Raw genomic sequence first — 56,920 nt, forward strand, 5'->3', positions numbered from 1 at the left:
AGCGTTTAGATTTGAGTGGAGGTTTGCCGTTGCTTCTATATTAGCACTTGTTCATGACGTCACTATTGCGCTTGGAGCTATAGCCCTTGTCGGATTAGAGGTAAATCTAGACGTATTAGCCGCACTTCTTACGATTTTAGGCTACTCTTTAAATGACACGATAATCATATTTGACAGAATTCGTGAAAGTGTTGTAAAAAGAGGGGATAGTAAACTTAGCGATATAATTGATGAGTCTATCACAAGAACTCTGGCTAGAACAACACTTACTTCTCTTACGACATTTTTTGTTGTATTTACACTTTTTATGTTCGGCGGAGAGATAATTCATGCTTTTGCATTTACTCTTTTGGTAGGAATCGTTGTAGGAACATACTCATCAATTTTTGTTGCTTCTCCGACTCTTCTTCTTTTTGGATTTGATGTTAAAAATTATCATGTAAAACTTGCACAAAAAGCAAAAAGAGAAGCAGAAAAAGAGAGGATGAGAGCTCAGTATGAATCTGGGGTTATGTAAAAATATTAAACACTCCTTGCCTAAAATCCGGCTTCTTGCCGGATAATCTTCTTTAAAAAGCATCTAATTTTTTATGTTAACAAAATAGAAGATACAATACTCAAAAAGGAGTTCGTCATGAGTGATGTTACACTGTTGGTATTTTTTCTATTTGTTGTTTTTTGGGTCTACTCAATAATCTCTGTATATAGAGCTAAGTTTAAAGAGAAAAATCAGAAAGTTTTTTGGCGGATAGCAATTGTCTTTGTTCCGCCTTTAGCATTTTTTTATCTTTTTATGAAAAAAAACTTAATTCTAAAATAGGCTGCATTAAGACTTCAGTCGCTACTTAAGGTATTTTTTGTATAATCTTGTCAATTAATTTAAGCAGAGGTGTTTGTATGGATTGGGGCAAGGTTATATATGTGTTTTTTTCATTGATGAGTTTAACATCAATTGCGGGTTTTTTATATGAACATAGCGCTGTAGCACTTTTTGTTGCAGGTAGTTTAAATCTAGTTTCTACATTTTTGAAAATCGGTGTTAGAAATCTCCTCTCTGCGGAACTATTAGCTTCATCCTTAGTAGCTGACCTTCATCTTATTCCCGCATTTATATATTTAGAAGTTATTGGAAATTTAGAGTGGGCAATCGCTTTGGCAATCGGTGCTTTAATTGCAAACCTATTCTCTGTAGGTCTTATTTATATAGAGAGCTCTAAAAATCGTGACGAGTATTAGGAGAAATTTTTGCAATATAGTTCAAAAGAGTTAGAGAAGAACTGGCAAGAGTATTGGGCAGAAAATAGAAGTTTTGAACCTAGTGAAGATTTTGCAAAAGAGAAGAAATATATACTAAGCATGTTCCCTTTTCCAAGTGGAAGACTTCATATGGGACATGTTAGAAACTACACGCTTAGTGATGCTTTTGCTAGATACTACCGCCAACAAGGCTTTAATGTTCTTCATCCGATAGGCTTTGACAGCTTTGGTATGCCGGCAGAAAATGCAGCTATTAAAAACGGTTCACACCCTAAAAAGTGGACTTATGAAAATATTGATTACATGAAGGGGGAGTTTAAGTCTCTTGGATTCTCATTCTCAAAAGAGCGCGAATTTGCCACAAGCGATGAGTTATATACAAAGTTTGAGCAAGGCTTTATTATCGACATGTACGAAAAAGGGCTTCTCTACCGTAAAAAAGGCTTTTTGAACTGGTGTGAGAGTTGTCATACTGTTTTGGCAAATGAGCAAGTTATTGACGGTTGCTGCTGGAGATGCGATAATCAGGTAGTCAAAAAAGATATGAATCAGTACTACTTTAAGATTACAGACTATGCAGATGAACTGCTTTTGGATTTAAATAAGCTAGAAGATGGCTGGCCTAAGCAGGTTTTGACGATGCAGGAGAACTGGATAGGCAAATCAAACGGCTTAGAGTTTAAGTTCTGTTTTGATGAAGAATCATTAAAGAAGCTAGGTGGCAACTTTGATGGTTTTGAAGTTTTTACAACGCGTCCTGATACAATTTATGGAGTAAGCTACACGGCAATTGCACCCGAACATGAGATTGTAACTTACATGATAGAGAACTCACTACTTGATGAGAATACAATTGCGAAAATTAAAGAGATGAAAAATGCTTCGTCCATCGATAGACAAAAAACTAAGAGCGGCTTTGCATTAGGATTGGATGTAGTTCATCCACTAACTAAGAAAAACGTTCCTCTATGGGTTGCAAATTTTGTTCTTATGGATTATGGAAGCGGTGCCGTTATGGCAGTTCCTGCACATGATGAGAGAGATTTTGACTTTGCAAAAAAATACAATCTGCCTATAAATGCCGTAATAAAGCCTTTTGGAGAAGAGTTAAAAAAAGATGAGGCATATACCGAAGTCGGAGAGCTTTTTAACTCTGAACTCTTTGACGGATTAAACTCCAAAGATGCACAATCAAAAATAATAGAGTATTTCCAAGCTCAAGGTATCGGTAAAAAAACAACCAATTACAAACTAAAAGATTGGGGAGTAAGCAGACAGAGATACTGGGGTGCGCCTATCCCTTTTGTTCATTGTGACTCATGCGGCATTGTTATGGAGAAAAAAGAGAATCTTCCCGTAGCACTTCCTGAAGATATTGAGATTACTGGAGAGGGAAATCCTCTTGAGAAACATCCTACATGGAAGCATTGTAAATGTCCAAAGTGCGGCAGAGATGCCGTGCGTGAGACAGATACGATGGATACGTTTGTAGAGTCTTCTTGGTACTTTTTACGCTTTTGCGCATCGCCTAAAAACTGGCAAGAGGAAGCTTTCTCAAAGGAGCAGATTAAGTACTGGATGCATCAAGGGCAAGAGGGAGTTGACCACTATATCGGCGGAATAGAGCACGCAATCCTTCATCTGCTTTATGCACGATTTTTTACAAAAGTTCTAAGAGATTTGGGGTATCTGGATTTTGATGAGCCTTTTGGTAGGCTTCTTACTCAAGGCATGGTACTAAAAGATGGTGCTAAGATGAGTAAATCCAAGGGCAATACCGTTGACCCTGATGCAATAATAGAGAAGTACGGTGCTGACACAGCAAGACTTTTTATCCTTTTTGCAGCACCTCCAACACAGGAGCTGGAGTGGAACGACAGCGCTGTTGAGGGAGCTTATAAGTTTATAAAAAGATTCTATGAGAGAAGCGTAAATGTAGATAAATTAGAAACTACTCCTTATATAGAGCAAGCATCTCTCACAAAAGAGGAGAAGTTTGCTAGAAAAAAAGTGTATGAAGCACTTGTAAGAGCCAACGATGTTTATAGTGAGCGCTATACTTTTAACACCATGATTGCAGGTGTCATGGAGGCTATGAATGCACTTAATCTTCAAACAAACAGAGATGTCTGGAGCGAGGGCTATTGGATACTATCTTCCATAATGGAGCCGGTGATTCCTCATGTATGCTGGGATATAAGCAGCAAATATTTCGCACTTAAAAACCTAACACAGCAAAAAGTGATAGAAGAGGTGTTTGCACAGGACTCTATAACGCTTGGTGTCTCTGTTAACGGTAAAAGAAGATGCGAGATAGAGGTTGCAATAGATGCACCAAAGGATGAGATAGTGGCTATAGCAAAAGAAAAAGCACAGAAGTGGCTTGAGGGTAAGACCCTGATAAAAGAGATAGTAGTTCCAAAAAAATTAGTAAACTTAGTAGTTAAGGATTAATATTGAAACTTTTGCCCAATATCAAAGCATTTTTGTTGCTATCTTTGACTCTTCTTATTTTGAGTGGTTGCGGATATAAGTCAAGTGCTAAATTTTCTCGTGATGTAATGGGAGAGAAGATAAGTACGAGTGTTGTTATCTCATCCATAGATCCCCAAAACACAGTTATAATTAAAGATGCTGTTGATAGAGCTATTATAGAAGTGTTTCAGGCATCTTTGGTTAGTAGAGCAGAGTCTCAAACACATCTTGTGCTAAAGATGGGCACTCCATCTTATTCACCTATAGTTTATGATGAGAACGGTTATGTAATTAGTTATAGAATGAGTATCTCTTTAAATATAATAAAGCAGACAAACGGCACATCAAAAAGCTATAATACTAAAGGATTTCATGATTTCTCAGTAGCACCAAATGCTATTGTCACGGATCAAGATAGGTTTGAAGCTATAGGATTTGCCGCACAAAGAGCAATTAACTCATTTGTTGCACAGGTTTCGGCTGAGGGAGCAAGAGCAAAGAAGTAAGGAGTAGCTATGAATATTCAAGCAATTATTAAAAAAGCTATAAAAAGATTAGAGTTAGAGGGTAAACTTTTAACACCTGATTTTTATGCTGAGGCGTTTTGTAAAGAAGCCACAAAAGCAGGCTTTGCTATAGAAGATTGCTCAAAACTTGAGAAATTTAGTGCTACTTTAAACAAAGAGTTTCAAGATGAGTTAAAAAAATATCATATTACAAACATCTCTGAGCTTGCCCGTTTTTTAATCTCTAAACTAAACAGAACAAATCCTTCACACTGTTCAAATGTACTTGAATCACAAATAATGTTTACAAGAAGAGTTCTTCAAGTTATAGAGGTTCTACATAATAACGAGGCAACAGAGTTAGCAAAAAAAAGTCTCGAGTTGTTAAGTAGAGAGCCTTCTCTTGCAGAGATGGAACAATTTAGACAATTGTGGATAAATTTTTTAACAACCTATGATGATACATTTTTGCAAAAGCTAAAGGCTTTAGGCGATGTGGATAGCGGTAATCTTAAAAAAACTGTACAAAATTTAAATCTGACTAACTTATGCGATAATCCACTAAACTCTCTTGAACTCTCTAAAATTGCCTCACTGCTAGTATCATCCTTGACCCCTTCGATTGCATCAAGTGTAAATGAGAAGATAGCCAATATAAGCCAAAAAATAAAAAGTAATCCTGAGCTGTTGCATGGCACCTCTATTGAAGCCGAAATAAGATCTGCTATTGCCCTTAGAATAGCACTTGATAAGCAGAGCGTCAAGGAGATGATAGAATCTATCGATGGGGTTTTAGACAAGCTTTCTCTAAGACTTATAGAGATGATAGAGAGTTCGGATAATTCAACTGTTGAGATACAGAGGATTAAAAAAGAGCTTGAGAGCTATAACGAAAAAACAATTACAAACTTTAGTGTTGCACATAAGAAGATATATGCCATAGCTATAGCTTTGGAGAAAAATACTCAGGCACTTGCTAGTGACTTGAAAAAACATAGCAGTGAGGTCAATGCACTTAGTAAAAAGATAGAGCATTTAGAGCAGGAACTACAGCGTGCAAGAGATGAATCAAAAGAGGATTTTTTAACAAAAATTTACAATAAACGCGCGCTAGATGAGCTAATGAATATCAAAGAAGCAGAGTTTGAGAGATATGGGCACAACTATACTCTTGTATTTTTGGATTTGGATCACTTTAAAGATGTTAATGACGACTATGGGCATGATGCCGGCGATGCCGTGCTTTTTGCTTTTGCAAAAATACTTAAAAAAGAGGCTAGAGCAGTTGACATAGTGGGGAGATTTGGAGGAGAGGAGTTTATCGCTATCCTTGGTGAAACAGACACTAAAGGCGGAGTTATTTTTGCCGAAAAAGTTAGAAAAAAAATTAAAAATACACGTTTAAAATATAAAGAGAATCAGATAAAACTAACCGTTAGCTGCGGGGTAAGTGACAGAAAATCTAACTTCTCACTTCAAGGCTTGTTAAAGAGTGCCGATGAGAATCTATACAAGGCAAAAAAAGAGGGTAGAGATAGGGTCGTATATAAGTGAGAGTAGAGGAGTATTTAAACCTTAAGCCGCTCTATTACGAGGAGATAGATTATAGCCGTATGCCACGAGTTTACGAAAAGATAAAATCCCTCTTTAGTACTCCAAAAACAGTTCATATCATCGGGACAAACGGCAAGGGAACTACGGGGCGCTTTTTAGCTGAGGCAATTTTTTCTATGGGCTATAGTGTGGGGCACTATACCTCGCCCCATATCTTGGAGTTTAATGAGCGCATATGGATAAATGGCTTAAATGTTGCTGATAAAGAGCTTGAAGCCGCACACATAAAACTCCAAGGAATTTTAACAAAAGATGATGCCTCCTCGCTTAGTTATTTTGAGTATACGACTTTTTTGGCAATGCTGCTGTTTTGTGATTGTGAATATGTCGTTATGGAAGCAGGGCTTGGCGGTGAACATGATGCGACTGCCGTATTTCCTAAAATATTGACTCTTGTAACACCCATAGCGCATGATCATGAAGCTTTTTTAGGCTCAGAGATAGCCCAGATAGCTGCTACAAAATTAAATGCGATTCAAAATAGTGCAATTTTAGCTACGCAACAATATGATGAGGTTTATGAAGTTGCAGATAGGTTGTGTTCCAAAAAGTCTTTAAATATAGAAAAAGTAGATACATTTATTGATGATATTGATAGAGAGAAAATAGATGAGATTTCAAAAAAACTCTCACTAGTCTCATATCTCAAGCAGAACTTATCTCTTAGCATAGCTGCTTTAAAGTTTTTAGGATTGAAGTATGATAGTGGTAATTTTCAAAAACCACAACTTTTTGCAAGGCTTACAAAGATAGCAAAGAACATTACAATTGATGTAGGGCACAATGTCTTAGCAGCTAAAAGCATTGTTGAGGCACTTTTGGGGAATAAATATGTAGTTATATATAACAGCTACAAAGACAAGAACTATAAAGAGATTTTAGAGATACTAGCACCTATAACTTTACATGTTGAGATAATTGCCATAGATGATAAAAGAGTTGCAGATATTAAAAATATTAAAACAGTTTTAACTAACTTAAAGATAGAATATAGACAATTTAAAGAGATAAAGCCTGAGTACAACTACCTTGTATTTGGCTCTTTTAGTGTAGTTGAAAGATTTTTAAGAGAGTATTATGAATAATCACTTTACTATAACTATACATGACGACAATGGCGTAAAGCAGTTTAATCTTCATAAAATTATAAAAAAAGCTATTCTTTATGCCGCTATGTTTTTAGGAACAGTTGCTCTTTTTGCAGTAGCTACTATTTTGTATCTTGACTACAAAGTAGATGAGATAAACAGAGAACATCAGAGTGTACAAAAGGCTTATTTAGCTCAAAAAGAGAAAAACAGACTGCTTGATGAGAGTATAAAAGATACCCAAGTAGCGTTAATTGATAAAAAGAGAGAGCTTTTAGAAATCTCAGAGACGCTCTCTGAGATTGAGACGTTAATAGGACTCTCTCCTGTAACAGAGATGTCTCTTCAAGATAGAGTAAATGTAACAAAACTAAGTTCTGAACATATGGCTACTCTTATGCAGTTTATTCCTAGCGGCTCTCCAATCAGATATAATGGAATTACAAGCAATTACGGCTATAGAATACACCCTACGTTAAACTCTAAGGAGCTTCATCGCGGACTTGATATGAAAGCGGCTATGAATACTCCGGTTTATGCAACTGCTGATGGACTTGTAGAGTGGGCAGGATTTCATGAAAAAAGCGGTTTTGGTAATCTTGTAATAGTAGAGCACAATTACGGTTTCAAATCATACTTTGCACATTTAAACAAAGTTGTGATAAAATCCGGAAGCTTTGTAAAAAAAGGTGATTTAATTGCCTATACCGGTAACTCAGGCATGAGTAGCGGTCCACATCTCCATTATGAAATAAGATTTATCCAAAGACCGGTTAATCCTATAGCATTTGTAAAGTGGAGTGTTAAAAATTATAGAGATATATTTGAAAAGGAGAAACAGATACCATGGCAATCTTTAATAGCGGCGACAGCGCACATAAAAGTACCAAACCCGACACAAACACTACCATCATCACAGCTGGCTCTACAATAAAAGGAGAGATGAATCTTGCATGCAATCTCTATGTTGATGGAGAGTTTGAGGGAGTAATAAACTCAAGCAAAGAGGTAAATGTTGGTAAAAACGGACATATAAAAGGGGATATCTCTACCACAAGACTTGTTGTACAAGGGTATGTAGAAGGCAGTGTAAATGCTGCAAGAGTCGAGATAAAAGCTCAAGGCAGAGTAAACGGCTCAATAGAGTCTGGTGAGTTAGTAATTGAAGCAAAAGGTATTTTTGAAGGAAATAGCATTGTGAAAAATGCACCGCAGACACCTATGAAAACATCAGATAGTGATAACATTCCCGCAGATACGCTTATAAGCGCTATTAGTGAAAATAAGGCAAAAGTATCATAGTCTTAAGTCTAATTTAATGTCACAAAACAGACTGTTTCAATATTATAAAACCTCTAAAGAGCAAGATTTAGATATTTTGATTTGCCAAGATGCAAAAGAGGCACATGAGCTTGAGAGCGTAGCTAAATTTTTTAAAAAAGATGTTCTTCTCTTTCCTGACTTTAGAGCTGCTTATGGAGATGACTTAAGAGTATATAAAGAGGAGCTTCATGAGCTCTTGACTGCTTTGCGAAAGTACTACTCTCTAAAAAAGAAACCGCTTGTTATCTTGCCGCTAAAAACAGTCCTATTTAACCTTCCAAAAGAGTCTCTTCTAGGCTCTACTACTTTAGAGTTTGGCTCCAATATAGAACTAAAGAGCTTTAAAGAGCAGATGCTTTTTTGGGGATACAACTTTGTAGATATGGTTCAGGTAGAAGGGGAGATATCTTTTCGCGGGGATATTATAGATATCTTTCCTCCATCATCACAGATGCCTCTTAGAGTTTCACTTTTTGATGATGAGATAGAGCAGATAAAATATTTTGAGCTTGAATCGCAAAGGACTCAAAAAGAGGAGCTTGAGAGCATTGAGATAACGCCTGCTTTTTACTCTTTGGATGAGGAAGCATTTAATACTCTAAATGAGAAAGTAACTAGAAGTGAGTTTGACTCCTTGGTTAAAGATATTGCCTCCTTGGGGTTTTGGCATCTAGATGATAGTGCGGCAGATTTTCTAGAGGGTAAAAGTGTAAAATTAGTAAGAAATCTCAAGGCCCTTTTAGCAGATGCTTACGCACTCAATAAGCCGACACTCTCGCGAGAGAGATTTAACTTAGAGATACTGCCTGATAGTGATGATTTTAAAGAGATAATGCCAAGTGATGTGGGCGCTCTTTTAAAAGTGCATAAAGATAAGAAAATAACGATTATAGCTTCAAATGAGGCGGTATTAAAACAGGCTGGACTCTTTGACTTAAAAGGGATAGAGACTCTTTATGCTCCATATATTTTAAATATTTTAAGCAAAGATGAGCTTGTAATCTCGCTAAATAAGCCAGATAGAGTAAGACGAAGAAGAAAAAGCTCAATTTTACTAGATGATTTAAAGACAGGCGACTATGTCGTGCATGAAGATTACGGTGTCGGTATATTTGAGAGTATTGAGAAGACTGAGATTTTAGGAGGAGTAAAAGATTTTATAGTCATAAAGTATGTTGGTGATGATAAAATTTTACTCCCTGTGGAAAATCTTGATGCCATAGACCGCTATATCGCTTCAGGCGGCTCTGTTCCGGTTTTAGATAAGCTTGGCAAAGGTAGCTTCGGCAAACTAAAAGAGAGCGTAAAAAAACGGCTTATGGAGATAGCGGGGCAGATAGTAAATACTGCAGCAGCAAGAGAGCTTATAAAAGCACCAAAGATAAGCGTTGATGAGGATGAGTTAAGGGCATTTCAAAAGCTCTCCGGTTTTGATTATACCGATGATCAGACACAATCAGTGGATGAGATAATAGCGCAGATGAGTTCGGGGCATATTATGGATAGGCTTCTAAGCGGCGATGTAGGGTTTGGAAAAACAGAAGTGGCGATGAACACTATCTTTGCAGCGTACAAATCAGGTTATCAGTCTGCACTTATAGTTCCCACAACGCTACTTAGTGCACAGCACTACCGCTCGCTTCGTGAGAGATTTGATGATTTAGGTATAAAGTGCTCAAAGCTTGATAGATTTGTTAGTGCTAAAGATAAGAAAAATATCATAAAGGCTCTTGCAAGCGGAGATTTGGATGTTGTTGTAGGAACTCATGCCCTTTTTGATACAGAGTTTAAAAACCTAGGCGTTGTCATCATAGATGAAGAGCATAAGTTTGGTGTAAAACAAAAAGAGAAGATAAAAGAGTTATATCATAATGTTCATCTTCTCTCTATGAGTGCGACTCCAATTCCACGCTCACTAAATCAAGCTCTTAGTTCAATAAAAACAATGTCGCAGCTTCTTACCCCGCCAAGCGACAGAGAGCCTGTTAGAACTTTTGTGAAAGAGTATGAAGAGAAGCTTATAAAAGAGGTGATTTTGCGCGAAATTCGCCGTGGCGGACAGATATTTTATATACACAACTCAATAGACCATATGCCGATTAAACTCGGCGAACTAAAAGCGATACTTCCCCAGCTTAGAGTCGTCATGCTCCACTCTAAAATCTCTGCAATAGAGACGGAAAAAGAGCTTTTGAAGTTTGAGGCGGGGGAGTATGATTTGATGCTTGCAACCTCAATTATAGAGTCAGGCATACATATGCCTAGAGTAAATACCATTATAGTTGACGGTGCAGACAGATTTGGCATGGCGGATTTGCATCAACTCCGTGGACGTGTCGGGCGCAGCAGTGTTGAAGGGTTTGCTTACTTTATAGTAAATGATAAAGAGGGATTAACGGATGATGCTAAAAAGAGGCTTTTAGCGTTAGAGTCAAACTCGTTTTTGGGAAGCGGCTCTGTTTTAGCGCATCATGATTTAGAGATACGAGGCGGCGGAAACTTAGTCGGCGATGCTCAGAGTGGACATATAAAAAATATCGGTTACTCTTTGTATCTTAGAATGTTGGAAGATGCCATAAAACTTTTAAGCAATCAGGCAGAGAGTGAAAAGGTAAAAGTAGATATAAAGCTAACTATTTCGGCATTTATATCAGATGAGGTAGTAAAAGAGGATAGACTCCGTCTAGATATATACAGGCGACTCTCAGCATGCGAAGATAGTGTAGAGATATATGAAATCCAAGAGGAAGTCATAGACCGCTTCGGCGAGCTAGACACCCCTACAAAGCAGTTCTTTGAACTGATGGTCATTAAGCTTTTGAGTCTGCATAAGAGGGTAAAGAGTGTCTCTAACTATGGACAAAACATTACATTTGCCTACATGGATGAGAAAAAAGAGAGCATTAAATCAGACTCAAAAGACGATGACGACATTATAAAAGCAGTGCTGAAGTATTTAAGGGCGTAAGGGTTGATAACAGGAGTTTAAGATTCAAAATATTTCAAATTGACATATTTTTCAATGAAAATAAATTAGTTTGGTATGATTTATCAAATAATATTTGGATTTGAACGATGAATAAAGAAAATAGCTCAGATATAGTAATTTATAATGATGGTGAACTTGAGCTTAATGTCTCTGTTGAAAGTGAAACAGTATGGCTTAATAGAAATCAAATTTCAGAGCTTTTGGATAGAGATGTAAAAACTATAGGAAAGCATATAGGCAATATATTTAGCGATGGTGAGCTTGAGAAAATCTCAGTTGTCGCAAATTTTGCGACAACTGCTCATGATGGCAAAACATACAATGTTGAGTACTATAATTTAGATGTAATTATTTCAGTCGGCTACCGGGTTAAATCACAAAAAGGTGTAAGATTTAGACAATGGGCAACCTCAATAATAAAAAGCTATATTACTAATGGGTATGTAATAAACTCTGAAAAAATAACAAATCAAAGATTTAAAGAGCTTGAAAGTGAGGTGGTGATTTTAAAATCAAAAGTTGAAAACATATCAAATGGACTTCAAAACACAACCCTCAAACCCAAACAAGGGATACTTTTCGATGGTCAAATTTATGATGCCTATGTTTTTGTGAACGATTTGCTAAAGAGTGCAAAAAGTGAAGTGGTGCTTATAGATAACTATATAGATGACACCATTTTTACACTCTTTAGTAAATACCAAAATTTAAAAATAAAAATCTATACTCAAAATATCTCAAAACAGTTGCGTTTTGATTTTCAAAAATACAACTCACAATATAAAAATATAGAATTACAAGAGTTTAAAAAAGCTCACGATAGATTTTTGATAATTGACGGTACAGAGATTTACCACATAGGAGCAAGCCTTAAAGACCTCGGTAAAAAGTGGTTTGCATTTTCAAGGTTTGAGATGGAAGCTTTAGAAGTTTTGGAGAGGTTGAAAAATGGGTAAAATAAAGACAGAAAATTAACGGCAAAAGAACAATATAGGGTTAAGTGATAAAAAGTCATATGAAATTTTAATTTAGATAAAATGTAAACTTTAATGCTGCAGATGAAGATGACAATGAGTGACTTTTGGTGTGAAGGTTAGTGCTGGGGATGAGTGAATTAAAAAAGGAAAAAAATGAGTCAAAACTATGACTTTAAAAATTTATCTCCAATAGATTTTGAAGAACTTTGCAGAGATTTATTACAGAAAGAATTGTGTATAACATTAGAAAGTTTTACTGAGGGGAAAGATGGAGGTATAGACTTTCGGTATGCTCAAGGTGTTGATAAATTAATTTTTCAATGTAAACGATTTACAAAAGATAGTTTTTCTTCTTTGGAAACTGAGTTAAAAAAAGAATTATCAAAAGTCAAAAAACTTAATCCTACAAGATATATTGTAATGACATCTTTTGGGTTGACTCCAGCAAATAAACAAATTATTTTAAATCTTTTTTCTCCCTATATTGTCTCAATATCTGATATATACGGAAAAAATGATATTAATAACTTACTTGGGAAATTTGAAGATGTTGAAAAAAAACACTACAAATTATGGTTTAATAGTACATCAATTCTCACTTATTTACTTCATAGTGGCTCCTATAATAGAAGTACTGATAAATTACAAAAAATCCAAAATAAATTAAAAATATATGTTCTTAATGAAAGCTATAATAATGCAGTTGATATTTTAAATAAGAATAACTACTGTGTAATATCAGGAGTTCCTGGTATAGGTAAAACAACCTTAGCCGATATCTTAAGTTTTCAATACATTCAACAAGAATTTGAGTTTTTATTTATTTCAAATAATATTTCAGAAGCTTGGGGACTTCTCAAAAAAGACACAAAGCAACTATTTTATTTTGATGATTTTCTTGGTAGAAATTTTTTAGAAGATAGATTGGAAAAAAATGAAGATGATAGTTTAATTAGTTTTATAGAGTATGTAAAAAAAGATAAAAGTAAAAAGTTTATTTTAACAACAAGAGAATACATCTTAAATCAGGCAAAACATACTTACAAAAAGTTAGATAATGGTGGTTTAGAACTTGCGAAGTGCACACTTGATTTAGGAAATTATACAAAACTAATTAAGGCTAAAATTTTTTATAATCATTTATTCTATTCTGATTTAGAGCTTGAATATATTAATGCACTTTTAAAAGATAAGACATACCAAACTATAATTGAACATCAGAATTACAATCCTCGTTTAATCGAATATATTACTAAAAAAGATATTGAACAATTAGTAAGTGATGACGAATATCCAACTTATGTAATAAGTAAATTTGATAATCCTGAAAGTATATGGGAAGAAGCCTTTGAAAAATTATCAAACAGTGCAAAATGTGTATTGTATGAACTCGCTATTTCAAGTAATGAAATCTTGCTTGATGAGCTTAAATCAGCATTCCATAAATTTTATAAAACTATGGCTAAGGAATACAATTTTTCAACGACACCTTCGGATTTTGATAGTGCTATAAAAGAATTAGATAATAATTTTACAAAAATTACTATGGACGATGGCAAGCAATCTATTGTCTCATTTCACAATCCTTCAATTAGGGATTTTATAATATCTCTTATAAATAATAGCACTTCAATAAAAGAGATGCTCATTGATAATTTGCTTTATTTCAATCAAGCTTTTTATGCTTTTAGAAATCCAAATGAAACAACAGAGCATATTTTTGACAAGCATAAGATAAACATTGATAATGATTTAGAAAAAAAGTTAGCTTTAAAATCTATTGAACTGACTAACGATATCAAAACAACTTCTATAAAAATCATATATGCTTCTGACAATAAAAAAGTTATGAAACCAAATACACCAAACATTTCAGCTCAACTATGGATGTTGCATAATAGGTTTGTATCAAGCAGTGAAATACAAAGTTTTATTATAGAGACACTTAAAAATGTGAATTTAAAAGAAATCTTTATTACTTCAGGTCAAGATAAACCAAGTTTAATCGCATTGATAGATAAATATAATATTAAATCAAAAGAAAAAGTAATATTTGAGCTTTTAGATTATTTAAAAGAAAATAATATTGATTATGATGAAGATATAGAGTGTTTACTTTATTGCAAAGATACAATACTTGGATTTGATGAGTATTTTAAAGATAATGAAGATTATTTTATTGATTGTATTGAAAGCTATGCTGATAGTGTCGCACAGGCAATAGACAAACATTATGATGGTGCAGAGATTATTAATATATTGAATGAGTTTAATGAATCATTTGGTTGCAATATTGACTACGAGCACTTACATGAAAGAGCTGATGAGATGGGGCATAATCGAGATGACTATGATTTGTGGAGAGAAACATCAAGGGAGCAAAAATTTGATAGAGAATTAGAAGATAGATATATTGACTCTATCTTTGGTACATTAATAAGTGATAAATAATATAAAATATTAGAGGCAAAAAGAAAATGAAAAACAGACAATATATACAAAAAAATCAAAAAATCATGAATTATCTTAGATGATAAAAAATATTTTAAAAAAGGATAGTATTTGAGAATAGCATTTATAGGCGATATAGTAGGAAGTCCCGGTAGAGATATGTTAAAGAGTTATCTGCCAAAGCTAAAAAAAGAGCATGGGATTGATTTTGTTATTGCAAATTATGAGAATGTTTCTCACGGTTTTGGTTTGACAGCCAAGAATGCAAACGAGGTTGTAAGTTACGGTGTGGACTGCATGAGCGGCGGAAATCACTCGTGGGATAAAAAAGAGGTAGAGGCGCTTTTTGCAACGCATGAGATTTTAAGACCCCATAACTATCCAGAGGAAGTTAGCGGAACGGGCTGCAAGATTTATGATGTTGCAGGGGAGAGGCTTGGTGTTTTAAACCTTATGGGGCACTTTGCCATGCCATATACAGACAATGCTTTTAGATGCGCAAAAGAGAGTGTAGAGGCTCTACATGCAGATGGTGTAAAAAATATTTTTATAGATTTTCATGCAGAGGCTACAAGTGAAAAAAGAGCTATGATGATGCTTCTTATGGGAAGAGTTAGTGCAATAATCGGAACACATACCCATGTTGGAACTGATGATTTTCAGATAGTAAATAGCACCGCATATCTCACAGACATCGGGCTTACTGGTTGTCGTGATAATGTAATCGGTATGGATGAAAAAGTGCCGCTAAAGCAGTTTCTTACCGGCATGAGAGGACATTTTGATATTCCAAAAAAGTGTAAAAAAATAATGCAAATAGCCATCTTGGATATTAGCAAAGGCAGATGTGAGAGTGCATTTAAGCTTAAGATATTTGATGATGATACTATTATAAAAACAGATGCTTGGATTGAGAGTTAAATATTTTTAGTGTAATGAAAAAGAGACCCTTTTTGGTTACAATAGTATAAAATTTAATTAGGAATTCTTAAAACATGAGTGCAAAAATTGTAGTAGTAGAGGATGAAGAGGATATACTAGAGCTTCTTGAGTACAATCTGCAAAAAGAGGGGTATGAAGTCATAGGCTTTTTAAACACTAAAAGTGTTGAACAGATTCTTGTTGAAGAGGATATAGATCTTCTTATAATGGATAGAAATCTCCCCGGAGTTGAAGGTAGCGAGTTTGTTCAAACTCTTAGAGCAGATGGATTTTCCACACCTGTGATATACCTTAGTGCAAAAAATCATGATAGTGAGATAGAGGAGGGTTTTTTAAGAGGCGGTGACGACTATATAACAAAACCTTTCAATATGAAAGAGCTGATGCTGCGCATAAAAGCAATTTTGCGAAGAACTTCAAGAAAGATAGAAGATGGAGTGTTCTCTCACAGAGATTTGCTCTTGGATAGAAGCTCTAGGACATTAAGTGTAGAGGGTAGAGAAGTAGATGTTACAAAACTTGAGTTTAACCTCTTATGTGAGTTTATTTTAAATAAAAACAGGGTACTTGATCGTGACTATCTCCTTGAGAGTGTATGGGGGGAGAGCGATGAGTATCAATACAGAACCGTAAATGTTGCCATAAATAGACTAAAAGAGAAAATCGACCCGGATAAAACAAAAGAGTATATACAAACAGTCCGCGGAGTAGGATACAAGTTGTGCTAAAAATACATCAGATATTTATACTAAAATTTTTACTTCTTTTTATAACAGCACTTCTTATATCATCAGTAATCAGCTACATAACTCTAAAAGATATAATAATAGAGCATAATAAAAATCATTTAAAGCATGCTATTGAACTTATGGAGATAAGCCTAAATAGTGTTGAGAATTTGGATGATGTTGTGGCTCAAATCAACGAAAAAACAGCCCTAAGAGTAACTGTTATATCAAAAGAGGGTACTGTTTTAGCAGAAACGGATGCGGATAAAGAGGAGATGGCAAATCATACTTCAAGATTTGAAGTAATGCTCTCAAATAGCCAAGAGTACGGCGATACAGTAAGATACTCAAATACACTAAAGGCAGATTTTTTATATATTGCAAAAAAAACTATTTATAAAGATGAGCAGATATATATAAGACTCTCTATGAGTTTGGCGCAAATTATGTATGATTTTTACTCTTTGTGGACAAAGCTCTTTTTTGTATTTATGGTAATTATAGTTATTGGAGCTTTTGTCTCTAAAGCTATGAGCCAAAAGGTAGTTTATGATATTGAGCAGATTACAAACTATCTCGATGAGGTCTCAAACAAAAATTACAAAGCCATAATTAAAACAAAATATTTTTATGAGTTTTTGCAAATCTCTTTACTTTTGAAAAATCTGGTAAAAAAATTGAGCAAAAATGAGAAGAAAAAAGCAAAACATATGGCAAAACTAAGGCTTATGAATAAGCAGAGAAACGATATACTCTCAGCGCTCTCACATGAGTTTAAGAATCCTGTTGCGGCAATTATTGGATATGCGCAGACAATTAAAGAAGATGCACAAATGCCGCAAAATATTCGAGATAAATTTTTAAGCAAAATCAGCAGTAACGGTGATAAAATATCAAAAATGCTAGATAGGCTGGCTTTGTCTGTTAAGCTTGAGAATGAGGATTTGACAATAAACAAAAGTGAGTTTGAGCTAAATTCACTCTGTTTAGAGATTGCGTCAAACTTTGAATCAAAATATAGGGATAGAGAGATAGTGGTCAAAGTTGAGAAGTTGACTCTTTTTAGCGATAAGACTATGCTTGAACTTGTTATAGACAACTTAATAGATAATGCCATGAAATACTCAAGCGGCGATGTTTTTCTTACTCTAAAAAACAATAAACTCTCAGTTAAAGATAGCGGAACAGGGATAAAAGAGCAACATCTTAAAAAAATTACAAATAAATTTTATAGAGTAGATAAAAATAGTTGGGATAACTCCATGGGATTAGGACTGGCTATGGTTACATATGTTTTAAAACTGTTAGGTTCATCGTTAGAGATAACTTCAGAGTTTAAAAAAGGCTCTACCTTTAGCTTTAGTATTGAGAGTATGCTAAAGAGTTAGATTTTTGACTGAATAGTCATCCTTTTAGCTTCAAAAAGTTCCACGGCTTTTTGAACTATTGGCTCATCTTTTATCTCCGATGCATCAACAACTCTCGGTGCATCGTTGTTTTGACAATCTGTTACACAACTAGCACTCCCTCCCATCTCCGCATCCTCAATCATTGATGTTGATTGAGAGTATGGCATTGATAGTTTTTCTACCTCTTCATCATCCTCTTTTTCTTCTTCAACTTCTTTTGTGCACGCTTCATGCTTTATCTTTGTGTCAAATCCAAAAACTTCTCTTACAAACTGCTTTACAACAGAGTATCCATGTGTTAAAATCTTTTTACACTCCTCATTTGCACAGCTCTCCCACTTGAGTACGCCTTGTTCAAAAGAGATAAAGTATATACTTCTCTCAAAGCACTCGCCAAGCTCAGGGTTTCTATCTTTTAGTTTAGCGATAAGCTGCGCAAACATTTTTGTGTAAGAATCTGCAGCTTTCTCTCTATCTTGCGAAGGTTTTAAAGGCTCCTCTTGGCTTTGAGCTTCTATCTCCTCTTTTTGTAAAGTGGGACTACATGAGATGGATGGCGTATGAATCTCTTTTTGAAGCGACTCTATCATCTGATCGACCTCTTTTATACTAAGTGCCTCTACCATTTTGAAAAATATAAGTGAGAGCACAAAAGAGCCATCTGCATTTATGCTAAAGAGATATTTAGAATCACTTAATATTCTAAAAAATCTATCTAACACAAGGGTAGAGAAGAGGGCATCATTGGCATACATTCTCTCTTTTAGGTATGCTATAAGCTCATCTACCACCATCTCTGCTTCATAATCTTCTAAAACCTTTGTCAACTCAACAAGAGCGGCGTAATCTTTTGCAAAAACAGCGTCAAAGAGTTTTCTTATAAAATCAGGATCAACAAGACCTAGCATATCCGTAACAGTGCGAACATCTACATGATTTTTGGAGTATATGATAGCTTGATCCATGAGTGTAAGAGTGTCTCTAAGGCTTCCATTCCCGCTCCTTGCAAGAATCTCTAAAGCCTCAGGCTCATATTTTATCTCTTCAAGGTTCAAAATATGAGCCAAATGGTCTGCAATTTTATTTGTTGCAATAGATTTAAATCTAAAGTGCTGAGTACGGCTTAAGATTGTTGCAGGCAGCTTTAGCGGGTCTGTAGTAGCAAGTATGAACTTTACGTAAGAGGGAGGCTCCTCAAGTGTTTTTAAAAGGGCATTAAATGCAGGAGCAGTCAACATATGCACTTCATCAATTATAAATATTTTAAATCGAGCAGAAGATGGTCTATACTTAGTCTGCTCAACCAACTCTCGAATATCATCTATACCGCGATTTGATGCCGCATCCATCTCTACTATATCCATATGACGATTCTCAAGAGAGAGTGTACAGTTTTGACAAACTCCACAAGGTTGGTGAGTTATCCCTTTTTCGCAAATTAGTGCCTTGGCAAATATACGCGCTGTAGAAGTTTTTCCACTCCCCCTTAGTCCCGAGAAGAGGTATGCATGGGAGAGCCTGTTGGCGTCAAGCGCAAGAGAGAGAGTTTGAGAAATCGTCTCTTGACCTATAAGCTCATCAAAACTTTTTGGTCTGTACTTTCTTGCTAATACTTCTGAACTCTCTCTCAATTGCACTCTCCATTTTTAAGTAAAGTGATTTTAACATTTGTAGGATTAAACTTTAATATATCCAATTTTAATTTACTCGATGGTAGAATAGGTAAATTTATTTTAGAGGGACTGTATGCTTAAGTTTAGTTATAGGGGGATTATAGAAGACTCTAGAACCTCTGCTCTTGTAGATTCAATTGCAAATCAGCTGGATATGGCAAAAAAAAGAGTTGAAATTGTTGTTATCTCCCTAGAAGGTGCAATATATGAGAGTCAAGATAAAAGAAGTTTAACTACTTTTATAAAAAAGCTTGATGCTCTTAGTAGTAAATTCAAGCTTAAAGTTGCGTTGATCGACTACACTATTCCCCTTTATAAACATTTAAAGATGTTCTCAAAAGATACTAGGGTAAAACTGTTTAAAAATATTGCAGCAGCAAAGCTTTTTTTAGAGCCAAAGTCATATAAAAAAGATTTACGCGTTTTACTATATGATGAAGATGAACAAAATGCAAAGCAGCTCTCAAAAGAGTTATCCAAGTATGGATATACAATTGTTGTCGTGAGTGATGAGAAAAAGTTTGAAGAACTTTCAAAAGAGAAAACAAGCGATATTATAATTACTCACAGCTCAATTAACGATGGTTATCAAAAAAATGAGAACTCTCAAAATCAAACACTCTCTTTATCAAAAAATCTTATAATAAACCTTCCAGTTTTTATGGATACGGCAGTTGAGACACTAGTCTCCTTTACAGGGTTAGAGGCTCAAAAGCTTTCACATACAATAAAGAACTTTGATGTGGACTCAAAAGAAGAGATAGTCATTGCAGTTATGCACTTTAGCGGTGATTTAGATGGCTATTTTGCGCTTCTGTTTCCAAAAGAGATAGCACTTACTGCCATAGAGTCATTTCTTGGTGAGAAGATTGAGGAGAGTGACAGTGCAAGCATCATGGACGGAGTAGGGGAGTTTTGTAATGTTATAACGGGAAGTGCTAAAACAATTTTTTTAAATAAAGAAATTAAAGTGATATTTGAACTCCCTAAAACATACACCTCAATAGAAGAGGTTCGTTCTAAAATAGGCAGTAATAACGGCGTATGGATAGATATGCAATTAGCAGGAAAACCTTTTTATATGTTTATTACAAAGTAAAATATTAAATATCAAGCCACTTTTTAGCTATGTTTTTTAAGGAGTCCGGACTTTCTGAGGCAAAAAATTCTAGCTTTGGATTTTTATATCTATTTTTTAACTCAAACTCTTTTTCCAAATACTCCACTATTGCATCGCCAGAGTGGATAAGCAGGCTTGTTTTGCTAAAATAGTTCTGCAGAGCCTCTGAGATAAGAGGAAAATGAGTACATCCCAGGATGATTGCATCAGGAGCGGTAATTGTTTTAAAATAGTGCTTAAACGTTGCTTCTAAAACCTCGCCCTCATATATCTCCTCTTCGACAATAGGGACAAAAAGACCCGTTGCTTTTGCTTGCAGATTGTAAAAGCCCTCTGTTTTTAGCCCAATTTCATAAGCTTTTGAGTTTATTGTTGCTTTTGTTCCAAGGATTAGTACATTTGAGTTTTTATTTTTTAGTGCATTTGCCGTTGCTAATACTCCAGCCTCAACAACACCTATAACAGGGCATGAGGAGGCTTCTTTCATCTCTTCAAGTGCATGTGCACTTACCGTATTACATGCAACGATTATAAGGTCAAGTTCAAAGTTTTTAAAAAACTCTACGGCCTCTATAGCATAACGGACAATAGTAGTTTTGTCTTTGATACCGTATGGTACGCGCGCCGTATCTCCAAAGTAGATAATCTCTGCGAAAAGCTGATGTTCAAGCAGAGATTTTACAACTGTTAAGCCGCCTATCCCGCTGTCAAATACGCCGACTCTCATTACTAGTTGGTATTCATACTTTCTAAGAACTCTTCGTTTGTAGCTTTTTTGCCCATTGTGCTATAGACAAACTTAAGCGCTTCAATCTCGTTTTCTTGTTTGTGAATCATTTGACGGAGGATAAATACTTTTTGAAGTACTTCAGGACCGATAAGCAGTTCATCTTTTCTAGTTCCTGATTTTAAAATATCTATAGCAGGGAAGATCCTTCTGTCTGCAATTTTGCGGTCAAGAATAACCTCAGAGTTACCGGTACCTTTGAACTCTTCAAAGATAACTTCATCCATTCTGCTTCCAGTATCTACAAGCGCAGTTGCAATAATAGTCAAGCTTCCGCCATTTTCTATGTTTCTAGCAGCTCCAAAGAATCTCTTTGGTTTATGAAGTGCATTTGCATCAACACCACCCGATAAAACTTTACCGCTTGAAGGTGTAACCGTATTGTAGGCACGAGCAAGACGTGTGATTGAGTCAAGAAGAATAACAACATTACGTCCAAGCTCAACTCGTCTTTTTGCTTTTTCTATTACCATCTCCGCAACTTTTACATGATTTTTTGCAGGCATATCAAAAGTAGAGCTATAAACTTCACCCTTAACGCTTCTCTCCATGTCGGTTACCTCTTCAGGTCTCTCATCAACTAGCAGAACCATTAAGTCTATCTCAGGATGGTTATGTGTTATACCGTGAGCAATCTCTTTTAAAAGCTCTGTTTTACCGCTTCTTGGAGGTGCAACGATAAGCCCACGCTGCCCCTTTCCAATAGGAGCAAAAAGATCCATCATACGACCCGTCAAGCCTTTTTCTCTATATTCAAGTTTGATTTGGTCAGTTGCATAAAGTGGAGTGAGGTTTTCAAAGAGAGGTCTTTTTTTGCTCTCTTCAGGAGGGAGTCCGTTAACGGCTTCTATCTTAATAAGCGCGTAGTATCTCTCTTGCTCTTTTGGAGGTCTAACTTGCCCCGTGACAATATCTCCGTTACGAAGAGCAAAACGTTTGATTTGAGTATTTGATACATAGGCATCATTGATACTCTCATCAAAGCTTTTGTCTATTGAGCGTATAAATCCGTATCCGTCTTGCATAATCTCTAAAATACCGCTAAAGAGGATAAATCCTCCTTGCTCTGTTTGAGCTTTTAGTATCTCAAAGATAAGGTCTTGACGTTTTAGTTCGTTTGGATTGTCTATGTTTAGCTTAAGAGCCATTGATGTAAGTTCATCTATGCCTTTTACGCGTAAATCTTCTACACTTACGCCTTTTACCGGAGTGTGCGTTCTTGTTTTTGTGTTGTTTTTGTTGTTTGTTTTGCGAGGTTGTTGTGGAGTGTTTTCACTCATATGGTAGCTACCTTAATGTTTTTAGATTTTGCCCGTGGGTATCTTTTGTCAGAAGTGTTTGGGAAACAGTGTAAGAATTATTCACACATTTTGATGTTGTAATTTTACACTAATAGAAGTTCTAATGTCAAGGCTTTGCATTAGTCCATAACATTTAGTGCTGATATCGCATCGCCAATAGAGGATATTTCTGCTCTTGCGTCACTTAGCGCGCTTTGCGTTTTATCTGCTAATTTTCGCACTTCATCGGCAACAACCGCAAATCCTCTTCCATGCTCACCTGCGCGGGCTGCTTCTATGGCAGCATTGAGTGCGAGTAGATTTGTCTGATTTGCTATCTCTGAGATAGTGTCTAAAACACCGAATATCTCCTGACTCTTCTGCTTAAGTGACTCTAAATCATCTCTGTATGAAGCTTGTTGGCTTTTTACTCCAAGGCTCTTTTTTAGTTCTGCTTCTAGAGATAACTTCTCCTTCTCTAAACTCTTTATCTTTTCATGTAGCGCTACTAATGAGTGCTCACATGAGCTTTTTACTTCGTTTATCTCACCTTTTAATTCTCTGTTTTTCTCTAGTAAAGTAGTATTCTCGCTCTCTCTTTTTTCTAGAAGGCTTGAGATTTGTTGCACATCGGCAGTAAGAGAGCTGTTTTGGTTTTTTAGAGATTGCATCATATTCTCTAACATCAGGTTCTCTTTTTGCACGCTATGTAGAGAGTTTTGACTATTATGTATCTCTATTTTTGTTTTTTTTGCTCTTAAATTAAAAATATAGTAGGCAACAATAGAACTTATCGCTAGAGCAAGCGACAATGAGAGGGCGATATAAAAGTATGAGGAGTTATTTACGGGTTGCTCTTTGTATATTATTTTATCTCTGTAGAGTACTCTATCTTTATATATAACCTCAGGAGAGATATATTTAGGTTTCTCTTCAATAAGAAGCAGCCCGTCTTGACTCATTTTCTCATATAGAGCTATAAGCTCTTGCGTCTCTTTTTGGCTTATGTTTTTATTCTCTTTTGGAAGTGCTGATAGTTTTTTAAGAGTCTCTTTTTTAAGATTCTCAATTGAAGCAGCTTTTGTCTTATCAAGCGATAGCGCGGTTGCTATCTTCTCATGAGTTGAGAGCACTAGATAGTAGATAGCAACCTTCTCTTCAGCAGAGAGTTTTTTAGAGATATGATCTATTTTTTTGTTTAACTGCTCGTAGTTTTTTTCAATACTTGAAACTGATGAAGCAAAAATAGATATGGAAAAAATAATTGTAAGAAGTACTATTTTCATATATGACAAATAGCATTTTTTATGCCACTATATTGTTTGTTTTAAAATTAAGCTCATCTGCAACTACTAATAGTAAAATACCATTATGAAAAAAATATATAGAATTTTAGTAACTAATGATGATGGCTATGAGGCAAAAGGATTGCTAAACTTAGTAGAAGCACTAAAGGAGATAGAGGACGTAAGAGTTACGGTAGTAGCTCCTGCAAGTGAGAAGTCTGCATGCGGACACTCCCTTACAATAATTCGCCCGCTTCGCTTTGTTGGCATTTGTGATGATTTTTTTAAACTAGATGATGGAACTCCAAGTGATTGTGTCTATCTTGCGCTTAGTACGATGTTTGTAGATCAAAAGCCTGACCTGCTTATTAGCGGGATAAACCGAGGCTCAAATATGGGCGAAGATATTACATATTCAGGAACTGCCGCGGGTGCTATGGAGGGTGTTTTACATGGAATTCCTTCTATTGCAATAAGCCAAGTCATGGACTTTACAGATCCAGAAGGTGATTTTACTTTAGCAAGAAAGAGCATTAAAAAACTTGTTTTAAAGATAAAAGATGGCTCATTTCCACTACCAGAGAGAGAATTTTTAAATGTAAATATCCCACCTGATCTTGACTCTACCGATAACAAATATGCAAAAATGAAGATAACATACGCCGGATACAGACTCTACGCAAACGACTCCCATCTCCATAGAAACCCAAGAGGCGAGGAGTACTACTGGCTTGGAACTCATCCGCTTAACTTCTCTGCTCGCAATGGAGTAGAAGGCATAAGTGATTATGAGGCGATAAGAGAGGGAAATATTTCAATAACTCCAATAAAGCTCGATATGAGTGCATACAAAAGCATGCAGAAATTAAAAGAGTGGATAGAGGATTAAGTTGAGATATGCGCGCGTAAAATCTCTTCTTGGAGATGATTTTTTAAAACTTCAAAGTGCAAAAATTTTGCTTCTTGGAGTGGGTGGGGTCGGCGGACACTGCTTGGATTGTCTCTTTAGAAGCGGAGTGGGCGATATAACAATCGTTGATTATGATAGCTATGAAGAGAGTAACCAAAACCGTCAAATGCACTCAGAGTCTCATTTAGGCGAACTTAAAGTTGAAGCTCTAAAGAGCCACTACCCTTCAGTAAAAAGTATATGCGCTAAGATAGATGAGGAGTGGGTAAGAAATTTTGACTTTGAGGAGTATGATTTAGTGCTTGATGCGATAGATGATACTAAGGCAAAGGTCGCACTTGCGCAAAAATGCCACAAGAAGCTTATCTCCGCTTTTGGTTCTGCAAAAAGAGTTGATCCTACAAAGATATGCGTAGATGATATCTGGAAGAGTTACGGAGATAAGTTTGGCTCAAAAATTCGCTATGAGTTGAAAAAACGAGGCTTTAAGAAAAAGTACAAAGTTATATTTAGTTCAGAAGAGGCAAAAGTAAAAGAAAAGGGCAGTTTTGTAGGAGTTACAGGCAGTTTTGGGCTTATGATGTGTTCAGAGGCTGTTAAAAAGATAGTCTCAAGCTAAGGAGTGTTTAGTGATTAGTAGTTTTGATTTAAGTAATCCACTTGTTTGTGAGGGAATTATAGGCGATGGCTGCGGCGGTGGGAGAATATTTTTTATAGATAATGAAACTCTCTACGCACATGATCCGCTCTCAAAGGAGAACAGAGAGCTGCTTAAAAATATAAAAAAAGCAAAAAAGATAAGCAAAAAAGGTTGCTTAATAACTATAGAGTGCAAAGATGAGAAGATAGAGTTTGACCTCTCAAGAGTGAGTGCGGGTTAATAAAGTCTGGTATAATGAGTGAAAAATTTATAATTGCAGGGTGACTTGATTTATGGAAAAAATAGAGCCTATGACGCTGTTTGGATACAACAAACTCCAAGCAGAAGTAAAAGATTTAAAAAACGTAAAAAGACCTGCCGTGGTCAAGGCGATAGAAGAGGCGCTTGAGCATGGCGATTTGAAGGAAAATTCCGAGTATCATGCAGCAAAAGAGCAGCAAAAGCATATTGACATGAGATTAGCTGAGCTCGCAGAGTTGATAAGCTCCTCAAAGATTGTTGATCCTACTGAACTTGAACACTCAAGAGTTAGTTTTGGCTCAACCGTTACGCTATGCGATGTTGAGAGTGATGAAGAGTTTACATATACTATTGTAGGCGGATGTGAATCAAACCCTGATATGGGGCTTATCTCTTTTAACTCACCTATGGCAAAACAGCTTCTAGGGCGCGAAGAGGGAGATGATGTTAAGATTAATCTACCAAGCGGAACAAAAGAGTTTGAGATAATAGAAGTAAGATATCAGGAGATAGTTTTTGAGTGTCATTAATGTTGGAGTTATCGGTGCAAGCGGCTATACAGGGCTTGAACTTTTAAAAATTCTTATCCATCATCCAAAATTCAACCTCTCTTATGTTGCAAATACGGAGGGGGCAACGACTCTAGACGCACTCCATCCATCACTAAATAAAGTCTCTGATTTAGTGGTGAAAAAAGCCGATATTGATGAGTGTAAAGAGAGTTGTGAACTTGTTTTTTTGGCTGTTCCTCATCAGAGCGCAATGGCTTACGTAAAACCTCTTATACAAAAAGGTGTAAAAGTTGTTGATCTCTCAGCCGATTATAGACTTCCTCAGGATATTTATGAAGCATTTTACTGTCCTCATACAGATGCAGAGAATCTCCATCGCGCTGTATATGGGCTTCCGGAACTTTTTTACAAAGAGCTAAAGTCAGCTTCTTTAGTCGCAAATCCGGGATGCTTTCCGACATCTGCAATTTTAGGAGTGCTTCCATTTATGGATAAAAGAGTAAAAAATACTCCTATTATAATTGACGCAAAGACGGGTGTGAGCGGAGCTGGAAAAAAGCTAAGCGAGACAACGCACTTTGTAAATATTAATGATAATCTTTTTGCTTATAATCCTTTTGCACACAGACATGCACCTGAAATTGCACAAAAACTCGGTGTTGATTTTGATGAGGTTAATTTTGTTCCTCATTTATGCCCTATAACACGTGGAATGCTTAGCTCTATCTATATCCAAGTAGAGGGAGATTTTGATGCGCATGAACTTCTTGAGACTTACTATAGAGATGCAAGATATGTGAGAGCTAGTAAAAATCCGGTTGACATGAAAAACGTAGCGGGAACAAATTTTTGTGATATCTATGTAAAAAGGAGAGGCAATCTTCTTTTTATCTCAAGTGCAATTGACAACCTAATGAGAGGTGCATCATCTGCAGCAGTAGTAAATGCAAACCTTATGATGGGGCTTGATGAAGAGTTGGGGATACCAAATATTGCTTATGTCCCATGATTTAGAGATAAAAGAGGGCGCATTTATTGTAGCGGATGCGCACTATTCACATAAACGCCCTGATTTTTTAGATTTTTTAAAAGATATTTACGCAAAAAAACTTCTTCCCACACAGCTTATTTTGATGGGCGATATCTTTGATGCGCTTTTTGGAGAGATACCCTATACGCAAATTGTAAATCAAGAGGCGATTGGGCTTATAAACGAGATATCTAAAAGAGTAGAGGTAATATATATTGAGGGAAACCACGACTTTAATCTTAAAAATGTTTTTCCGGATGCAAAAGTGTTTCCAATCTCCGCCCAGCCTCTTACATGTACAGCTCATGGCAAAAAAGTTCTGCTGTGTCATGGTGATATAGAGAGTGATTTTGGCTATAGAGTCTATACGTCACTGATTAGAAACCCTTTAGTTCTCTATATACTAAGGATTATTGACTCTTTAACTAACCATGCTATTTTAAAGCGTCTTGATACCTACTTGAGTAAAAAAAATGATTGCAAAGAGTTTTTAGGATTTGAGAGTTTTATCTCAAAAAGATTGGATAGCAAATTTAGTTGCGACTACTTTATAGAGGGACATTTCCATCAAAACAAAACTATAAGGCTAAAAGATTTTATCTATATAAATTTAAGTGCTTTTGCGTGCAATCAAAGATATTTTATAGTAGAATCAAAAAATAGCTTACAGTTTTTGCAAGAAAAAAATTTCTCAAAAGGGAATTAAAGTATGAATATAGAAAGTTCGTTAAAAATCGGTTCTAATGAGATGGAACTTGTAGATTTCCGAATCTTTAAGCAAGAAGAAGACAGAGTCTATGAAGGGATTTATGGAATTAATGTTTCAAAAGTTAGAGAGATAATAAAATTACCAAAGCTAACAGAACTACCCGGAACTCCTGAGTTTATAGAGGGTATATTTGACTTAAGAAGTGTTGTTATACCTGTAGTGAATTTAGCAAAATGGATGAGGATAGATGAGCCTGAGAATTTACAAAAAAACTCTAGAGTAATAATTACCGAGTTTAATAATGTGCTTATCGGGTTTATAGTTCATGAAGCAAAAAGAATTAGAAGAATAAGTTGGGCAGATATAGAGCCTGCATCTTTTGTAAGTGACAATACTACTCTTGATGGCAGCAAGATAACGGGTGTTACTAAAATAGAAGGGGATAATGTTCTTCTTATATTAGATCTAGAGAGTGTTATACAGGATTTGGGTCTTTATGAGCCCGATACAAACTTTATCGCCTCTAAAGATGAGATGTTTTCAGGGATAGCCCTTATTTTAGATGATAGCTCAACAGCTAGAAAAATTGTAAAAGAGGCACTTGTTAATATGGGCTTTGATGTTCTTGAAGCGAGGGATGGAGAAGAGGGCTTAGAGAAGCTTGATGAGCTATATGAACTCTACGGTAAAGATTTATCCCAGAGACTCAAAATAATAATCTCTGATGTGGAGATGCCTAGAATGGATGGATTTCATTTTGCGGCAAATGCAAAAGAGGATGAGAGGTTTAGTACTATACCGATTGTTTTTAACACATCTATCAGCGGTCACTTTAGTGAAGAGAGAGGTGCTGAAGCAGGTGGCGAGAGTTATCTAGTTAAATTTAAAGCAAGTGAATTTCATGATGAAGTAGCACGAATAGTTCGTGCGCATACAAAGTAGGAGTTAAAATATGGATGAATTTCAAGAGATACTACAAGATTTTTTAGTTGAGTCCTTTGAGCTGATTGAACAGCTAGATCAAGACTTGGTAGAGTTGGAACACAACCCTCAAGACTTAGAACTTTTAAATAGAATATTTCGTGTTGCGCATACAATAAAAGGTGCCTCATCTTTTCTTAATTTTGATGTTTTAACTCATTTGACTCATCATATGGAAGATGTTTTAAATAAGGCAAGACATGGGGAGTTGATTATTGATGCTGATATTATGGATGTCATCTTAGAGTCTATCGACTTAATGAAGGCTCTTTTAAATATCATTCGAGATACAAGTTCTGACTCCGGTATAGATGTCTCGGCTTGTGTTAGCAGACTTGATGAGTGTACCGGCGGAGGCGCAAAAGATGCAAAAGAGGAGCCTCTTATCGAGGAGGAGCCTGAAGAAGATGAAGCAGACTATGAAAATATGGATCCCGATGAGCTAGAAGCGGAAATTGAGAGACTCCTGCAGCAGAGACAAGCTGAGGATAAAGCAAAAAGAGAGGCTAAATCTGCAAATGAATCAGAAAAAGAGACTCCTCAACCGGAGGCATCTGTTTCAAAAACTCCGGTAGCAGTGACTCCAACGCCAAAACCTGCTTCCGTAGAGGAGGATTCCGATTCTTCTGATAATGTTAAAGCTGCGGCACCGACAAAAAAGGTATCTGCCGTTGAGCAGACTATACGTGTTGATGTTAAAAGACTTGACCACCTTATGAATCTAATAGGGGAGCTTGTTCTAGCTAAAAATAGGCTTATAAAAATAAATGATGATGTTGAAGAGCGCTACGAAGGAGAGGGATTTCTTGAGGAGCTAAATCAAGTTGTCTCTATAGTCTCTCTTGTTACTACCGATCTTCAGATAGCGGTTATGAAAACAAGAATGCTTCCTATAGGAAAAGTGTTTAATAAGTTTCCAAGAATGATTCGTGACTTGAGTCGTGAGTTAAATAAAAAGATAGAGATTGAGATATTCGGTGAAGATACTGAGCTTGATAAATCTATCGTTGAAGAGGTTGGCGACCCATTAGTTCACATCATAAGAAACTCATGCGATCATGGAGTTGAGACGCCGGAGGTACGACTAGAGCATGGTAAAAGTGAGACAGGGAAGATTAAGCTAAAAGCATACAACGAGGGGAATCAGATTGTCATTCAGATAGATGATAACGGAAAAGGTCTTGATGTAGATATGCTTAAGAAAAAATCTCTTGAAAAGGGAATCATCACTCAGAAAGAGGCTGAGAATATGAGTGATAAAGATGCGTTTACTCTTATCTTCAAACCTGGTTTCTCTATGGCGGCAAATGTTACAAACGTATCGGGGCGCGGTGTCGGTATGGATGTAGTCAAGACCAATATTGAAAAACTAAACGGAATAATAGACATAGATAGTGAGCTTGGCGTAGGGACATCTATAAAACTAAAAATCCCATTGACACTCGCCATTATTCAGGCACTTTTAGTCGGTGTGCAAGAGGAGCACTACGCTATTCCGCTTGCATCTGTTTTAGAGACGGTAAGAATATCTACAGATGAAGTTTATACGGTAGAGGGTCGCTCAGTTATGAGGCTTCGCGAAGATGTTCTTTCTTTAGTTCATATCGGAGATATTTTTGAGGTAGAGCGCGTACTTGATACAAGCGAATATGCTTACGTTGTAGTTCTTGGCTTAGGCACAAGTAAGCTAGGTCTTATCGTAGATACACTTGTAGGTCAAGAAGAGATAGTTATAAAATCACTAGGGGAGTTCTTAAAAGGCATTGAAGGTATTGCTGGAGCTACAATCCGAGGGGATGGAGGCGTTACGCTTATTGTAGATGTTATTGCAATAATGGATATGGCAAAACGCGTTAAAGCATCTGCTATAGACTCTACATCAGATGCGGCAATGTTAACTCATGAAAAAACAGAGGCAAGTGATTACACTGTTATGATTGTTGATGACTCCAAGACAGATAGGACAATCATGAGAAAAGCGCTTGAACCTCTTGGAGTTACTTTGGTTGAAGCCGGAGATGGGCAAGAAGCTTTAAGCATCTTAAAACAGGGAGATTATAGTTTTGATGCGATATTAGTAGATATTGAGATGCCTAGAATGGATGGATATACATTAGCTACGGAAATTAAAAAATATAACCGTTACAAAAATCTGCCTCTAATTGCCGTAACATCACGTACAGGAAAATCTGATCGTATGCGCGGTGTTGAGTCGGGAATGGTAGAGTATATAACCAAGCCATATTCTGCAGACTATCTCTCAAGTGTAGTTCAAAGAAACATTAATTTTAGATCGGAGTTTTTAAAATGAGCGAAAAATTAAAGCAGATTATCAGTAAACAGAATAAAGTAGAAGAGGATATAAATCACTCCGAAGATATAGTCCAGTTAGTTGGCTTTATTATCGGAGATGAGGAGTACGCAGTTCCTATTTTGGCAATTCAAGAGATTATTAAGCCGTTTCCATGGACAAGAGTTCCGCAGGTTCCAAAATATGTAGTTGGTGTATTTAATATGCGTGGCGCAGTTATACCGCTAATTGATCTTCGTTTGAAGTTTGGACTTAGCCCCAAAAAGCACAATGAAGATACAAGATTTATAGTGATGAGACATGGGGATGATGTAGCAGGATTTGTTATAGATAGGCTTACTATGGCAATTAGAATCAAAAAGTCAAGAATAGGTCCTGCACCTGAGACTGCAAACGGAGATAATACACTAATTGACGGTGTCGGCAAGCAAGAGGATAGAATAATTACGATTTTAAAGGTAAATAAACTACTTGAGAGAGATTTCTAACACCTTGCTATGGATAACGCATCTTTAGAAATTACTAACAAAAACAACAGGCTCTTCTTGGTTTTTGCAGGAGAGCTAACCCTCTACAATATATCTAAACTTCAAACAAAAATAGAAACACTCAATCTAGACCAATCAGAAGAAGTAATTTTAGACTTTAGTAAAGTTACTTTTTTTGATACCGCATCTGCTTTGATGGTCTATAATTTACAAGAGAGAACTTCTCAAAGTCATATAGAGTTTCAGATTGTATCTGCCGGCAAAGATATCACGGATATGATTAAACTTATAAAGATGCACAAAGATAAGACAGAAGCAATAAAGAGGTTGAAAAAAAAGAGTTATTTGGAGATGCTAGCTCAACTGCTCTATAGTAAATACTTAGGTTTTTTATCTTTTATGGCTTTTTTTGGAGAGCTTTTTATAAACACTATCTCCTACATCGGTAGAGTTAAACATATTAGATACAAAGAGATACTTTTTGAAATTAACGAAAATGGCATAAAAGCTATAAGCATTATAAGTATAACTTCGTTTTTAATAGGGTTAGTTGTAGCTTATCAATCCGCTTATCAGCTAAAACTTTATGGAGCAAATATATTTATTGTAGAGACGCTTGGGCTCTCTATCTTAAGAGAGCTAGCTCCCCTTATTACCGCTATCGTAATAGCCGGAAGAAGTGGTTCTGCATTTACTGCGCAGATAGGGGCAATGAAGATAACACAAGAGATTGATGCCATGAGAACTATGGGATTTGAGCCTTATAAATTCTTAGTCATTCCAAGAGTAATAGCACTAATGATAATAATGCCCATACTTATTTTTATCGCAGATATTATGGGCATGTTAGGCGGGATGCTTATCGCTTATAAAGATTTAGATATAAGTACAACTCTATTTATAGATAGATTTAGTGACGTAATAGCGGCAAAACATTTTTTCATAGGAATATTTAAAGGTCCGTTTTTTGCTTTTTTAATAGCCGTTATCGGCATATATAGAGGTTTAGGCGTAAAAGATGATACTCAAAGCATAGGAATAAATACCAAAAAAAGTGTTGTTGAGTCAATTTTTGCGGTAATTATGTGTGATGCTCTTTTTTCTATAATTTTTACAAATTTGGGAATATAATGAAATATATTATTGAAGTATCGGATTTAAAAACTGTTTTTGGCGATAAAGTAGTTCATGACGGTTTAAATATGAAGATAAAAGAGGGTGAAATTTATGGCATTGTAGGACCAAGTGGAAGCGGTAAAACAACACTTGTCAGAGAGATGTTGATGCTCCAAGAGATAAATAGCGGAACTATAGAAGTATTGGGATATAACATAAGCAATATTAACCACATACAAGCGCAGGAGCTTAGACAGCAGTGGGGCGTTTTATTTCAGGCAGGAGCTCTTTTCTCCTCCTTAAATCTAAGAGAAAATATCGCATTGCCGCTTATTGAGTATAGTGATTTGTCTAGAAAAACTATTGATGAGATAGTTGATTTTAAGCTCAGTATTGTTGGATTAAAGCCTAATGATGCCTCTCTTTTTCCTTCTCAACTAAGTGGAGGAATGAAGAAAAAAGCCTCCCTTGCTCGCTCATTAGCCATGGACCCAAAGCTTCTGTTTTTAGATGAGCCTACAAGTGGATTAGATCCTATATCTGCAAGAGATTTTGATGCTTTGATACTTAAACTACGCGATATTTTAAAATTAACGGTAGTTATGGTTTCTCATGATTTACAGTCAATTTATGATACAATAGATACACTTGCTGTTATAGATGATAAAAAGATAGTCTATGAAGGAAGTGTTGATAATATTTCAACTTTTGATAATGAATTTATAAGAACTTTCTTTAAAGGGTATATATAAAATGCGCTGTTATAGTTATATGCTAAGAGGGAAGCTTTAATGAACAATAGAGTCAATTATGCTTTAGTCGGTGCTTTGGTAATTTTAGGAGTTATCGGCATGGGACTCTTTGGTTTTTGGTTGGTAAAACCTTCCAAAGAGAGTGAACTAGAGAGATATATTATATATTTTAACGAATCTGTTTTAGGTCTAAATATTGATGCTCCCGTTAAGTACAAAGGGCTTAGTGTCGGAAAAGTTATAAAACTTAGTATAAGTCATGATGATTTAGAGCAGGTTGAGGTTCTTATTGAGATACTAAAGGAGACTCCGGTTAAAACTTCAACGGAGGCACAACTTACTTCTCAAGGTATTACGGGACTTAGCTATATAAACCTTACAGTAAATAATGAAATAGATGCAAAACCTCTTGTTCCAGAGGAGAATAAGGAGTACTCTGTTATTAAATCAATTCCATCTACTTTTGTAAAGATAGAGAACAGATTTATAGATATGTTTGAAGATTTAGCAGATACTTTACAAAAGACACGCGAATTGCTTAGAGACGAGAATCAACAAGACTTCTCTTTGCTTATTAAAAATAGTGCGGATATGATGAATAAAATAAATGAGACACTAGACGAAGAGACAATCAATAACTTTAAGAGTACAGTTAAAAATCTAAATAGTGCATCAGAAAAACTTGATAAATTAATGCCTCAAATTGAGATACTAGTTGATAATAGCATTAGCTTTGAAGATAATATTTCAGCTGCATTTAGCTCAATAAAAGATAGTTATCTTAGTGTAGAGGATGCTATGGATACTATTAACAAGGCATTAGAGAGTGGGGAGTTTAATATAAAAGAGATGAGCAGCGATATTTTGCCGACAATAAACAGTGCTTTTATGGATATGCAAACTCTTATTATAGAGATCCAAGAGACGCTCAAAAGACATGAGAGAAGTCCGGCAGATTTACTGTTTTTAAAAGAAGAGATTAAAAAAGGACCGGGGGAGAAGTGATATGAGAGTTATATTAGTTATTTTAGCAATACTCCTTAGTGGTTGTACAACTATAAAGCCGCCTGTAGCAGAGTATAATATTGCTCTAAAAGATATTAAGATTAACGGTAGTTCCTCAGCTTGTCAAGATAAATCATTAAAGATTTTAAAAGCATTTAGTTCCAATTCACTAAATTCTGTAAAAATGGACTATGTGGATTCAAGCGGCAGAGTCTACTCTTACTCACAATCGCAGTGGCAGGAGTCGCCAAGCGATATAGTTACCTCATTGTTACTAGAAAATATAAGAGATTCTAAAATATTTAGCACTCTTCATCCATCAAAATCAAGAGTGAAAAGTGATTTTATTTTAGAGACAAATATAGAGAAGTTTATGCAGTTTTACTCCAGTGATATGAAAGCCTCGCATGTAGAGGTTACTCTAAGTTTGTCGCTTATAGATGCAAAAACAAACAGTGTAGTTGCCTCTAAAACTTCTACTTCGCAAGTAAATACTACAACAGTTGATGCAAATGGCGGAGTGAAAGCTTTTGAGACGGCACTTTTGGAGATAGTTTCTAAAAATATTGAGTGGTTAAACGGGGTTTGCAGATGATAGCAGAGAGAGAGTATAAAAAAAGAAGAGACCTTTTAGTAAAAAAACTCTCAAACAATTCAGTTGCAGTCATTTTAAGCGCCCAAGGGATGACTCGCTCTAACGATACAGACTATCCCTATAGACAAGATAGTAATTTTTACTACCTAAGCGGATTTAAAGAGGATAACGCAGCTTTGGTCTTTGTAAAAACTAAAGAGGTTAAAAAAACTATTTTATTTGTTCAAAAAAAAGATAGAACGCTTGAGTTGTGGAGTGGTGAGAGAGTGGGCGTAAAAGAGGCTAAAAAAAGATTTTTAGTTGATGAAGTTTATTCAATTGATGATTTTTATATATATTTAAAAGAGTTTTTAAGAGATAAGAAAAATATATATTTTCAAAGTAATTCAAAAAAAAGAGCTATTAAAAAAATTTCAAAACTGACAAAGGCTCTAAAAACAAAGCATGATATAGTACCGCTTATTCATCAAATGAGACTTATAAAATCACCCGCAGAGATTGAGATGATAAAAGAGTCCATAGCTATAACGGCAAGGGCGCATCATAGAGCCATGAAAATGGATAAAAAAGGTAAATATGAGTATCAGCTTCAAGCTGAAATAGAGCATGAGTTTAAGATAAATGCCGCATATAGTGATGCATACACATCTATAGTAGCATGTGGGAACAGTGCAAATACTCTTCACTACATAAAGAATGATCAACCGCTAGTTAGCGGAGAGTTGATACTCATTGATGCGGGGTGTGAGCATAACTACTATGCAAGTGATATTACAAGAACAATTCCGGTTAACGGCAAGTTTACTGAGACACAAAAAGAGCTTTACAATCTTGTGCTAAACACTCAGTTTAGAGTAATCAAGATGATAAAACCTCAGGTAAAAAGAAGCCATCTGCAAGAGGTCGCCCAAAAGCTACTTACAAAAGGAATGATAGAGCTTGGTATATTAAAGGGCGAGTACAAAAAGTTAATAAAAAAACAGAAGTATAAAAAATACTATCCGCATGGAATAGGGCATTGGATGGGGATAGATGTTCATGATCCGGCACCCTATAAAGATGATAAGCATCAAGAAATACCACTTCAAAAAGGAATGGTTTTAACAATAGAACCTGGTATTTACATTGATAAAGATGATAAAAGTGTGCCAAAAAAGTACAGAGGCATCGGGATTAGAATTGAGGATAATATATTAGTAACAAAAGATGGATACAAAAATCTATCCCAATCTATTGCAAAAACTATAGAAGAGATAGAGGCTATAAGTTCTAGTTTTTAGTTACTATAACTGTAGCTCCAACCTGTTAAACTATTATCTTTTGCCTCGGAAAAATTATCTGAATCTGCTAAAAAGTCCATAACTAACATAGGAGAGTTAGGTATATTTCTCATGTCCTCTTCTTTAATAAGTAGCAGTGGCATAAAAGTCTCATGGGTTCCTTTTGAGAACCCAACCGGCATAATTTGACTCAATACTTCTATCGGGTTTCTTATACCGTTCTCATCTAAAAACTTATCAAATATAGCCTCTTGAATATCTTTTGGTAACTGCTGTGACGTATTTAAAAATATAGTAAAATGAATCGGCGTGTCTTTGAAATGATCAGGTGCAGGTGCTGCCATCATAATGTACTCAACATTTTTGAGATGCTCTTGTATCTCGTTTACGCTTAAATATTTTATGGTTTTAATAGCTTCTGCTTGCATCTAGTTTTGCTCCTCGCCGATTAATGGTTTACCCATCTCTTCTTCAAGCTCTCTTTGAAGTTTTGACATCTCAAACCTAACAATATCCATAACATGCAATGGAACATTTTCATCTTTGCCCCATCGTACTTCGTCTATATTTCCGCCATACAAGGCTCCAAGCTCTTCTACCTTTTTAGAGTACTCCTGCAAATCTTTACAAACTTCAACACTCTTGCTCATCATATCCTTTAGTTCAATATACCAGTCTTCGCGGCTATCTTGAGCCATTTTTATAGTCGATTCAAAAATAACAGACAAAATCTACCTCTTTGTTTGATCAAATTTTTTAGTAAAGGTTGTTAAATCATCTCTTTTCTTTAAATCACCGTTGTAGGATATATTTCTAGCATCAATAGAGTCATCATTTAACATCTTTGGAACAGCATCACCGCTATTAATAACCTTCATATGAGCATCTAGCTCCTCTTCACTATATGCCATCTGCATATCAGCAGCTATAACGTGCGGTATCGCCTCGACGATTCTAAGCTTTTCAAGCTCTTCTGCCACACCCTCTCCCTCTATCGTAATGATTACTCTGCCTTTTTCATCATGCATATGATAGTCACACGCTTCACAATCTTTGAGGCTTTGAACAACCTCGTTAAGGTATTTTGGTACTGTTTGAACTACTATACTTGAGATATTCATTTTACTTCCTTTTGTCTTTTTATTTTACACTATATAAATTAATGATTCTATCATCACTTGCAACTAAAAACTCATTTTCATCTATAAAAATTATTTTTGTAAGAGTCATCTTATTTCCGCTAAATTTACCGAGAGGTTTTTTAGAAGAGACCTCAATTAAAGAGACATTGTTCTCCTCATCGCTAGCAAAAGCGACAATGTCTGCATTTAAAGATAAGCCTACGCTATAGATTAAAAAATCGGATTCTACATAGTAGGATGAATCTGCCTTTAGGTCATACAAAACCATTCTCCTATCTTGTCCTGCCGTTGCGATAACACCTTTTTTATAATCTACCTGAAATACATTGTCGAGATTTTGCCCGGATAGTAACTTCAAGCGTTTTCCATCCTTTGTATTGTGAATTTTCAAATCTCCGCTCTCATCTGCTATGACAACTCTCTCTTTTGATTCATCTAAAGCAAAGTCTGAAAATTTTGCACCGGAAACTTGCACAAGCCAGTTAATGGAGTTTTTTTTGATATCATAAGAGATAAGCTCATTGCTAAGAAGACCAAGCAGAATTGTATCGGCATTTAAAAACTTCGCTTTTGTAACCGTAAGAGATTTGGAGTAGTCAAACAGAAGCTCTGTTTTGTTGTCTTTATGTATATGAACTCTTCTGTATCCCTGTTTGTCTTGAGATAGAATTAATATTTTCTCATCAATTACATCTACGGAGTATACTTTTGAATCAACAAGCTCACCCATAAAATCTAAAATCTTATCAACCTCTATTTTTTTGATAAGTTTTTTGCTTTTATAGTCAAAAATATCAACACAACTTGCAGTCGTGGCGCTATATAACTTTCCATTTTTGTAGAGCAAGTCAACAACACCGCCGCTTGAAGTAAAATTTGATAAAGGTGCTCTCATCTGCGAAGAGAACAGAGATGAGAGTAAGAGAGTCAAAAGTAAAAACAGTTTCATAATACAACCCCTATTTTAATTGCGTCTGCAGGGCATTTGCTTACACAAAATCCACATGCAGTGCAGTTGCCGTTTATGCTTGGCATAAACATCGCTTTAAACTCAATTGCATTCTCAAGGCATGGATCTTTACATGAAAAACACATCGTATGCCCCCAACTTAAACAACTTTTTTTATCAATTGTAATCGTAGCAGTAACTCTTCTTTTGTTTTGAATTGTTAAAACCCCATATTCGCAAGCATCGGCACACTTGTCGCAATATGTACAGCCGCTGTTTGAAAAAAGCAGATGCGGAGTTTTATCATCGGCAATCTTAATTATATCTTCTTCACAAACAGAGGCACACTTGGCATCACATTTGTCACACTCTTTATGAAAAAGAGATTCATCGCTGAAGTAGGGTGGTCTTAATAGCTTCTCTTGCTCCTCTTGAGTACTCAAAGAGGAGACAAGAGAGCTAAAGAGCTCTCTTCTTTGCATATTAGTGAGCTGCACCATCTAAAGTGCCTGCAGGAGAATTTTTATTTGCAATATCATCTTGCGTAATAAAACTCTCATCTCCAAGTGTATTTAACGATTCAGTAAGCTTCTCGCCCTCCCAGCTTGATTTGCTTAAACCATCCTTGCTTGTAAAAACAGGCTCAAAGGTATTCTCAACAGCTAAGTTTCCTTGAGACTGCGGAGCATGACAGAGTGAGCAGTTAAATCTAGAGCCTTGAAGTTTGCTCTCTTTTTTTATAGCCACTTCATTTTTGTAATTATCAACAACCTTTACAAATTCACCCGAAACAACTTTATGTTTTGGTCTAAAATCGGTAAAGTGTGATACAGGAATCGGCGTAGCACCCATTGCACCGGCAATTTCGGGCATATGACAACTAATACATCTATTATCATTCACTTTAATCGGTAACATACCGATGGTATCATGAGGAATCATTGGTGGAGCATCCTGAAACGCTCTTTTAATCTTAGAACTCGTAGTAGCCTGCGATGTTCTATACTCTGTTTTATCTGCTATAGTGCCATCTTCAGAGTATAAATCCGTCTTTCTTAAGCCCAGAGACTCTTCAGTTATAGTACTCTTTACAACTTTCTGCGGAGAAGATTTAACATCCTCACCGACACAACCAACCATTAGTAGCGCAGTAGCAGCTAAACCAATCGTTATTTTATACATTGCCTTCATTTTTATCTCCCACTTTTTTATTTTTTACTAAACTCTCTTATTGAAAAACCAAGAGCATTGTCATCGCACACCTCTATACATCTTGCGCAGTTTGTACACTCGCCCGAAAGGACAGGAATACTCTCCTTGCCTACCATATAAAGCACTTGCTGCTCTGGGCATACAACTTTACACTTCATGCACTCGGTGCAGTTCTCCTCGGTATGCTTTACTCTTATCAAACTAAACTTGCCTACAAGGGAATAAAATCCGCCAAGCGGGCAAATATGTCCGCACCAGCCATTTTTTAATACCAAAAGGTCAAAAAGAAAAATGATGAGTACTGCCGCCCATCCAAAACCAAAACCAAATATGATACCTCTGTGAAGTATAGATATTGGCGATATAAACTCAAATGCAGCAATTCCCATAAGAAAAGAGATAATGAAGCTAAGTGCTAAAACCCAGTATCGCATATTTCGCGAAGCCGGTTGTCTTTTAGCAAACTCATCAACTCCTATTTTTCTTCTTAAAAGTGCCGCTGCATCTGTTACTAGGTTTATAGGACATACCCAGCTACAAAATGCACGCCCGCCTATTACTAAGTAAAACATAGTAATTATTAAAGCGCCTATGATTATATCCGTTGCCAATACGGCACCGGCTACTAACATTTGTAGCACTGCATATGGATCGCTCAAAGGGATAAATTCAAACAAAACTGAAGAGCTTAGATTGCCCATCAATATGCTCCATCCCCAAGCATTGGCTCCAAAATACAGAAATAACAAACCTATCTGAGTCGTTCTTCTAAATAGAAGATAGCGATATTTATTCCAAATCATACTCATTAGTATAAATCCTCCATCGAACTATTTAGAGAATCAATAGCTTTTTCTTTACTAATTTCAGTTGTCTCTTTTTTTGATGAGACATCTTCTAGACGTTTCTCATCAGTCTTATCCCAACCTTTAATGTAGTAACTGCCGGCTTTACCCATAGCCACTTCACGAGGTAGTACAAATATAGAGGCTTTATCTGTTACGCATGCCTTTTCGCAAAGCCCACAGCCGGTACATGCATCAGCATGAACAAGAGGCGTTAGATATGCATGCTTTCCTGTTCTTTCATTTTTGCTGTACTCAACTGTTATAGCCTCACCTAAAATAGGACATGCTCTGTAGCACGCATCACACTGAATTCCCCAAAAAGCAATACAGGTCTCTCTGTCAATAACGGCAAGCCCCATCTCAGCTATATTTATATCAAGTTTGCCATCTGTAGTAACACTTGACTCATCTAGTGCCCCGGTAGGACATACCGGCACACACGGGATGTCTGGACACATATAACAAGGAATATCTCTAGGAATAAAATATGGAGTTCCCAAAGGTTTGTTGTCACCAGGTTTTGCAAGCAGTAGAGTATCATAAGGGCATGCTTCAACACATAACCCGCATTTAATACAAGTACGAAGAAAATCATCTTCATCAATAGCACCGGGCGGACGCAAAATAAGCTGTGAAGCCGTGACTTCATCAACGTATGCGCTCCATATGAACCCGCCGAGTGCAGTTATACCTGCACCTCTTGCCATTCTTAGGATAAATTTCCTTCTGTCATTCTCTGTTTTGCTTCTCATCTCTATAGGCAGTTTTTTTTAATAAAACCGCCTCTCCTTTTTATTATGCTTTATAGACTTTAACAGCACACTTTTTAAAGTCTGTCTGTTTTGACATAGGACATGTTGCATCTAAACATACTTTATTGATAAAGACCTTCTCATCAAACCAAGGCACAAATACCAATCCTCGCGGAGGTCTATTTCTTCCTCTTGTCTCAACTCTAGCTTTTACTTTGCCACGACGAGACTCTACCCAGCATAAACCACCCTGTTTAAGATCTTTATCCTCAGCATCTTGCGGATGCATATAACATAATGCCTCAGGCACTGCACGATAAAGTTCAGGCACGCGCATAGTCATAGTTCCTGAGTGCCAGTGCTCAAGCACACGACCCGTACACAACCAAGTGTCATATTTCTCATCAGGTATCTCCGGTGCATCCATGTAAGGACGTGCAAATATCTTAGCCTTATTAGCCAATGATTTTTTATCCTTATCTTTAACACCTTTTAAGTCTCCAAATGGAAGCGCTTTTGCAATTGTTCCGTAGAATGCGTGTGAATTGCCACTCTCTTTTGTAGCTTTTGCAGCATATGGGTCATATTTTGCATTAAATCTCCACTGAGTCTCTTTGCCGTCAACAACAGGCCATTTAAGACCACGAACTTTATGATACATATCAAAAGGTGCAAGGTCGTGACCATGACCGCGAGTAAATGCCGCATACTCTTCAAATAGATACTTTTGGATAAAGAAGCCGTAACCTTTAAATACTTTCCCATCACTTCCTACAACATTTCTGCTGTCTCCATATCCTTCTGAATTGTCGTACCCTTTTTGAATAGGATCATTTTGGTCAAGTTTGTAAGATTTTGCAATTTCGTTTGCAAACAGTATCTCATACATAGTAGTATCTTCACTGTACCCCATTGCCTTTGCTTGTTCTATAACACTTGGGAGTGCTTCTGTTCTTGGACCGCTCGGTGCCCACTCTCCCCATACATCTTTGACCGTGAATCTTTTTGATAACTCGACCCACTGCCATGTGTCACTCATCGCATCTCCGACTGGAATGACTTGCTGTCTCCAGTGTTGTGTACGGCGCTCTGCATTACCGTATGCTCCCCACTTCTCATAAATCATAGCAGATGGAAGGATAAGGTCTGAGACTTTTGCAGAAATACCTGGATATCCATCAGAAGTTACTATGAAGTTATCCATCTCGCGTGCTGCTTTAATCCAGTGAGTTGCACTTGCCGTGTCTTGATAAGGGTTACAAACATTTACCCATGCAAATTTTATTAAGCCATCTTCAATATCACGATGTATTTTCATGATGTGTTGTTTACCAACAGGGTTGATTGTTCCCTCCGGAACCATCCATTTATGCTCTGCAATTTTTCTGTGCTCAGGGTTTGCAACCATCATATCTGCTGGAAGTCTGTGAGTAAATGTACCGACTTCACGTGCAGTTCCACACGCTGAAGGTTGACCGGTTAAAGAGAACGCTCCGGAACCGGGAACAGCTTGCTTATTTAACATAAAGTGAACATTATATGAAAGCGTATTTACCCAAGTACCTCGGGTGTGCTGATTCATACCCATAGTCCAAAAAGATACTACTTTTCTATTTTTTTCTATATAAAGATTTGCTAAAGCTTGAAGCTTTTCTTTGAAAGTCTCCATATTCTCATCAGGATTACCTCTTGAGATAGCTGCCGTGTACTCAAGCGTGTAAGGCTCTAACGACTTTTTATAATCCTCAAAAGATATCTCCCAGTGACCAAGCGTACCGGCAGTATGTTCCATCGTATCACCAGCTTTATAACCATAAGGCTCTAGGGCAGGGCCCTCTTTGTTTGATACTACCTTGCTCATCTCTTTAGAGATAGTTTCCATCTCTAGAGCCGTATACTTGCCCTCTTTTAGTGATTTTTCTCCATCTCTTCTCATGCCGTAGCCAATATTTACCGGTCCAGCTGCAAAAATCATATGTTTTTTAATGAAGTCCCAGTCAATAATACCTTCTGCTTCATCTCTCATGACAATCTCTCTAGCGATATAGTTCCAGATAGCTCCATCTGTATTTGGCGAGAAAATAATCTCAATATCTGCTAAATCTGATGTTCTATGAGTGTAAGTTTGTATTGAGACAACTTTTACACGATCTGGATCTGATAATTTTCTATCTGTTACACGAGACCAAAGAATCGGGTGCATCTCTGCCATATTTGAACCCCAAGCTACAATTGTATCTGTAAGTTCAATATCATCGTAACAACCTGACGGCTCATCTACACCAAAAGTTTGATAAAAACCAACAACCGCAGATGCCATACAGTGACGAGCATTTGGATCAAATGCATTTGATCTAAATCCAGCTTTCATCATTTTTTGAGCTGCATAACCCTCCATAATCGTATATTGTCCCGATGCAAATATACCTACAGATTCAGGTCCGCCATGTTTTAGTGCCTTTTTGATGTTTACTTCCATCTCATCAAATGCTCTTTTCCAAGAAATTGGGGCAAATTTGCCTTTTTTGTCGAAGTTACCGTTAGCATCAACCCTAAGAAGCGGTTGAGTAAGTCTATCCGCACCATACATTATCTTTGCATTAAAGTAACCTTTAATACAGTTAAGACCACGGTTTACCGGTGCAGCCGGATCCCCTTTTACAGCAACGATTTTACCGTTTTTCGTTGCCATCATAATACCACAACCCGTACCGCAGAAACGACAAGCCGCCTTGTCCCATCTCCAGTCGCCTTCAGCTTCGTTTGCAACTGCTTCTAACTCTGAGGGTACACTCATACCGACAGCCGCCGCTGCAGATGCCGCAGCTGAACTTTTAAGAAATTCTCTTCTTGAAAGTGACATATTTTCTCCTGTTTATAATTTTTAAACGCAATCTACAAGATAAAATTGCATCTAAATTTTTTTGTTAAGGTGTCCATTAACGGAGCTATATTATCACTTTGGAGTAAGTAAAATCTTTGACTTAAGTCAAATAAGTAGTTTTTAGAGTTAAGATTTGATTAATATAATAATTAAATGTAATATAAGTAACACTTAAAATATAGATAAGTTTTTAAGATTTAAGAAGTTGGCAGCTTTTAAGTAGTTCATCTAGCTCTTTTTTAAGATTTGAGAGTCTTTTTGTAGAGTTCATCAACTCTTCAGTCGAGGCTATAGCAATATCTTCGCTGTTGTCTAGATGCTTACAAGCCGATGATTTATCTTTTAAATCGCCTAAAATTGTGTCAAACTCATCGGTTAGCTCTTCTAGTTTTGATGAAGCTTTCTGAGACTGTAGAAGCGCTTCATTTGAGTACTCTACTGCGGAATTTATTTTATTTATAAAACTGTTTATGGTATCACTAACCTCGACAATTTCACTCTCGCTCTCAGCTTCAAGCTCTATTGGAGATAGATTTGATATATCCTCTTTATCTGCAAGCATCTTTGAGTACTGCATAAATGAGTCTACATGTGATTCAATTGATCTTAATTGTAAAAATGAGTAGATAAATATTATAAAAAGCATCACTCCTGCAGAGTATTGAAAAGTTTTAATAAAATTGGTCTTATGTTCACTATGATTTGTATAGAGAGTAACAAGCTTGTCAACATTTTGCAAAAGAACACTATTTTTTTCATAAATTGCATTAATAGTCTCTTTAATCTCTTGCTCTTTTTTAAACTCAGAAGCGCTAAGGAGCTTATAATTTTGAATATCTGCATAGAAATTTTGCCATAGCATCTCTATTTTTTCTAACTGCGTTAATATCTCATGAGTAGATAAGGGTGATATACCCTTACTTTTGCTTCCATGTTTTAAAGTATTTAACCCCTCTATAAATTCCGCACTTGCTTTGTCTGTCTCAGTAAAATCATATATTTTGCTGTACTGTGTGTAAAAAATAGTTTTTGATATCTCTTGAGTTAACATCCTTTGTTTGCCGGCAATGTTTATAATGAGGGCATCTTTGATGTTTTGTTGGGTTAAATTAATTGTTGTTCCAAGCGCTCCGATGACTAATAGTATCAGTAACGCACCAATGACTTTTATTTTTGTGCTAATTTTGTTAAATTTAATCATTATATAAACTACCCTTTAATTATATTGTTTAATTTTTCTGGATTTATAATAATAACATCTGAATTTTCAGTATCTATTATATTATTTCTTTTTAATTTTTTTAGAACTCTAGAGAGAGTCTCAGGCTGAATATGCAACATAAAAGAGATCTCATGTCTTTTAAGAGAATTAAACATCACTAAATCATTTTGCAGTGTAAAAGCAACCTTTGCGGTTGCATCAAAAACAAGCTCCCTGTTTACAACGCAGTGTAACTGTTTTGTTTTTAATAGTATCTCATCTATAAACTCATTATTTAAAATATTTTTAGATAAAAACTCTTTTTTAAACTCTGAAAAATTAACTTCAAGAACAATACTCTCCTCTATAAACTCAGCATTTGAAAAGCAGTGAATAGAGTTGTTTTCAAGTGTTGTAAGCTCTGATATAAGGGAGTTTTTATATATATGATAAAGAAATATTTCATTTGAAAATTTATCTATTTTATAAACTTTTAAAAGACCTGAGACTAAAAAAAATATTCTGTCGTTTATATCGTTTTCATAAAAAAGTATAGAGTTTTTTGGGTAAGTCACAATCTTTGATATATTGTGAATTATATTTAGTTTATCTTCATCAAGTGAGTCAAAAAATGATAATCTTTTTATCAAAGCTAGCTTTTCATCCATAAATATCGTACTACTTTTTAGAGTTATTTTATATGCAGTTGTTTAAATGTAAACAAATTATGTCGGCTATTTTATCATAAATAAAATAAAGTTGTTTTGTAGCTAAATAGTACTATTAATTAAAATAACTTTTTTGTGATATGAAAAAAAATATTATCACAAATAAATTTTGCTTTTATATACTAATCTATTATATTTTATTATAATAGAAATAATTATAATATTTTTTAAATAGCTTATACCCTCCTATAATAGGTAGGAATAAGAGAAAATAGAGTGTTTTATATTGATAAATATATATAATTTAACAAATATTGCTTTAAGAATATAATATTATAATATTAAGTTAAAATATTATATGTTGTTATATACATACTCTTGTAAAGGTTTTTGAAGTTATGAAAAATTGTAAATTTACTCTACTGTTATTTATATATATTTTTTGTAGCGGCTCCATTTATGCTGCAAGTGTAGTTGGCTCTAAACATGATTTGAGTATGTCAAACTATTACGGTTCTAGTGGAAATGAAAATACAGAAGTTTGTGTTTTTTGTCACACCCCGCACTCATCAAACAATCAAGAGTTAAGCGAGGGTCCTCTATGGAATAGAAAGATAACCGATACATCAGTTTTTGAGATGTATAACGGAACACCGGGCACGCCTTCTCATACATCTATGTTATGTCTAAGCTGTCATGATGGGATTAGCTCTCAGGGGGTAAGTGCAGTCAGCTCATATGATGGTCATAATATTCTTAATCCTCCGGGTTCCGGTGTAGGAGGCTCTTCATCTCCAAACTGTAAGGCTTGCCACCCATTTAGCAGAGGTGAAGCAGGCTTGTTTCCATCAGAAGTGTGGCAAATTGGACCTATTCTATCTGACGATCATCCCGTCTCTATAGACTACAATGATGCTGCAACTGCAAAACCGAGTGAATTTAAAGCTGTTCCGGATTCTGATGTAAAACTATTTGGCGGAAAAGTTGAGTGCGCAACATGTCATGATGTGCATAACCCTGAATATGGACTTTTCTTAAGAAAACCAAATACCGGAAGCTCGGTATGTAATTCGTGTCATATAAAATAAATGTTTTAAAGTTCTTGTTTTAGGGGTTTTAAAAAGGGTGGCTCCGAATACTGGATTCGAACCAGTGGCCAAGTGATTAACAGTCACCTACTCTACCGCTGAGCTAATTCGGAATGTTTGTTTGATAGGTCGGAATTATACTTAATGAGTTTTAAAAAGTCAAGGCTCTGCGCGCTACTTAGCGCGTTTTCTCTTCTCATTTTCATGCAGGATGAAAAACTCTAAATTTCCAGTTTTTTTAATAACTATTTTTGAAGAGCCCAATAGGTTATCTAACTCTTTTTTGCTATCTTCATCAAAGAGCAGATTGATGTCATCTATAGTCAGCGGTCTTTTGTCTAGTGTGTTTAAAATATCTTCACTACTGTAGTATTTATTATTTGGTTCTGCATGTACTCTTGAGGCTATGTGTATAGGCAAAGAAGCATCAAAAAGAAGCGATACGTCATGTAACTCTTTGTAGCTTAGACCGCTTACCTCATAGGCAGGAGGTCTATCTATCGTGCCTAAATCAACTCTACTGACATCTAGTTTCAATAAAACGTCATTTAGCTTTTGTATCTCATCTTCTGTATCGTTTAGCCCATGTACAAAAAGTATCTCAATAAAGAGCTTTCCCTTAAAGGCTTTGCTAAAATCTATCACTTTTTGAACTATATTGTCTATCACGATGCCGACGTGCGGTCTGTCAATTCTCTTAAAAACACTCTCACTTATCGCATCAAGTGAGAGCTTTACTTGGTCTAGTTTTAGAAGTGAGGCAAAAATATTTTCATCTATAAGTGTGGCACTATTTGTGAGTATTAGCGTTTGGGTACTCTTCTTTATCTTGTTTATCTCATCGATCAGCTCATCAAGGTGTGGATAGAGGGTGGGTTCGCCGTTTGCTGTTATAGTTATTACATCTATTTTTTCATTTAAATGCTCTTTTAGTTCAGCTATTATTGTGGATACTTCTACTATGTTTTTTTGTGTATCGGTAGTTGCACTTGGAGCAAGCTCGCAGTAGAGGCAGTCAAAATTACACTGTTTTAGAGCAGGGGAGAGGTCTATGCCCAAAGAAGAACCAAATCTTCTTGAGTTTACTGGGCCAAAAATTGTTTTCAATTACTTTTTACTAACTCTATGACACTCAGATATAAAGTGTTTTGCATTTTCTACGGGGACGTCCGGAAGAATTCCGTGACCGAGGTTAAAGATGTGTCTTTTGCCGCCCATAACACTCTGTAGTGCTTCTACAGACTCTGTTGTTGCCTCTTTTGAGTAGAGTCTGCATGGCTCCATGTTCCCTTGAAGAACATATTTGTCTCCTAGCTTTTCGCGTGCTAGTTCCATTGGAGTTGACCAGTCAACGCCAAATACTTCAAAATTTCCATAAATTTTATCTAAAAATGCAGGTATGCCTTTAGGGAACATGATGATTGGAATATGTGGATATCTCTCTTTTAGATAATCGGCAATCTCTACCATGTATTTCCAAGAGAACTCATCATACTTTGAAGGCTCTATTGCTGCGGCCCATGAGTCAAATATCTGTACAACATCAATGCCGGCTTCAATCTGTTTCTCCATGTAGAGTTTTACGACTTCTGTTATTTTTGCTAAAATCTTGTGCAAAAGCTCAGGATCTGAGTACATCATCTTTTTACAGATATTGTAAGTTTTTGTACCTTCTCCCTCTATCATGTAAGTTGCAAGCGTCCATGGTGCACCGGCAAAGCCTATTAGGGCCTTATCATCAGCAAGTTGTTCTTTTATAAGCTTAATCGTATCATAAACATAAGTTAATTTTGATGCAGCTTCTTCCCCACCTATTAGCCTATCTATATCAGCTTCTGTTTTTATAGGGTCTTTGAATTTCGGTCCTTCCCCTTTTACAAACTCTAAATCCATTCCCATCTCATCAGGAATAACCAATATATCGCTAAAAAGTATAGCCGCATCAACACCAACAATATCAACAGGTTGAAGCGTTACTTCGCATGCTTTTTTTGGATCATGACAAAGGTTTAAGAAGTTCCCTGCTTCTGCACGAACTTTCATATACTCTGGAAGATAACGACCAGCTTGCCTCATCATCCAAACAGGAGTGTATGGAGTCTCTTTCCCAAAACATGCGTCTACAAATATTTTACTCATTGATTGCCTTTAAATAACTTATTTTTATATTATTAATACTTCTTTCCGACTTTACTTAAAAAGTAAAGCCCAACTGCAACAGCAGTTATGGATAGCGCTAAGTATAACATATCTAGCGCTCCATTATATTGCGTATGACCAACTTTTTGAAAAAAGCCCACAACTAAAACCATAACTATGACTTTTGAGATTTTATCTTTTAGTTGATCTAGTGAATGAATTGCTAAAAGTTGTGACTCATCATGCTTTGACTTTTTTGCAGTATCTATCTCTGAGATGAAGAGCTCATACAGACCAAAAGCAAAAAGTAGCATAACTACGCCTATCAGGTAGAGATCGACTGCACCTATAATACCGCCTACGATATCTCCATGAAAATGTTCAGGGTGCTCATGATTTGCATATGTTTTAAAAATATATTTTGCCGTGTCATATATATCAAAGCTTGCGACTATAAAAAGTAAAATAGCACCTATCAAACCAAATACAACGGCTAAAATAACTATAAATCTTGAGTTCCACAGTGCCTTTTCAAAAAGTTTCTCTAACATTTTATTTTTTCTCTTCCATCTCTACCCATTTTTGTGCAATTCTAACTGCATTTGTAGCAGCACCTACTCTTAGATTATCGGCAACTATAAAGAGGTGAAGCATATTTTTTGAGAAGATATCGCCTCTAATACGCCCAACAAATGTCTCATTCTTTCCTAAAGATGTCACAGGCATCGGGTATATAGAGTTCTTAGTATCGTCTAGAACAACAATATTTGAAGCTTTTTTAAGAGTATCTCTTGCTTCATCTGCATTAACTTCAGTCTCAAAGGTAAGAGTAAGAGCCTCTGCATGACCGCGAAGAGTCGGAACGCGGACACAAGTAGCACTTAGAGGAATCTCTCTATTCATGATTTTAGTAGTTTCATTTACCATCTTCATCTCCTCTTTTGTGTAGCCATTTTCTAAAAAAACATCTATCTGCGGAATTACGTTTAGAGCAATTTGGTGCTTAAATGCTTTATGCTGGCTATCTTCTAATTTAAATGAGAAGAAATCTTTCATCTGATTAACCAACTCCTCCATAGCATTTTTTCCGGCACCGGAAGTCGCTTGATATGTGCTAACGTCAACTCTTGTAAGAGTGTATGCATCATCAAGGGGCTTTAGAGCTTGAACCATCTGAATTGTTGAGCAGTTTGGATTTGCAATAATTCCTGATTTTTTCCACTTTGCAATATCCTCGGGATTTACTTCAGGAACAACAAGGGGGATATCTTCATCCATCCTAAAGTGGGAAGTGTTATCTATTACAACTGCTCCCGCTTTTACTGCAAAAGAAGCAAATTGTGCGCTAATACTCCCACCTGCCGAAAAGAGAGCGATTTCGATATCCTCCTCTTCAAAAACAGAATTAGTCAACTCTTTGATTGCTATCTCTTTGTTACCATACTCTACATATTTGCCTAAACTTCTAGAACTTGCTAGTGGTACAAGTTTGTTGATTGGAAAAGATACTTCATGCAAAACTGCTAATATCTCCTCCCCGACTGCTCCGTTTGCTCCTACTACCGCTACATTATATTTTTTTGACATCTCCACTCCTTATAGTTCATAACTTCTTATTTTTTTCTCTAGATTTGTCTTGCTAAGACCAAGCGTTTTAGATGCTTTGTCAATATCTCCGTCTGTTGAGGATAGAACTTCTTGAATCAGCTCTTTTTCCATCTCTGTAATCTCTCTCTTTTTTTCTAATCCTCTATGTTCTAAAAATAGCTCTTGAGGTGTTATCTCATTGCCCTCACTTAATATAACGGCTCTCTCAACTACGGATATTAGCTCTCTTATATTCCCCGGCCAACTGTAAGCTAAGAGCTGCTTTTTAGCTTCGTCTGAAAATACTTTTAACTCAAACTCATATTTTATACAATTTTGCTCCAAAACCTCTTGCGCTATCTCTAATATCTCATCCCTTCTCTCTCTAAGAGGAGGAATATGAAGAGGAATGGTATTTAGACGAAAATATAGATCATTTCTAAACTTACCGTCTCTTATCTTCTCGCCTAAATTTGCATTTGTCGCTGAAATTACTCTAATGTCGACTTTAATATCTTTTGATGAGCCAAGCCTTCTTACCTCTTTCTCTTGAAGTGCACGAAGCAGCTTGGCCTGAACGTCATATGGCATCTCGCCAATCTCATCCAAAAAGAGTGTTCCGCCGTTAGCTAGCTCAAACTGTCCTGCTTTTGCTTGGCTTGCATCGGTAAACGCCCCTTTTTCAAAGCCAAAGAGTTCGCTCTCTATGAGATTATCAGGAATTGCTGCCATGTTGATTGCAACAAATGGCTTTTTTGCTCTTGGAGAGTTGTTGTGGATATAAGAAGCAAATACCTCTTTTCCGACACCGCTCTCACCTAAAAGCAGAATGCTAGCATCAGTTTTAGAAGCTTTATCTGCAAACTTCATAACAGACTCTAGCTCTTTTGAAGAGCCAAAAAAACCGTTATTTGCTTTATTGTTGCTCTTTTTGTGGGTAGCTTTTTTAACTTTTTGTATCTTATCTTCCCTTTTGATTGCATCAACAAGGGTATCCACATCAAAAGGTTTTAGCAAAAAGTCTTTTACCCCGAGGTGAATAGACTCAATGGCTCTTTGAAGAGTTGCATTTCCGGTCATTATTATAACTTCAAATCTGCCGCCAAGTGTTTTTATAAACTCGATACCGTCCATTCCCGGCATATTGATATCTGTAATAACGAGATTAAAACTCTCATCAATGCCTTTTAGTGCATCTTTTGCATTTTTAAATGTTTGAATTTCAAACTCTTTATAGTCGCTCATAGCGATTTCAAGAGATTTTCTCATATTGATATCATCTTCAACTATTGCAATTTTCACTAAAAGCCTTGGAGTTTGGGTTATATAAATACCCTTATTTTAAAGGGGCAATTATAGCGAAATTATCATTAAAATCGACTTTGAAACAAGTTGTTTTAAGCGTCAACACAGTTGTGTAACTATTTTGCAGGTTTGTTGTTTTTTCGTCATGAGAGACGTTGAGCCCTAGCTTATGAATATACTCTATAAACTCTTCAGAATTTTTAGATATAAGTTTTTTTAAACTATCTTCACCGCTATTTTGTAAAATAAACTCTTCTTGGGGATTACCTTGACATTTTGTCATGGCTTTTGAGATAAATAGATTTTCATTGTAAAGAGTGGCATCTTTTACTATATATTTGTAAGAGATGAGATACTCGTCTGCACAGAGTGCAAGCGAGCTAAAGATAACTATTGAGCAAAGTCTGAGTGAGAAATTAAGATTTCCATCTCTACTTCGCATAATCCCTCTTTAAAGGTTGTCTCAACAATATCAGCATTCTTAACCATGGCTTGAACATATGTACGTATTGTAGATCTTTGAACCATCATATTTTTGATAGTATCTTGTCCGTCAATACGAACACCTTTTACTTTTTCTGCAATAGCTCTGTACGCATCAGCGATAGCCGCTCTTTTTGCAAGCGCATATGCTTGAGCGGGAGAGGATGTATTCATAGGCGCAACACCCTGACCGACAACAGAGATATGTATGGTTTTATTTTTTCTTAAAACCTCTTCCGCTGCTGCTGCGGCTGCTAACTCTTCCTCTTTTTCTGCTTTAACAAAAGCTAACTCTTGAGCAATTTTTGCGCTCTCTTTTTTTGCTTCATTTGCTTTAGTAGTAGCTAATGCTGCCTCTGCTTTTGCCTGCGCTACTTCAGCTTTGACTCTTGATAGTTCAGCATTTGTCTGCTCTATAGCAGCAGTATCTACACTCTGAGCTTTATCTGTTGCTAAAAGTGCCGAAGCACTTAACATCAGTGTAATTAAGATGGAATATTTCATTGTTTGTCCCTTGGCATGGTTTTTATAGTGCTATGTTAGCAATTATTATTCCAATTTTTTAGGTAACAAGAGAGTCATCATCTTCCTCTTCTTCGATTGGCTGTTTTGGGCAACGCGAAACATTTGCTACATCATCACCTTTTACTATATATACGCCACTTGTATTTCTACTTGACTTGGAGATAGTTTGCATATCTACTCTTATCATTTTCCCTGCTTTTGTAAGTGCCATCATGTCCATATTTTCATCAACCATAAGACATCCTACTACATATTTTCCTGTTTTTGGAGTCATTTTCATAGCGATAACACCACTTCCGCCACGGTTAGTTAAGCGGTACTCTCCGGCATCAGTTCGCTTGCCGATACCTTTTTCACTAACTATTAAAATCTCTTCTTCATCACTTGCGATAATGTTAGCATCAACTACTTCATCAGAGGCATGTTTAAACTTGATACCTCTGACTCCTCTTGTGTTTCTTCCCTGATCACGAGTCTTCTCTATAGAGAATTTTATACACTGTGCAAGTTTTGTTACAATAAAGAGGTATTTTATACTTTTATCCGCAATTTTAGCTGTAATAATAGAGTCATCATCATCAAGACTTATAGCTCTAACACCGTTACTTCTGATATTTGAGAATTCGCTTAAGTTTGTTCTCTTTACAACACCTTTTTTAGTAAAAAATACAAGAGATTTCTCTTCACTAAAGTCTGTTGTAGGGTTGATAGACTGAATCTGTTCATCTGCAACTAGGTTAAGCAGGTTTACAACTGCCTTACCTTTTGCAGTTCTACTCCCCTCAGGGATTTTATACACTTTTAACCAGTGTAGTTGTCCTCGGTCTGTTACGAAAAGAAGAGTGTCATGCGTATTACATGTAAAGAATCTCTCTATAAAATCATCTTCATAGGTGGTAACTGCGATTTTGCCTTTACCGCCTCTTTTTTGTTTCTCATACTGAGCTAGAGGAACTCTTTTGATGTAACCTCTATGAGTGATAGTTACAACCATAGGCTCATTTGGGATTAAATCTTCGATATCAATATCGTCATAATCATCTTCAATATCTGTTCGTCTCTCATTTGAGCCATAAGTAGCCATTACTTCATCAAACTCTTCATCTATAATTCCATGAAGTACTTCTTCGCTTCTTAAAATCGACTCTAAATACTCAATAAGCTTCATTAGTTCAGTTAGTTCATTTTCAATTTTTTCAATCTCTAGACCGGTTAAGCGACCAAGTCTCATTGCGACGATGCTCGAAGCTTGAATCTCACTAAAGTCAAACTCGTTAACTAAGTTGTTTTTTGCATCCTCTTCATTTCCTGAAGCACGAATAACTCTAATTACATCTTCGATAATATCAATGGCTTTTTTAAGACCCTCTAAGATGTGTGCTCTTGCCTTTGCCTTTTCAAGGTCAAAGATAGTGCGGCGGATAATAATAGTTTTACGGTGATTTATAAAGTGTTTTAGTATGTCGATAATACCGAATATTCTAGGTTCTTGATTTAAGATAGAGAGCATGATGATACCGAAAGTTGTCTGCATGCTTGTCTGCTTAAAGAGGTTGTTTAGAACTATTTCACTCATTGCATCTTTTTTAAGCTCAATTACAATGCGGATACCCTCACGGTCTGACTCGTCACGAATCTCTGAGACACCATCAATCATTTTATCTTTTACTAAGTTGGCAATATTTTCAATTAAGCGAGCCTTATTTACCTGATAAGGAAGCTCATCTATTACGATAACGTCTCTGTTACCTTTTTTCTCAATATGAGTCTTTGCACGGACTTTTATGCGTCCACGACCTGTCTCATATGCATCCATAATCCCTTTTTTGCCAAATATCGTTCCGCCCGTTGGAAAGTCCGGAGCTTTGATATGCTCCATTAGTTCAGGGAGTTCGATATCGGGATTTGCCAAAAGTGCTTTTAGTCCCGTCATAACCTCTCTAGGATTGTGCGGAGGTATATTTGTTGCCATACCGACGGCAATTCCAGAGGAACCGTTTATAAGTAAATTTGGTACACGTGTCGGCATAACATCAGGCTCAACGGTAGTACCGTCATAGTTGTCAATCATATTTACGGTATTTTTTTCCAAATCTTTTAGAAGTTCACCTGCATATCTTGTCATCCTAGCTTCCGTATAACGCATAGCAGCAGCATTATCGCCATCAACCGAGCCGAAGTTTCCTTGACCGTCAACTAGTTCCATTCTCATAGAGAAGTCTTGAGCCATACGTACCAGCGCATCATATACCGCTGTATCTCCATGTGGGTGATATTGACCTATAACGTCACCGACGATACGTGCAGATTTTTTATATTTTGCACCGTATGAAAGATTAAGTTTATCCATAGCATAAAGGATTCTTCTATGAACAGGCTTAAGCCCATCACGCACATCAGGGAGCGCACGACCTACAATTACGCTCATGGAGTAGTCAAGATAACTACTCTGAAGAGTCTCCTCAATATTTATGCTCTGTATATTGTCATTGTTTAGCAAGTTTCCCATGTATAACACCTACTCTTTATAAATTGAAAAATTAATTCTATGGATGATACCTTATTGTCGCTTAAGAGTTACGTAAAAGGATTAAAGTTTCTCATCAAGTTTGAGATGGTGTAAAAATGTGTTGCAACTTGATGAGAACTTTAGGAGAGGAAAATAGATGAGTCACTGCAAAGGTGGTGCCTTTGCAGTGATATGTTTAATATCTTGATAACATTTCAGTCATCTTAAGACAACATTTCATTTAAAATGCAACCATTGCCATCAATAGAATATCACCATCTGTGTCTCTATTTGAGTTAGCAGGAGCATTTTTGCTACCACTATATTTAGTGTGCGAGTACTCTAAAACAAAGCGCACATTTTGTGCTCCATAATATTCGACACCACCAGAGATGATTGATTGATCATCAGTAAGATTGAGAGTTTTATCTTTAAACTCACTAGATAAGTAAGCTATTTTTAAGCCTATGTTGTCAATAGGATTTATCTGAGCATCAAATGAGAAACCTGTGTCTTCCATTTTTGAAGCTCCTATTATTCCGCCTGCCGTATACTTATTTTTAATTACCGCAGCTCCTGTAAGCATAAGCGGCATCCCACCGACAGCAGTCTCTATCTGCATATCTATACCGCTAGATTCTCTATCTAATGCATTAGCATCAGAAGCCCAAACTATACCGGTTAACTGACCTTGAGCAGCAGGGTCTATTATATCTCCACCTATATAATATCCACCGGCAGCAATAGTAAAGTCAGCTAAATTAAACTCATAAGCCGCTCTTGCAAAAGTTTTATACCCTTCTGTCTCTACGCTAATAGATTGACCATACCCCGGTACATATTGACCTATAGTTGCGTATAAGCCATGCCCATAATAGTAAGCTTGAGCACCTGAAGCAGATCCGTTACCTACCCCAGCTTTTTGCAAGATGTTTGTTTTATTGCGATTTTCAAACTGACGAATGGGTCTAAATAGACCTGATGAGTAAATTTCTGTTCCTGAAAACACACCTAAAGCATCTGTGTTAAACAGAGTTACGCCAAGACGACCAAGACTAAAAGTGTCTGTAAAAGTCAGTTTACCGCTAAACCCTAATCCTGAACCTTCACTAACATAACTGTTGGCAATAGGA

The 56,920-nt window shown here is 36.2% G+C and carries 55 protein-coding genes and 1 tRNA gene; 31 read left to right on the forward strand and 25 right to left on the reverse strand.

From position 1 onward, the window contains the following. The 15 genes from secF to M0Q20_RS04385 form a co-directional block, all read left to right on the forward strand. The coding region (secF, locus tag M0Q20_RS04315; protein WP_295058938.1) for a protein translocase subunit SecF at positions 1 to 517 on the forward strand (517 nt) is incomplete at its 5' end. A gap of 117 nt (positions 518 to 634) precedes the next feature. Beyond that, positions 635 to 820: a hypothetical protein gene (locus M0Q20_RS04320; protein WP_295058939.1), complete on the forward strand. Its 186-nt coding sequence runs from the start codon at positions 635 to 637 to the stop codon at positions 818 to 820. A gap of 77 nt (positions 821 to 897) precedes the next feature. Beyond that, positions 898 to 1,236 (forward strand): DUF6394 family protein, encoded by a 339-nt coding sequence (locus M0Q20_RS04325; RefSeq protein ID WP_295058940.1) that lies wholly within the window; start codon positions 898 to 900, stop codon positions 1,234 to 1,236. A 9-nt stretch (positions 1,237 to 1,245) separates the two neighbouring features. Further along, positions 1,246 to 3,711, forward strand: a complete 2,466-nt coding sequence (leuS, locus tag M0Q20_RS04330; RefSeq protein ID WP_295058941.1) for a leucine--tRNA ligase — start codon at positions 1,246 to 1,248, stop codon at positions 3,709 to 3,711. Between the two features lie 2 nt (positions 3,712 to 3,713). Then, a complete protein-coding gene (gene lptE, locus M0Q20_RS04335) occupies positions 3,714 to 4,238 on the forward strand; it encodes an LPS assembly lipoprotein LptE (protein ID WP_295058942.1) in 525 nt (174 codons plus the stop codon). 9 nt (positions 4,239 to 4,247) lie between these two features. Next, positions 4,248 to 5,792 (forward strand): GGDEF domain-containing protein, encoded by a 1,545-nt coding sequence (locus tag M0Q20_RS04340; protein ID WP_295058943.1) that lies wholly within the window; start codon positions 4,248 to 4,250, stop codon positions 5,790 to 5,792. Next, positions 5,789 to 6,937, forward strand: a complete 1,149-nt coding sequence (locus M0Q20_RS04345; RefSeq protein WP_295058944.1) for a bifunctional folylpolyglutamate synthase/dihydrofolate synthase — start codon at positions 5,789 to 5,791, stop codon at positions 6,935 to 6,937. The genes M0Q20_RS04340 and M0Q20_RS04345 overlap by 4 nt, the downstream gene beginning before the upstream one ends. Continuing rightward, positions 6,930 to 7,874: a M23 family metallopeptidase gene (locus tag M0Q20_RS04350; protein ID WP_295058945.1), complete on the forward strand. Its 945-nt coding sequence runs from the start codon at positions 6,930 to 6,932 to the stop codon at positions 7,872 to 7,874. The genes M0Q20_RS04345 and M0Q20_RS04350 overlap by 8 nt, the downstream gene beginning before the upstream one ends. Continuing rightward, positions 7,787 to 8,242: a polymer-forming cytoskeletal protein gene (locus M0Q20_RS04355; RefSeq protein ID WP_295058946.1), complete on the forward strand. Its 456-nt coding sequence runs from the start codon at positions 7,787 to 7,789 to the stop codon at positions 8,240 to 8,242. The genes M0Q20_RS04350 and M0Q20_RS04355 overlap by 88 nt, the downstream gene beginning before the upstream one ends. Positions 8,243 to 8,258: 16 nt before the next feature. Next, positions 8,259 to 11,231 (forward strand): DEAD/DEAH box helicase, encoded by a 2,973-nt coding sequence (locus tag M0Q20_RS04360; RefSeq protein ID WP_295058947.1) that lies wholly within the window; start codon positions 8,259 to 8,261, stop codon positions 11,229 to 11,231. Between the two features lie 107 nt (positions 11,232 to 11,338). Then, complete coding sequence (gene rhuM / locus M0Q20_RS04365; RefSeq protein WP_295058948.1) at positions 11,339 to 12,208, forward strand: RhuM family protein; 870 nt, start codon at positions 11,339 to 11,341, stop codon at positions 12,206 to 12,208. Between the two features lie 174 nt (positions 12,209 to 12,382). Beyond that, complete coding sequence (locus M0Q20_RS04370) at positions 12,383 to 14,680, forward strand: restriction endonuclease (RefSeq protein ID WP_295058949.1); 2,298 nt, start codon at positions 12,383 to 12,385, stop codon at positions 14,678 to 14,680. A gap of 111 nt (positions 14,681 to 14,791) precedes the next feature. After that, positions 14,792 to 15,601 carry a TIGR00282 family metallophosphoesterase gene (locus M0Q20_RS04375; protein ID WP_295058950.1) on the forward strand — a complete coding sequence of 270 codons (810 nt, stop codon included), beginning with the start codon at positions 14,792 to 14,794 and terminating at the stop codon, positions 15,599 to 15,601. A gap of 74 nt (positions 15,602 to 15,675) precedes the next feature. Further along, the gene (locus M0Q20_RS04380; protein WP_295058951.1) at positions 15,676 to 16,350 is read left to right on the forward strand and encodes a response regulator transcription factor; all 675 of its coding nucleotides are present in this window, start codon (positions 15,676 to 15,678) and stop codon (positions 16,348 to 16,350) included. Continuing rightward, positions 16,344 to 17,738, forward strand: coding sequence for an ATP-binding protein (locus tag M0Q20_RS04385; RefSeq protein WP_295058952.1), 1,395 nt, complete (start codon positions 16,344 to 16,346; stop codon positions 17,736 to 17,738). The genes M0Q20_RS04380 and M0Q20_RS04385 overlap by 7 nt, the downstream gene beginning before the upstream one ends. Here the strand turns inward: M0Q20_RS04385 and M0Q20_RS04390 are convergent. Then, a complete protein-coding gene (locus tag M0Q20_RS04390; protein ID WP_295058953.1) occupies positions 17,735 to 19,390 on the reverse strand; it encodes a DNA polymerase III subunit gamma/tau in 1,656 nt (551 codons plus the stop codon). The genes M0Q20_RS04385 and M0Q20_RS04390 overlap by 4 nt on opposite strands. 115 nt (positions 19,391 to 19,505) lie before the next feature. Here M0Q20_RS04390 and M0Q20_RS04395 point away from each other — a divergent pair, with 115 nt between their 5' ends. Next, complete coding sequence (locus M0Q20_RS04395) at positions 19,506 to 20,531, forward strand: chemotaxis protein CheX (protein WP_295058954.1); 1,026 nt, start codon at positions 19,506 to 19,508, stop codon at positions 20,529 to 20,531. A 4-nt stretch (positions 20,532 to 20,535) separates the two neighbouring features. Here the strand turns inward: M0Q20_RS04395 and murI are convergent, their stop codons facing one another. The 3 genes from murI to M0Q20_RS04410 all read right to left on the reverse strand — a co-directional run bounded on the left by murI (position 20,536) and on the right by M0Q20_RS04410 (position 23,905). Continuing rightward, positions 20,536 to 21,279 carry a glutamate racemase gene (gene murI, locus M0Q20_RS04400; protein WP_295058955.1) on the reverse strand — a complete coding sequence of 248 codons (744 nt, stop codon included), beginning with the start codon at positions 21,277 to 21,279 and terminating at the stop codon, positions 20,536 to 20,538. A 2-nt stretch (positions 21,280 to 21,281) separates the two neighbouring features. Beyond that, on the reverse strand, positions 21,282 to 22,619 hold the full coding sequence (gene rho, locus M0Q20_RS04405) for a transcription termination factor Rho (protein WP_295058956.1): 1,338 nt from the start codon (positions 22,617 to 22,619) through the stop codon (positions 21,282 to 21,284). 140 nt (positions 22,620 to 22,759) lie between these two features. Further along, entirely contained in the window at positions 22,760 to 23,905 is a 1,146-nt protein-coding gene (locus M0Q20_RS04410; protein ID WP_295058957.1) for a methyl-accepting chemotaxis protein, read from the reverse strand. 85 nt (positions 23,906 to 23,990) lie between these two features. On the opposite strand from M0Q20_RS04410, the gene surE reads away from it, so the two are divergent. The 14 genes from surE to M0Q20_RS04480 are packed head-to-tail and all read left to right on the forward strand — an operon-like array spanning position 23,991 to position 36,495. Next, positions 23,991 to 24,794, forward strand: a complete 804-nt coding sequence (surE, locus tag M0Q20_RS04415) for a 5'/3'-nucleotidase SurE (protein ID WP_295058958.1) — start codon at positions 23,991 to 23,993, stop codon at positions 24,792 to 24,794. A 1-nt stretch (position 24,795) separates the two neighbouring features. Further along, positions 24,796 to 25,434, forward strand: a complete 639-nt coding sequence (locus M0Q20_RS04420; RefSeq protein ID WP_295058959.1) for a ThiF family adenylyltransferase — start codon at positions 24,796 to 24,798, stop codon at positions 25,432 to 25,434. Between the two features lie 10 nt (positions 25,435 to 25,444). Next, positions 25,445 to 25,696 carry a thiamine biosynthesis protein ThiF gene (locus M0Q20_RS04425; RefSeq protein WP_295058960.1) on the forward strand — a complete coding sequence of 84 codons (252 nt, stop codon included), beginning with the start codon at positions 25,445 to 25,447 and terminating at the stop codon, positions 25,694 to 25,696. A 52-nt stretch (positions 25,697 to 25,748) separates the two neighbouring features. Continuing rightward, the gene (gene greA, locus M0Q20_RS04430) at positions 25,749 to 26,246 is read left to right on the forward strand and encodes a transcription elongation factor GreA (protein ID WP_295058961.1); all 498 of its coding nucleotides are present in this window, start codon (positions 25,749 to 25,751) and stop codon (positions 26,244 to 26,246) included. Next, positions 26,233 to 27,237 (forward strand): N-acetyl-gamma-glutamyl-phosphate reductase, encoded by a 1,005-nt coding sequence (gene argC / locus M0Q20_RS04435; protein ID WP_295058962.1) that lies wholly within the window; start codon positions 26,233 to 26,235, stop codon positions 27,235 to 27,237. The genes greA and argC overlap by 14 nt, the downstream gene beginning before the upstream one ends. Beyond that, positions 27,197 to 27,964 (forward strand): metallophosphoesterase, encoded by a 768-nt coding sequence (locus tag M0Q20_RS04440; protein ID WP_295058963.1) that lies wholly within the window; start codon positions 27,197 to 27,199, stop codon positions 27,962 to 27,964. The genes argC and M0Q20_RS04440 overlap by 41 nt, the downstream gene beginning before the upstream one ends. A gap of 3 nt (positions 27,965 to 27,967) precedes the next feature. Beyond that, positions 27,968 to 28,909, forward strand: coding sequence for a chemotaxis protein (locus tag M0Q20_RS04445; protein WP_295058964.1), 942 nt, complete (start codon positions 27,968 to 27,970; stop codon positions 28,907 to 28,909). 10 nt (positions 28,910 to 28,919) lie between these two features. Beyond that, a complete protein-coding gene (locus M0Q20_RS04450) occupies positions 28,920 to 31,259 on the forward strand; it encodes a chemotaxis protein CheW (RefSeq protein WP_295058965.1) in 2,340 nt (779 codons plus the stop codon). Next, on the forward strand, positions 31,256 to 31,747 hold the full coding sequence (locus M0Q20_RS04455) for a chemotaxis protein CheW (RefSeq protein ID WP_295058966.1): 492 nt from the start codon (positions 31,256 to 31,258) through the stop codon (positions 31,745 to 31,747). The genes M0Q20_RS04450 and M0Q20_RS04455 overlap by 4 nt, the downstream gene beginning before the upstream one ends. Positions 31,748 to 31,756: 9 nt before the next feature. After that, the gene (locus M0Q20_RS04460; RefSeq protein ID WP_295058967.1) at positions 31,757 to 32,878 is read left to right on the forward strand and encodes an MlaE family lipid ABC transporter permease subunit; all 1,122 of its coding nucleotides are present in this window, start codon (positions 31,757 to 31,759) and stop codon (positions 32,876 to 32,878) included. Next, positions 32,878 to 33,615 (forward strand): ATP-binding cassette domain-containing protein, encoded by a 738-nt coding sequence (locus M0Q20_RS04465; protein ID WP_295058968.1) that lies wholly within the window; start codon positions 32,878 to 32,880, stop codon positions 33,613 to 33,615. Before M0Q20_RS04460 ends, M0Q20_RS04465 begins: the two co-directional genes overlap by 1 nt. A gap of 39 nt (positions 33,616 to 33,654) precedes the next feature. Further along, a complete protein-coding gene (locus M0Q20_RS04470) occupies positions 33,655 to 34,620 on the forward strand; it encodes an MlaD family protein (protein ID WP_295058969.1) in 966 nt (321 codons plus the stop codon). Position 34,621: 1 nt separating this feature from the next. Beyond that, entirely contained in the window at positions 34,622 to 35,215 is a 594-nt protein-coding gene (locus M0Q20_RS04475; RefSeq protein WP_295058970.1) for an ABC-type transport auxiliary lipoprotein family protein, read from the forward strand. Next, entirely contained in the window at positions 35,212 to 36,495 is a 1,284-nt protein-coding gene (locus M0Q20_RS04480; protein WP_295058971.1) for an aminopeptidase P N-terminal domain-containing protein, read from the forward strand. The genes M0Q20_RS04475 and M0Q20_RS04480 overlap by 4 nt, the downstream gene beginning before the upstream one ends. Here M0Q20_RS04480 and M0Q20_RS04485 read toward each other — a convergent pair. From M0Q20_RS04485 to M0Q20_RS04535, 11 genes are all read right to left on the reverse strand, one after another. Further along, positions 36,492 to 36,923 (reverse strand): hypothetical protein, encoded by a 432-nt coding sequence (locus tag M0Q20_RS04485; RefSeq protein ID WP_295058972.1) that lies wholly within the window; start codon positions 36,921 to 36,923, stop codon positions 36,492 to 36,494. The two genes, M0Q20_RS04480 and M0Q20_RS04485, sit on opposite strands and share 4 nt — an antisense overlap. Then, entirely contained in the window at positions 36,924 to 37,223 is a 300-nt protein-coding gene (locus M0Q20_RS04490) for a hypothetical protein (protein ID WP_295058973.1), read from the reverse strand. 3 nt (positions 37,224 to 37,226) lie between these two features. Then, positions 37,227 to 37,616, reverse strand: coding sequence for a chaperone NapD (locus M0Q20_RS04495; RefSeq protein WP_295058974.1), 390 nt, complete (start codon positions 37,614 to 37,616; stop codon positions 37,227 to 37,229). A 19-nt stretch (positions 37,617 to 37,635) separates the two neighbouring features. Then, positions 37,636 to 38,586, reverse strand: coding sequence for a WD40 repeat domain-containing protein (locus M0Q20_RS04500; RefSeq protein ID WP_295058975.1), 951 nt, complete (start codon positions 38,584 to 38,586; stop codon positions 37,636 to 37,638). Continuing rightward, positions 38,583 to 39,086 (reverse strand): ferredoxin-type protein NapF, encoded by a 504-nt coding sequence (locus M0Q20_RS04505; RefSeq protein ID WP_366933652.1) that lies wholly within the window; start codon positions 39,084 to 39,086, stop codon positions 38,583 to 38,585. The genes M0Q20_RS04500 and M0Q20_RS04505 overlap by 4 nt, the downstream gene beginning before the upstream one ends. Then, positions 39,070 to 39,777, reverse strand: coding sequence for a nitrate reductase cytochrome c-type subunit (locus tag M0Q20_RS04510; protein ID WP_295058977.1), 708 nt, complete (start codon positions 39,775 to 39,777; stop codon positions 39,070 to 39,072). The genes M0Q20_RS04505 and M0Q20_RS04510 overlap by 17 nt, the downstream gene beginning before the upstream one ends. A gap of 17 nt (positions 39,778 to 39,794) precedes the next feature. Further along, positions 39,795 to 40,607 (reverse strand): quinol dehydrogenase ferredoxin subunit NapH, encoded by an 813-nt coding sequence (napH, locus tag M0Q20_RS04515; RefSeq protein ID WP_295058978.1) that lies wholly within the window; start codon positions 40,605 to 40,607, stop codon positions 39,795 to 39,797. Next, the gene (gene napG, locus M0Q20_RS04520; protein ID WP_295058979.1) at positions 40,607 to 41,398 is read right to left on the reverse strand and encodes a ferredoxin-type protein NapG; all 792 of its coding nucleotides are present in this window, start codon (positions 41,396 to 41,398) and stop codon (positions 40,607 to 40,609) included. Before napG ends, napH begins: the two co-directional genes overlap by 1 nt. A gap of 43 nt (positions 41,399 to 41,441) precedes the next feature. Then, positions 41,442 to 44,261, reverse strand: a complete 2,820-nt coding sequence (gene napA, locus M0Q20_RS04525; protein WP_295058980.1) for a nitrate reductase catalytic subunit NapA — start codon at positions 44,259 to 44,261, stop codon at positions 41,442 to 41,444. 211 nt (positions 44,262 to 44,472) lie between these two features. Continuing rightward, positions 44,473 to 45,483 (reverse strand): type IV pili methyl-accepting chemotaxis transducer N-terminal domain-containing protein, encoded by a 1,011-nt coding sequence (locus M0Q20_RS04530; RefSeq protein WP_295058981.1) that lies wholly within the window; start codon positions 45,481 to 45,483, stop codon positions 44,473 to 44,475. Between the two features lie 8 nt (positions 45,484 to 45,491). Next, a complete protein-coding gene (locus M0Q20_RS04535; protein WP_295058982.1) occupies positions 45,492 to 46,151 on the reverse strand; it encodes a Crp/Fnr family transcriptional regulator in 660 nt (219 codons plus the stop codon). A gap of 398 nt (positions 46,152 to 46,549) precedes the next feature. Here M0Q20_RS04535 and M0Q20_RS04540 point away from each other — a divergent pair, with 398 nt between their 5' ends. Further along, on the forward strand, positions 46,550 to 47,239 hold the full coding sequence (locus M0Q20_RS04540; RefSeq protein ID WP_295058983.1) for a cytochrome c3 family protein: 690 nt from the start codon (positions 46,550 to 46,552) through the stop codon (positions 47,237 to 47,239). 38 nt (positions 47,240 to 47,277) lie between these two features. On the opposite strand, the gene M0Q20_RS04545 is transcribed toward M0Q20_RS04540, so the two are convergent. From M0Q20_RS04545 to M0Q20_RS04590, 10 genes are all read right to left on the reverse strand, one after another. Continuing rightward, positions 47,278 to 47,352 (reverse strand) — tRNA-Asn (locus tag M0Q20_RS04545). Between the two features lie 61 nt (positions 47,353 to 47,413). Then, a complete protein-coding gene (locus M0Q20_RS04550; RefSeq protein WP_295058984.1) occupies positions 47,414 to 48,346 on the reverse strand; it encodes a radical SAM protein in 933 nt (310 codons plus the stop codon). Next, complete coding sequence (gene hemE / locus M0Q20_RS04555) at positions 48,347 to 49,378, reverse strand: uroporphyrinogen decarboxylase (protein WP_295058985.1); 1,032 nt, start codon at positions 49,376 to 49,378, stop codon at positions 48,347 to 48,349. Between the two features lie 32 nt (positions 49,379 to 49,410). After that, on the reverse strand, positions 49,411 to 49,929 hold the full coding sequence (locus M0Q20_RS04560) for a YqhA family protein (RefSeq protein ID WP_295058986.1): 519 nt from the start codon (positions 49,927 to 49,929) through the stop codon (positions 49,411 to 49,413). Position 49,930: 1 nt separating this feature from the next. Further along, positions 49,931 to 50,965 (reverse strand): aspartate-semialdehyde dehydrogenase, encoded by a 1,035-nt coding sequence (locus M0Q20_RS04565; RefSeq protein WP_295058987.1) that lies wholly within the window; start codon positions 50,963 to 50,965, stop codon positions 49,931 to 49,933. Between the two features lie 9 nt (positions 50,966 to 50,974). After that, positions 50,975 to 52,267 carry a sigma-54 dependent transcriptional regulator gene (locus M0Q20_RS04570; RefSeq protein ID WP_295058988.1) on the reverse strand — a complete coding sequence of 431 codons (1,293 nt, stop codon included), beginning with the start codon at positions 52,265 to 52,267 and terminating at the stop codon, positions 50,975 to 50,977. 34 nt (positions 52,268 to 52,301) lie between these two features. Beyond that, positions 52,302 to 52,712, reverse strand: coding sequence for a hypothetical protein (locus tag M0Q20_RS04575; RefSeq protein WP_295058989.1), 411 nt, complete (start codon positions 52,710 to 52,712; stop codon positions 52,302 to 52,304). Then, positions 52,661 to 53,257, reverse strand: a complete 597-nt coding sequence (locus M0Q20_RS04580; protein WP_295058990.1) for an LPP20 family lipoprotein — start codon at positions 53,255 to 53,257, stop codon at positions 52,661 to 52,663. The genes M0Q20_RS04575 and M0Q20_RS04580 overlap by 52 nt, the downstream gene beginning before the upstream one ends. A gap of 58 nt (positions 53,258 to 53,315) precedes the next feature. Further along, entirely contained in the window at positions 53,316 to 55,787 is a 2,472-nt protein-coding gene (gene gyrA, locus M0Q20_RS04585; RefSeq protein WP_295058991.1) for a DNA gyrase subunit A, read from the reverse strand. Between the two features lie 241 nt (positions 55,788 to 56,028). Next, a partial coding sequence (locus M0Q20_RS04590) for a porin (protein ID WP_295058992.1) occupies positions 56,029 to 56,920 on the reverse strand: 892 nt, incomplete at its 5' end.

It is taken from the genome of Sulfurimonas sp. (assembly GCF_023229025.1).
Lineage (GTDB): Bacteria > Campylobacterota > Campylobacteria > Campylobacterales > Sulfurimonadaceae > Sulfurimonas.

Bases quoted from the DNA above. Each gene is read 5' to 3' on its own strand.
- M0Q20_RS04460 (WP_295058967.1), top strand. From the start codon at position 31,757: ATGGATAACGCATCTTTAGAAATTACTAACAAAAACAACAGGCTCTTC.
- M0Q20_RS04350 (WP_295058945.1), top strand. From the start codon at position 6,930: ATGAATAATCACTTTACTATAACTATACATGACGACAATGGCGTAAAG.
- M0Q20_RS04380 (WP_295058951.1), top strand. From the start codon at position 15,676: ATGAGTGCAAAAATTGTAGTAGTAGAGGATGAAGAGGATATACTAGAG.
- hemE (WP_295058985.1), bottom strand. From the start codon at position 49,378: ATGAGTAAAATATTTGTAGACGCATGTTTTGGGAAAGAGACTCCATAC.
- M0Q20_RS04580 (WP_295058990.1), bottom strand. From the start codon at position 53,257: ATGAAATATTCCATCTTAATTACACTGATGTTAAGTGCTTCGGCACTT.
- napG (WP_295058979.1), bottom strand. From the start codon at position 41,398: ATGAGAAGCAAAACAGAGAATGACAGAAGGAAATTTATCCTAAGAATG.
- M0Q20_RS04465 (WP_295058968.1), top strand. From the start codon at position 32,878: ATGAAATATATTATTGAAGTATCGGATTTAAAAACTGTTTTTGGCGAT.
- M0Q20_RS04355 (WP_295058946.1), top strand. From the start codon at position 7,787: ATGGCAATCTTTAATAGCGGCGACAGCGCACATAAAAGTACCAAACCC.
- M0Q20_RS04440 (WP_295058963.1), top strand. From the start codon at position 27,197: ATGAAGAGTTGGGGATACCAAATATTGCTTATGTCCCATGATTTAGAG.
- M0Q20_RS04325 (WP_295058940.1), top strand. From the start codon at position 898: ATGGATTGGGGCAAGGTTATATATGTGTTTTTTTCATTGATGAGTTTA.
- M0Q20_RS04340 (WP_295058943.1), top strand. From the start codon at position 4,248: ATGAATATTCAAGCAATTATTAAAAAAGCTATAAAAAGATTAGAGTTA.
- M0Q20_RS04560 (WP_295058986.1), bottom strand. From the start codon at position 49,929: ATGTTAGAGAAACTTTTTGAAAAGGCACTGTGGAACTCAAGATTTATA.
- M0Q20_RS04485 (WP_295058972.1), bottom strand. From the start codon at position 36,923: ATGCAAGCAGAAGCTATTAAAACCATAAAATATTTAAGCGTAAACGAG.
- M0Q20_RS04445 (WP_295058964.1), top strand. From the start codon at position 27,968: ATGAATATAGAAAGTTCGTTAAAAATCGGTTCTAATGAGATGGAACTT.
- M0Q20_RS04470 (WP_295058969.1), top strand. From the start codon at position 33,655: ATGAACAATAGAGTCAATTATGCTTTAGTCGGTGCTTTGGTAATTTTA.
- M0Q20_RS04410 (WP_295058957.1), bottom strand. From the start codon at position 23,905: ATGAAAATAGTACTTCTTACAATTATTTTTTCCATATCTATTTTTGCT.
- napA (WP_295058980.1), bottom strand. From the start codon at position 44,261: ATGTCACTTTCAAGAAGAGAATTTCTTAAAAGTTCAGCTGCGGCATCT.
- M0Q20_RS04360 (WP_295058947.1), top strand. From the start codon at position 8,259: ATGTCACAAAACAGACTGTTTCAATATTATAAAACCTCTAAAGAGCAA.
- rho (WP_295058956.1), bottom strand. From the start codon at position 22,619: ATGAGTGAAAACACTCCACAACAACCTCGCAAAACAAACAACAAAAAC.
- M0Q20_RS04530 (WP_295058981.1), bottom strand. From the start codon at position 45,483: ATGATTAAATTTAACAAAATTAGCACAAAAATAAAAGTCATTGGTGCG.
- gyrA (WP_295058991.1), bottom strand. From the start codon at position 55,787: ATGGGAAACTTGCTAAACAATGACAATATACAGAGCATAAATATTGAG.
- M0Q20_RS04510 (WP_295058977.1), bottom strand. From the start codon at position 39,777: ATGAAGGCAATGTATAAAATAACGATTGGTTTAGCTGCTACTGCGCTA.
- M0Q20_RS04575 (WP_295058989.1), bottom strand. From the start codon at position 52,712: ATGCGAAGTAGAGATGGAAATCTTAATTTCTCACTCAGACTTTGCTCA.
- M0Q20_RS04565 (WP_295058987.1), bottom strand. From the start codon at position 50,965: ATGTCAAAAAAATATAATGTAGCGGTAGTAGGAGCAAACGGAGCAGTC.
- surE (WP_295058958.1), top strand. From the start codon at position 23,991: ATGAAAAAAATATATAGAATTTTAGTAACTAATGATGATGGCTATGAG.
- M0Q20_RS04455 (WP_295058966.1), top strand. From the start codon at position 31,256: ATGAGCGAAAAATTAAAGCAGATTATCAGTAAACAGAATAAAGTAGAA.
- M0Q20_RS04500 (WP_295058975.1), bottom strand. From the start codon at position 38,586: ATGAAACTGTTTTTACTTTTGACTCTCTTACTCTCATCTCTGTTCTCT.
- M0Q20_RS04475 (WP_295058970.1), top strand. From the start codon at position 34,622: ATGAGAGTTATATTAGTTATTTTAGCAATACTCCTTAGTGGTTGTACA.
- napH (WP_295058978.1), bottom strand. From the start codon at position 40,607: ATGAGTATGATTTGGAATAAATATCGCTATCTTCTATTTAGAAGAACG.
- rhuM (WP_295058948.1), top strand. From the start codon at position 11,339: ATGAATAAAGAAAATAGCTCAGATATAGTAATTTATAATGATGGTGAA.
- M0Q20_RS04320 (WP_295058939.1), top strand. From the start codon at position 635: ATGAGTGATGTTACACTGTTGGTATTTTTTCTATTTGTTGTTTTTTGG.
- M0Q20_RS04370 (WP_295058949.1), top strand. From the start codon at position 12,383: ATGAGTCAAAACTATGACTTTAAAAATTTATCTCCAATAGATTTTGAA.
- M0Q20_RS04495 (WP_295058974.1), bottom strand. From the start codon at position 37,616: ATGAATATCTCAAGTATAGTAGTTCAAACAGTACCAAAATACCTTAAC.
- greA (WP_295058961.1), top strand. From the start codon at position 25,749: ATGGAAAAAATAGAGCCTATGACGCTGTTTGGATACAACAAACTCCAA.
- M0Q20_RS04505 (WP_366933652.1), bottom strand. From the start codon at position 39,086: ATGGTGCAGCTCACTAATATGCAAAGAAGAGAGCTCTTTAGCTCTCTT.
- murI (WP_295058955.1), bottom strand. From the start codon at position 21,279: ATGAGAGTCGGCGTATTTGACAGCGGGATAGGCGGCTTAACAGTTGTA.
- M0Q20_RS04480 (WP_295058971.1), top strand. From the start codon at position 35,212: ATGATAGCAGAGAGAGAGTATAAAAAAAGAAGAGACCTTTTAGTAAAA.
- M0Q20_RS04535 (WP_295058982.1), bottom strand. From the start codon at position 46,151: ATGGATGAAAAGCTAGCTTTGATAAAAAGATTATCATTTTTTGACTCA.
- M0Q20_RS04540 (WP_295058983.1), top strand. From the start codon at position 46,550: ATGAAAAATTGTAAATTTACTCTACTGTTATTTATATATATTTTTTGT.
- M0Q20_RS04395 (WP_295058954.1), top strand. From the start codon at position 19,506: ATGCTTAAGTTTAGTTATAGGGGGATTATAGAAGACTCTAGAACCTCT.
- M0Q20_RS04450 (WP_295058965.1), top strand. From the start codon at position 28,920: ATGGATGAATTTCAAGAGATACTACAAGATTTTTTAGTTGAGTCCTTT.